Origin of the sequence: Marinomonas alcarazii (assembly GCF_003208215.1) — a bacterium.
GTDB classification, from domain to species: Bacteria; Pseudomonadota; Gammaproteobacteria; order Pseudomonadales; family Marinomonadaceae; genus Marinomonas; species Marinomonas alcarazii.
On sequence record NZ_QKLW01000001.1, the window covers coordinates 633,905 to 691,575 of the forward strand.

Genomic DNA, 57,671 nt, shown 5'->3' on the forward strand with positions numbered 1-57,671 from the left:
CAAATATCGAACGACCAAATTGACAGTTTATTTCAGTATCTTTCCAACTTTGACATCGCTCCAAATGGTACAGAAGGCTATCGCACCGCAGAAGTGACCTTGGGTGGTGTAAACACAAATGAGGTCTCGTCAAAAACCTTTGAGTCGCAAAAACAAAAAGGTCTCTACTTTATAGGGGAAGTTCTTGACGTGACCGGTTGGCTTGGCGGATACAATTTCCAATGGGCGTGGGCCAGCGGTTATTGTGCCGGACAGTATGTTTGAGCGGCAATGTTTTAGCTAAGACAACTGATGGTAATAAAGCCAAGGTGCATGTTTGTGCAATGATGCCCCTTGGCTTTTTTGCTTAGGGATTACAGCGGATATTATTTATCCATTAAGCATATTGCGTAATACGTACTGTAATATGCCTCCATGTTTGTAGTAGTCCCATTCTTTTGGGGTGTCTATGCGTAGGTCGACTTTGACGTTTAATTTTTCTCCATTGTCTTTATCTACTACCAAGGTTACTTCATCGACTTTGTCCTGTAATCCTTCGATAGAGAACACTTCTTGTCCTGTTATTCCTAATGACTCATGGCTTTCTCCGTCTTTAAACTGCAAGGGGAGCACGCCCATACCGATTAAATTGGAGCGGTGGATTCGTTCATAGCTTTGCGCAACGACCGCTTTTACACCTAATAGCAGTGATCCTTTCGCTGCCCAGTCACGAGATGAGCCTGTGCCATATTCTTTACCTGCCAAAATAATGAGCGGTGTATTCTGTTTCTGATAATCCATTGCCGCATCGTAGATACTGGCTAGGTTGTTATCGGGTTGGGTGCGAGTTACGCCGCCTTCGGTGCCGGGGGCAAGAAGATTTCTCAGTCTTATATTGGCAAAGGTGCCGCGCATCATAACTTCGTGATTACCGCGACGTGAGCCATAAGAATTAAACTGGCTTTTTTCAACACCGTTTTTCTGCAAGTAGGTGCCTGTCGGTGAGTCTGCTTTAATGGCGCCTGCTGGTGAGATATGGTCTGTGGTGACAGAGTCGCCAAGTTTCGCCAAGCAGCGTGCACCCTCTATCGTCGGAATGCCTGGTGGCTCGACTGTCATACCATCAAAGAAAGGGGCTTTTTTAATATAGGTCGAAGCATCATCCCAATCGTATAATTTACCGTCTGGAACCTGAATTTGTTGCCAGCGATGGTCGCCTTCATAGACGCTGGCATAGTTTTTTTCAAACATGCTTTTGGTAACAGTGGCTTTTACTAAGTCACTTACTTCTTTGACGCTTGGCCAAATATCTTTGAGGTAAATAGCGTTACCTTGTTCGTCGTGGGTCAATGGTTCCTTATACACATCAATGTCTGTTCGCCCTGCAATGGCATAGGCAACGACAAGCGGTGGTGAGGCCAACAGGTTCATTTTTATGTCCTGATGAATGCGGCCTTCAAAGTTACGGTTACCCGATAAAATAGAGCTTACGATAAGTTGGTGCTTTTGAATCGCATCCGATATCTCGCTTGCCAATGGACCTGAATTGCCAATACAAGTCGTACAGCCGTAGCCCACTAGGTTAAAGCCAAGATGCTCTAAATCACTCATTAGGCCAGCTTTTTCTAAATAATCAGTGACCACTTTGGAGCCCGGTGCGAGTGAGGTCTTTACCCAAGGTTTTACATTAATACCTCGTTGTTTTGCTTTTTGGGCGACTAAGCCTGCTGCCAAAATAACGCTTGGGTTGGAGGTGTTAGTACAGCTTGTAATAGCCGCAATAACACAGGCACCATCGTTTAGTTCAAACTCTTGGCCTTTAAATTTAACGTTTGCGGCTCCCATGAATTGTGCTTCGCTCACCGGTTCCTCGGTATTGGTAGCAGGGCCTTCGCTTTCGATAATCTTTTGGTTCTCGTCATTTTTTTCACGACGTTCTATGCGTTCATCCTGAAACTCTTGTAGGTGTTTTTTAAGTACATCGCCAGCCTGGTCAAGGGCAATTCTATCTTGTGGGCGCTTAGGGCCCGCTAAGCTTGGCACCACGTCATCGAGTTTTAACTCTAGGGAATCAGTGTAGTCTGCTTCATCACCATTATTGCGCCATAGGCCTTGGTGTTTGGCGTAGTCTTCAACGAGCTTAAGCTGCTGTTCGTCACGATTAGTTAAACGCAGATAGTTGATGGTTTCGTCATCTATAGGAAAAATCCCGCAGGTGGCACCGTACTCTGGCGCCATATTGGCAATGGTTGCTCTGTCAGCCAATGGAAGGTCGGCGAGGCCATCGCCATAAAATTCGACAAATTTCCCTACCACGCCATGATTACGCAGCATCTCTGTAACAGTAAGTACCAAATCGGTTGCAGTGGTACCTTCGGGTAATCGACCGCTTAATTTTACCCCTACAACTTGCGGAATAAGTAAGCTAATAGGTTGCCCCAGCATGACGGCTTCGGCTTCAATACCGCCGGCACCCCAACCAAGAACCCCCAAACCATTAATCATGGTCGTGTGAGAGTCTGTACCGACCAGGGTGTCTGGATAGGCGAACTTTTGACCGTTTCTATCTTCATTGAAGACGACACGGGCTAAATATTCTAAATTGACTTGGTGAACAATGCCGGTTGCTGGTGGTACAACTTTTAAGTTGTCGAATGCAGTTTGTCCCCAACGTAGAAATTCATAACGTTCTTTGTTTCGGTCATATTCCAGCTTAGCGTTTAAATCAAATGCCCCATCATTACCATAGCCATCGACCTGTACCGAGTGGTCAATCACCAGTTCAACTGGCGATAAAGGGTTTATTTTTGCAGGGTCGCCACCTAATTTTTCCATGGCATCGCGCATGGCAGCTAAATCTACAATAGCCGGTACCCCTGTAAAATCTTGCATGACAACGCGGGCAGGGGTGAAAGCGACTTCAGTAGAGGGCTTTGCGTGAGGATCCCAGTCTAGCAGGGCTTGTATATCTTGGGTTTTGACACTTACGCCATCTTCATTGCGGAGTAAATTTTCAAGTAATATTTTTAAAGAAAAAGGTAGTCGTTTAGCGGCAGAGCCCAGCTCTTTTAAAGAATTAATTTGAAATGCTTCGCCGTTAACTGTGAGTTGTTGCTGGGTGTTGAAACTATCGTTCATCATCGTCCCCTTCATTATCGATAAGGATTTACAGCCGTTTTTTCTCTTATATGTAAAAAAAGTATATATCATGCTAACGGAATCTGCGGGCACGGAGGGGGAGTGCAATGAACAAATCAAATTGGCTGGATGTTATTTCCTTATTTCAATACGAGTGGTTTTTGCCGTGTGTTCACTTTAATTAAGGCTAGGAGCATAAGAGAATAATTAGCGTCATATCACCTTATGCTCCTTTTAGATTACTTCACTATTTTATAAACCGCAGCAATGTCTTCCTCCGCAAAGCCTGCTTTTAATGCTTGCTTAAACGCTTCGTTGGCAATAGCGGCTGTTGGCAAGGGCTGGTCTAGTTGATCGCCCAAGGCTACCGCAAGGCGCATGTCTTTTTGCATGTGCTTGAGCGGGAAGCTGGTAGTGTAATCGCCCTTCAGTAACATGGCGCCTTTGCCTTTAAACATTGGGTTGGCCATAGCGCCAGCCTCGACAATGTCTAAAATTTGTTGGCCATCTAACCCTGCTTTTTGCCCCAAAGACATACCTTCGCTGAAAATGCTTAGCATGCCGCCCATCATCATATTGACCACGAGCTTCATATTGGCACCTTGGCCGACGTCGCCAAGATAAGGGGACATTTTACCCATGACTTCAAACGCAGGTTTAACGTCGTTATATAGAGATTGATCTCCAGCGGCGAGAATAATCAAAGTGCCGTCTTCAGCAGGCTTTTTTGTACCCGAAACAGGTGCTTCTAAAAAACGCCCACCTGCTTGAGTAATTAAATCCGCGATTTCTTTTGAGGTGGTATCGTCCACCGTAGACATATCTACATAACCACGACCAGCGCCAATGCCTGCCGCAACACCATTTGGGCCTTGGCAAAGCGCCAATGCGGCGTCAGGATCAGACACCATCGCAAAGGTGATGTCACAGTGAGCGGCGACGTCTCTTGGTGTTATTCCTTGGTGAGCCCCCAATGCTACTAGCTCATCGCATTTTGCTGAATTACGATTCCATACTGTTACATCAAATCCAGCTTTTACTAAATTTGTGGCCATGGCTTTGCCCATGATGCCTAATCCTAAAAAACCAACACTAGCCATAAAACTCTCTCTTATTTGGTGTTATTTATAACAGTGTAACAAATAGAAAAAGCCATCGTCTGTAATAAATACTCCTATCTAAAAGACGATAACTTGGCTGGTAATGTGTAGAAGGGAAGTGAAGGTTTTTAAATCTTTGCGACGTGTCTCTGGTCCGCTACCCGTTCCATCACCCAATCAATAAAACATTCTGCACTGTATCGGTTGGCGTTTTCGGTGCGTGTTAAAAAGAAGGCGTTGTTTTTACATTCAATAGGAGGTGTAAGGGCGACTAAGCTGCCTTCTGCAATCAAATCTTCCACATGCCAATCCCAAGCGAGGGCAATACCTAAGCCGTTTTGTGCAGCATGAACCACGGCAATTTGGTCTTCCATCTGAATTTCGTTTAATGGCTCCAGATAGTCAATTCCTGAGTGTGCCGCCCATGTTTGCCAGTTTTCCCAGAAGTCTGGGGCGTCTTTGAGGCCAAGCAGAGGTTGCTGCCAGATGTGCTTTAAATTATGACACTCGGGATGTTTTTCTAGAAAACTGGGGCTGCACACCAATAGCATTCTCTCGTTAAACAGCAAAAAGTTGTTTTTATAAGAGGTTTTTAATGACGAGTAATAAAATGCCACATCGTATTCGTGGCTGTTCACTTCACTCATATTACGCTCATTATTGATGCTTATATTGAGCATGATATCCGGGTATTTATCGCGAAAATCATCTAAATGAGGAATGAGCCAAAAGTGGCTGAAGCATGCACCGATTTCTAAATTAAGCGGCAGAGGAGAGACTTTATCATCCATTTTTTGAGACTCTTCCGCCAAGACAGTCAGGGTTTTTCGAACCGTTTCTAAATAAGTTTGTCCTTTTTTTGTCAGTTCTAGGCCTGTTTTTTTGCGAATAAATAGCTTGGTGTTCAGGAAACTTTCCAGCTGTTTGATTTGTTTGCTGACCGCCGTTGGAGAGACGCAAAGTTCATTGGCGGCGCTGGTTAAGGTGCCAAGACGAGCCGATGCTTCAAATAAAATAAGGCTGTTTAAAGAGGGAATGGTTCGGTTATTAATTGGCATACAACTATCTACCCTGAACTTTTAGTTCAAGTGAGACTAACAAAATAGCGTTTTACTTACAATTTCAGCTTCCTAATATAAAAAGACACTACAAATAGAACGAAAGGAAGTTATGCAACACATCAAACACATTCATCACGCTATGTTGCCCTTACCTGATGGCACTAAGCTCGCCTATCGTGCATGGCTGCCAAGCAATGCCGATGAGCACCCTGTTCCAGCGATACTTGAATTTTTACCTTATCGTAAGAACGACGGCACGATTGTTCGAGACGAGATCACCATGGCACAAACCGCTAAGCGAGGATATGCCTGCATTCGAGTCGACCTTCGAGGCTGCGGAGAGTCAGAAGGGCATACAACCGACGAATACACCAAGCAAGAGTTACAAGACGGTTTCGATATTATCGCATGGCTAGCTAAACAGCCTTGGTGTAGTGGCAGTGTTGGCATGGTAGGGATTTCATGGGGCGGGTTTAACTCACTGCAAGTGGCAGCACTGAATCCTCCCGCTTTAAAAGCCATCATCACGCAGTGCTCAACTGATGACCGCTACGCTACAGATGTTCATTACATGGGTGGTTGTTTACTGAATGATAACTTGGATTGGGCATCGTTTTTCTGGGCGTATGCACAAGGTCGCGCACCAGATGCAACACTGGTCGGTGAAGGCTGGAAAGAGCAGTGGCTGGATCGTCTAAATAAAATGCCATTTCTAGCGAAGCCTTGGCTTACTGAGCAAGTCCGTAATGATTATTGGAAGCATGGCTCAATTTGTGAGAATTACAGCGACATTAAAATTCCTGTCTACGCTATGAGTGGTTGGGCCGATAACTATCGCGATACCGTCTTTCGATTATTAGAAAATCTTGTTGATGTGCCGCGCAAAGGTTTAGTTGGCCCTTGGGCCCATAAATACCCAAATATTGCGTATCCAAATCCGAAAATGGATTATGTGGAAGAGTCGGTGCGTTGGTGGGATCGCTGGCTAAAAGGCATCAAAAACGGTATCGATGATGAGCCTGAACTCACTTATTACATGCAAGACAGCGTGCGTCCACAAACGGATTATGATGAGCGTGCAGGTCTGTGGATTTCAGAGCCATCGTGGCCATCGCCTCAGACAGAGAAGAAAACCTTTTATCCAGCGAACGGTCAGTTGATGGATACGCCACAGCCAACGGCTTTGGCGCAGCAGGTCTGCTCGCCGCAAACGGTTGGTTTAAACGGTGGTCGTTTGTGCGTAGGTATTCGTCTTGCTATGGAGCAACCCGCTGATCAGCGCGCTGACGATGCAGGTTCTCTGTGTTTTGACACCTTGCCTCTAGAAGACGACTTGGCGATTGCTGGTCAAGTAATGGCAAATTTGGCGATTCGTAGCGACACGCCGACAGCAAACCTCGCAGTAAGAGTTTGCGACGTGCATCCTGATGGCGCAGTTACTCGAATCAGTGTGGGGGTCTTAAACCTAACCCATCGCGACAGTCATGAATTTGTTGAGCCATTAACACCAGGTGAGTTGTACAGGGTTAAAGTACCGATTACTCATGTTGCCTACAACGTCCCTGCAGGACACCGTTTACGGATTTCCGTTTCGACAGCATGTTGGCCACTTATTTGGCCATCTCCTGATCAGGCAACAATTACACTTGAGTCTGCTTTAAGCAGTATCGAAGTGCCACATAGAACCCAATTAGTCACAGAAATCGAGCCGCCTATTCTGAATACGCCAGTCGCAATCGATGGTGAAACACTGCGCCCAACGAACAGTGAGCGAGTGGTGCATCACGATTATAAAACCGGCCTGGTGACGCTAGAAACCCATGATGACTTCGGTCGTCAATATTACAACTCTTGTGAAAGCGTTATTGATATGACGATGAGTCAATGGCAGACCATCCATCCTGATGATCCTCTGACAGCAGAGTCTAAGTTGGTATTTGACCTGACCATGGGGCGAGAAGGCTGGTGGACTGGCTTAAAAGGTCTGTATCACATGCGTTGTGACCACGGGCATTTTTACATCACCAGCACTTGGGAAGCGTTTCATGATGGGGAGCGGATTTTCAGCAAAGAGTTTGAAGAAACCATCAAGCGAACAGGCGTTTAATCGATTATCTCTGTGAGGATGTTACATGTTTAAATCATTACGACCTTTGGTCTTTTTTCCAACCTTTATTATATTGGTTAGCGCGTTAATATTCAGTTTGGTGGACTTGACGCTTTTTACTGAATATACCGGAATAGCAAACAATTTTGTGCTTAAGCATTTTTCTTGGCTATTCAGCTTAGGGAGTTTTTACCTGCTGGTGCTGATTGGTATTACTTACTTTTCAAAGTTAGGCAATATTCGTATCGGTGGTGAAAACGCAACACCAAAGCTGAAAAAATCCCGTTGGTTCATGATTGTATTGTGTACCACATTAGCGGTAGGCGTGTTGTTTTGGACAACCGCTGAGCCTTTGTATCATGTGTATGCGCCACCAGAAAGCCTAGGAATTGAGCCAAACTCGCCAAATGCCGTGTTGTTCGCATTTTCAGCTATGTTCCTGCATTGGGGACCTACTCCATACTCCATATATGCCGTACCTGCATTGATCTTTGCCTTAGCATTTCACAATCTAAAACTGCCTTACTCTATTAGTAGCTCTTTGCGCCCTGTATTCGGTAAATACGTTGAAGGTCGAATGGGCAGTGTGATTGATGCTTTAGCGCTGTACTCACTGGTGGTTGGGATGGCGTCTTCGTTAGGTACAGGCGCGTTAACGCTGTTGGGTGGTGTGAGCCAATACCTACCTATTGAACGTAACGCTGTTACTCTAGGGATTATCATTGCCGTCATTGTTGTTACCTTTGTTTTGTCTGCTGCACGTGGACTGATCAAAGGCATTGCACGTCTCTCGATGGTGAACTTCTGGTTATTGATTGCTTTATTTGTGTTCACGCTGATTTTTGGACCAACGCTTTATATGCTGGGAATTGGTGTAGAAGGCCTAGGTGCATTCTTGCAGAACTTCTTCCGTCTAAGCCTGTTTACTGGGCAAGCAGCGAATGACCCTTGGCCACAATGGTGGAGTGTATTTTACTGGGCTGTATGGTTTGCTTGGGCACCGATTACTGCAATGTTCCTAGGTAAGATTGCCCGTGGCTACACAGTGCGTGAATTCATTCAAGTGAACGTCTTATTCCCAAGTTTGTTTGTGTTGCTATGGATCTCCGTGTTTTCCGGTGCCGCGATCTTCATGGATCAAAACAGCGATGGCGGGCTATACGCGGTATTGAATGACGGCGGTATCGAACAGCTGCTTTACCATATTTTTGGTGAGCTACCATTGGGTGCTTTGACATCTGCAATCTTAGTCTTTATTGCCTTTATTTCTTATGTGACAGCAGCCGATTCCAGCACGGACGCCATTGGTGATTTGTGTGTGAAAGATTTCAATGCGGATTCACAAGAAGGTGTCGGCATGCCGATCAAGATTTTATGGGGAACCATCATTGGCTTGGTCGCATGGATTATGGTCAGCACCGTCGGTGTGGCAGGGATCAAATCGCTTTCTAACCTTGGTGGCTTACCCGCGACTTTGATTATTCTTGCGTGTAGCTTCACGCTTGTGAAATGGATCAAGAACCCTGCGTCGTTAAAAAGCTAAGACGTTGTTTTAACCAAGTAGACAAAAACAATGGCTTAGCGCTTCCGCTAGGCCATTTTTATTTGGCCTAGGGTCAAATAATCTACTTGGACTTAACTTTGATTCTATTTTGTTCCGAAGTGGGAACGGCGTATAGGAAAAGGAAGGCAGCGAATATAAAAGAGGCGCTTATGTAGCGCCTCTTTTTCAACTCTATTAAAAAGCTAAAGGGGATTAGTTTTTATTGAGAGCGGTGCTGGCATTTTGGTCCACGCTATAGATTGTCCAGCGTTCGTTAGCAAATTTCTGTTTCGCGAAGACTTCCGCAACAACTCGACGGTTCATTTGGCGTCCGGCTGCTGTGTCGTTGTCTGCTATTGGGCGAGTTGCGCCATAGCCTATGCCTTTCACTCGATCTGCTTTGATTCTGAAACTGTCTACCAATACGTCAGCGATTGCTGTGGCGCGTCGTTGGGATAAGGCTAAGTTCAGCTCAGCTGAACCTTGGCTATCCGTATGACCTTCGATGACGACGTTGCTGGTTGGGTTATCCTGCAGAAATTTGGCCAGCTCTTTTAGTTCTGAATAAAAGCGCGGTTTAATGTCGGCTTTACCGGAATCAAAAAGAACTTTTAGCTCGATAGACAAAAGTTTGGTGCTTTCGAAAGGGCAACCGTCGTTGTCTACGGCTACTCCTAGAGGTGTGTCTGGGCATAGGTCTCTTGCATCAATAACACCATCTTTGTCTGAATCCGCTAGACGAGCTTGTACGTTGGAAGCGTACAAGCTTTCTGCAGCGGAAAGCTGATCAAAAGCAAATAATGCTGTGATCAGACTGATGGATTTGAATAAAGACTTCATTGTGCCTCAACTTCCTTTTCGACTTTTTCGATTGTTTTAGCTTATGGAAAAACCTTTTGTATCACCATGGCTTTTTTGTAGCGTAGTTTAAAGAAGTTGTAGTTTTGTAATTTTATGTAATTACCAACTGCCAATATTTTCCATTGACGCCCAAGGTTCCTGTATTTCAAGGGAGCCATTTTTTTGCAGAAGCTCGATTGAGATGTTATTTGGGTCTTTGACAAAAGCCATGTGACCGTCGCGAGGCGGACGCAGGATAGTGACACCTAAGGATTGTAGTTTTTCACATACTTGATAAATATTATCGACTTCAAACGCTAGATGGCCGAACTGATCGCCGCCAGTGTATTCACGGTCGCTCCAGTTATGTGTTAGCTCCACTTCTGGCGCGCCTTCTTCTGTTGCATAGTAGATAAGTGAAAATTGACCTTTTTCACTGTCCATGCGTCGAGTCTGAATTAACCCCAAACCTTCGGTATAGAATGTGTGACTTTCTTCTGGCTTGTCTGTTCTTATCATTGCGTGCAGATATTTGATAGACATAGTGAAATCCCTATAGATATTAATAATATGAGAAATATTATCACAGGATTAAAAGGGTAATTCAAAGTTCTAAAGAGAAGAGCCTCTTTATATACTTATTCTTCCCAAACCCAACGGATAGGCTCGCCAAAATCGTCATAGATTATTTTTTTCTTGGGGCGCTTTTTTATGGCTGGTGTGGCAGGTGCTTTGGTTTGCTTTCTTTGTTGAATTGCAGCGACAACGTGATTTAATGGCGTCCGATCTTGTTTAGGCTCGTTAAAGCCTAGGTGGCTCGTGTTATACTTGCCATCAACTAAACCGGATTCACCCATATTTACTTGTTGGATCGTTCCGTTTTGCTTGATAAATTGATCTACCAGAGACTCAAGTTCTTCTCGTGTGTCTCTTTTGGTGGTTTTTGGTTTTATCATAGTGTTTTGTTTAGGGAAGATCCTGTAAGTAAAGCTATGGGTTAAAAAATGATCGCAATCATCCATATTAAACGTAAGAGGTAGCTGGTGTCTATTAGCAACTTAATTGTGCACGAGATTCAAAAGCATGAAGGTGAGCGCAAGGCGATTCTGATTGCGCGTCCCAATGAAAACCCAGTAGATGGACAAGCCGAGGCGTTGTCTGCTCAGGTAACGAATCTATTCAATCGTTCTGGAATGAATACAGGGCGCTTCGTAAATCCTCAAGGCAGTGAGGAGGGTGCGCAATTACCAGCTTTATTGTTTAAGCATTTTAAAAACGATACTTTTGTCGACTTTGCTGGGTTTACTAAAGAATGTGCTGCGGAATATCTGAAGTATTTAGAGCCTGTAGAAGAAGCTGAGGGTGGTTTGTTGTGGTTTAACCATTACGAACTGCACGATACGCATTTCTTATATATTGTTATGTTAAAGCGCAAAAAAGGCATTGGTCTTGGTACTGATTTGAGTTTGTCTCAAATTGAACAGATAGAGACGGAAAAGCTTCACATGTCGCTGCGTATTAATTTGACTGCATGGCAGGCAGGAGATGAGGGTCGTTATATTTCTTTTCGTTTTGGTCGTGCGCCTAAGTTCGAGAGTGAATATTTTACACAGTTTATTGGATGTGATGAGCCGAAAGTTGCCGCCAAAGAAACGCGTAAGCTGGTGGATTTGACCTCCGCGTTCTGTCAATCAGAAGGCCTTCCATCGAAACAGGCAAATGAGTTTAAAAAAGTGGTTTCTGAGCACTGCCAAGCAAAAGCGCAAGATCGCGAGCCATTGGCAATCAAAGAAATTGCGTCTCAAGTTGAGTCAAGATTCTCTGTCGAGCAGGCGAATAAGTTCTTGGAAATTGCTGACTCTGATAGCTTCAAAATGGAGAAAGAAATCTTCGTTGAAAAAGCCGCGCTGAAAAAATTGACGCGTTTGTCTGGTAGTTCACGTGCTTTGACGATTAGCTTTGATAGCGACTTGTTGAATGAGTCTGTGGTGTTTGATGCAGACTCCGGAACTCTAACAATTAAAGAGTTGCCAAAGAGTCTGCTAAAACAATTGCAATCTATGTCTAACTAATTGGTTTAGACGAATTAGAGTAGTTAGAAGGTTTGTTAAATGCCTAGCAAGCCTTCTAGTTCTTTCATTGTTTTGAAGCATTGAGTTGCGCCAGCCGCCGTTTGCATTTGTGCATCAAGCGTCTCACTATAGGCAAGTACTCGCATTCCTGCTGCTCGTCCTGCTGTAATCCCTGCGATAGAATCTTCTATAACCAAACAATCTTCTGGTGTGACATTGAGTGCTTTTGCTGCTTTTAAGTAGAGATCTGGTGCAGGTTTGCCATTGTCTACATCCTCGACACAAAAACGTGTAGCAAAACGTTCTGCTAGTTGGATTTTGTTTAGCTTGAAATCCATTTCTTTGCGGCGTGCATTAGTGGCCATGGCGATTGGCACCGTGATTTTGTTGAGTAAGTTTCGGACGCCTTTTATCGGCTCTAAGTCAGCTTCGATGACAGCGTGAAAGCGTTGTCGATAATCTTCATCAAAGTTTGCTGGTAGAGGTTTGCCTAGTAATTTCTCGGCATTAATAAGGTTTTCTTGATTGGTAAACCCTGTGAACTTGGCGTGCAGTGTCTCGTCGTCTAACTCAAGACCGCATTCGCTTAGCATTGTTTTCAAAATGGTATTGGAGATATTTTCTGTATCGACAATAACGCCATCGCAATCAAAGATTATCGCTTTGTAAGAGTAAGTCATAAAAGAAGATGTTTTGTTGTGAATGAGTATTGATGATAACGAATTTGGAGGAGGTTAAGGAAGGGAGGGGTTTTATTATTTTTCTCCCCTTAAAAAGATCTATTTACGATACACTAACAGCCAATTATTATGGGCTTATTCTTCCAATATTAGTTGCTTGCTTGACCAAGTTGCTGTGGACGAGAGCTTACTTTTTTGATGGTTTTAAGGCTGTTTTTGAAAAAAGTAACAACCGCTTTGATACGACGAGCACGTCTTTGGCGGCGAGCGTGATCTTCAACGCTAGTGTCTGCATAGCCCCATTTTGCAAGTAATGCTTCGTATTGTTCTTGAGAGTCCATAGTATTCTCCTGATTTGTTAATGAAAGGTGTTGTTTTATTACAACAATGATAATACTAGTGAAGCTTGACGGATTGAACAAACGATCCTTTTTCACTCGTTAGGTTAGATTTTTTCATCATTTAATTTGTTAAGGAAATTTTCTTGTACCAATCGTTAGAACAGTTTTCCAAGAGTTGGATTTTTAAGCGTAATGACCCCAAAATTGAGTCGGAGGATTTGCAGCAAATCCGCTTGTTAAGTGAACAACGGGCAGCTCAAATTTGGCGAGATTATATTAGTGATGAGCAAGTGCATCCTGATCATTTCTCTGACAATGACTGGCCAAAGAAAGATAGCGCAAAAGCCCCTGATGGCAAGCTTCAGTGGGAAAAAGCATGGGACAGTGATCAGGCATCATTACCGGAAGAAGTGCTGACGCATTTTGCCGCTTGGGGAGATGACACGACGGTGTTTTTTTGCTGCCATAATGAGTTGGTTTTTGAATTGCCTTGGGGCGTTTTTAAACGCACTTGGAAGGCGTTTCTCTTTTTAGACAATGGGCCTATTTTGGTCGGCAAAAAGAAAAAACAAGCGGCGCAATTTCATACTAACGGCTGGCTTAACTTATTGTTTCGAAGTGCGTAGTTGAATCTTAGGCTAGGGTTGTCTGAAACGTATATTTTGTAATTAAGTTTCATAATGATAGGTTGTTGCCTCGTTTTCTGCTGCTCATACAGTGCTCATTGAAGGCTTGGTAATAACGTAACAGGTGCTGGCTGTGTTTTTCGTGACCTAATGTATCGAGTAACATAGCCGTGACTTCTGCGGTTGCAAATTGCATTTGATGGCTGGAATGCCTAACCAAGAACGAGCGCTGGGCTTCACTGTTAATTTCAAAGTGAGGGATGTCTTTTAGCCATTCGCTTTGATGAAACATTTTACTTGCTTGTTTCCAGGTTCCATCCAAGATGATAAACGTGTGTTTTTTGTTGTTTTGTTGGCTGGGTGGGGCAACGCTTCTGAATGGTCTGTTCTGGGCTTGTGCCGTTTCTGTGTTTGGAAACAATACGGTACAGTTTCCACGCTGGCTTTCTAGGAGATGTAATAGTGGCTCAGATGGCTCTGTACGGCTCCATAAGTAAGCTTGTGTGTCCAGTGGAAATAAATCGGCAATAAGTCTGCCGCTATTTGTTGGTTTGTGAATTTCATCACGATGAAACAGTAGAATGAACTCAATTGGAGATGACATGCTTTTTCTGAGATGGCAAAAACAGGCAAATTCTGCCATTAGGCAGTGATTACATCGGACAGCGTTAGAGCCTCTAGCGATAAAAGGTCTCATGGATTCTGTTTTACATTCTTCACGAAGTAGGTCGACAGAATGTTTAGCTGGTGTGTTGTTCATGGTAATTGAGCTCTTATTTCGGCTGCGCCATTATCGATGATTTGTTTGTGATGTCCAGTTTGAGTCAGTGGCTGGATCCTTTATTTTTGAATGGTTAGATGTGGTTATTTGTTTTTTTTGTCAAAAACCTTACAGAAAATATGCAAATACAAAGGAATGAGCTCGAAGAGCCTTTTTGCACCTGTTCGTTGTAACAAAGTCGCGATATTGTTCGAGATATTATTTTTTCGCTATGAGTTGTCTATGAGTCGTTATATCTCTCCGGTTTTATATATTCTGCTAATGCTTGTTGGATGCGTTGCGTTTATATCTATCGCTGGTGTGAGAGTAGGGATTTTTGAGCCATTAACAGGCTTTTCTATGTTGCGAAAAAGTGTTTTTGCTTCTCTGGTGCTTTCTATTCTCGCAGCGATCTCAATGGGGGCGTGCAGAAAAGAAAAAAATGTAGGGGTTCAGCGCTTCTTTTTCTTAGTACTTATTGTCTCTTTCTTATACAGCGCGATGTGGATTGTGTTTTATTTCCAGCGTGCCGAGTTACCAAATATTAACGATATCACCACTGACACCCAAAACCCTCCCACTTATCTCAATGTAAATTTCATCCGAAACTCGAAAGAAAATGATTTAAGCTACAATACGGATTGGGCCTCTATTCAGGATGAGTATTACCCAGATGTTAAGCCGCTCTTTTCTAAAAAAGACCCTGCAACTGTCTTTGCTGCCGTATCAAACTTGGTAGAAGAGCGTGAATGGGAAGTTGTTGCTACCTATTCCGGTGCTGGAATTATTGAAGCGACAGCGCGTACGCCTATTTTTGGTTTTCGTGATGATGTGGTGATTCGAATCACTCAGGAAAAAAACAAAGTACGTGTTGATATGCGGTCCTGCTCTAGAGTGGGAGATGGGGATTTTGGTGTGAACGCTGAGCGTGTCGTGTCTTTTATGAATGATTTATCTGTCTCGTTAAATCATTCTCCTGTTCCTAATGTCTATTTTGGTCGTTAAAATTTCTGCTCGTCATCGATAGTGAGAACAGCTAGACTCCCTAACTGTCTTTCTTAGAGGAAATGAAAAGGTGAGTCTTCGTCAGCAGCAAAAAGCCAATACTCGATCTAAAATCAAAGCCATCGCTAAGCAAGCTTTTTTAACTCAGGGTATTGAGGCAACCAGTACTCGGTATTTAAGTGATAAAGCAGGCATCGCTGTTGGTACCTTATTTGTTCATTTTCCCGATAAACTTTCCCTCGTAAAAGACATCTTCTTTGATGAAATGGATGTGGCGCTTCGTGCCGCAGTTGCTTCTCAAAAAGCCAGTTCTTCCCCAATAGATTACCTTCTGCAAATGGCGCAAGTGTTGTTTGATTTCTATGACAAGTATGCAGAATTTACTCGACAGGTTCTATTAGATAGCTTGGCAAAAGGTGGTTTCCACACTAATCAAATGGCTGTGGTTTCAGAAGGTATCATTAAGCGTTTTAAGCAAGTCGGCGTAGACGATAAAACAGCCAGTATTTTTGCCGAAAATATGATTTCTAACTATTGGTTTGTGTTGCTAACCGGAGTGCCGAAAGGGGTTCTGGGTCAAGATGCGATAGAGCACTTAAAAAGAATGAATTTGCCGTTTGAAGTGTCTTATCGCAATGCATTAAAAAACAGTGGCAAATTATCTTAACTAAGTTCGTTGGCTTTGCGATATGGCCCTTGGTAATCAAATAACCGTTCTGTTACTTGCCAATGTTGCTTTTGTTTCTTTGCAATGACGAAGTCTGGTGTAGGCAAATAAGGCAAAAAAGGCTTCACTTCTTCGAGTTTGTCAAACTCTATAGACTGACTGCCGTTAGCAATTCTTCGTGCAAATAAGTCGTTAAAAGCTTGTCGTGATTTTTTGAAGTTAAAGCGGAATGTTTCTGAAAGTGTTAGCCCATCTTCATCGTGATAGGTGATCTTGATGCTCTTCTCTTTGATGTTTATTTCCGGCGTAATTGCAGAGCAGCGTAATACTTTGTTGTTTTTTAGGTTAAGTGCGCTTCTTAATAAATCGTCCGGATCAATGAGCTTTTCCGTGCAGTGTTGGCATTGCCTTGCAGCGATGTCATTTTCTTCGTTGCAGTGAGGGCAACGCTTAAAACGAAAGCGGTAGGTACATTGTTCTTCACCTTGTTCGTTTTCGACTAGGCCGTGACAACGGCGACCAAAGTGTTCAAGGATGTTGCCTTCAGCGTCTTTTCTTCCCCAAAATGTATTGGCAAAGTCGCAAGCAGGGCAGTGAATTTGCACTGCTACAGAATCTTGAGTTGGACGTTTTTCCCCGATCTCTGGCTGAAAAATATTGTAGCCGTTGTTGGTGTAATCCAAGACTAGGCAGTCTTTTTTGCCAGGGCTTAGTCTCAGTCCACGGCCAACGATTTGCTGAAATAAACTGATCGATTGGGTTGGGCGTAATATGGCGATCACATCGACATGAGGCGCATCAAAGCCCGTTGTTAATACCGAAACATTAACAAGATATTTAATCTCTTTGTTTTTGAAAGCAGTGATTAACGAATCTCGTTGTTTTTGTTTGGTTTTCCCTGTGACCAGTGCGGTTTTGTCTGCTGGAAGGTAGCTGACGATTTCTTTTGCGTGGTCAATAGTGGCGGCAAAAATCATCACCCCTTGGCGGTTTTCACTAAGTTGTCGTATTTGCTCTGTCACCGCTTGGGTGACTCGTGGGTGTTTATGAATAAGCTCGTTCAGAGCAATGTCGTCAGTGCTGTGCTCACCGTCTAAGCTTTCTGTGAGCAAGCTGAAATCATAGTGAGCAATGGCGGCATCGTAATGAATTGGCGGTGTTAAATAGCCTTTTTTCACCATGTGTTGTAGCGGTAGCTCAAAAATACACTTTTTAAACAATGAGTTTGTGCATGTTCGTGTGTAGCCATGGTAGTGGTTTTGGTATATCCAGCCACTGCCTAAACGATAAGGAGTGGCGGTCAATCCGAGGATTTTTACCTTTGGATTGAGCGCTCGAAAATGCTCGATGGCTTTATTGTATTGACCACTTTCTTCCATGCCGACGCGATGGCATTCATCGATGATAATTAAACTTGCTGGTTCGTTAAAATCATCAAGGTTTGCAGACAGTGATTGAATGCTGGCGAAGGTGGTTTTTTCTGTGCTGGTTTTCTGACTTAGCCCAGCAGAGAAAATCCCCGCTGATGCACCGGTTGCCAAGAATTTAGTGTGGTTTTGTTCAACCAATTCCTTTACATGAGCCAAGCAAATAACCCGGCCTTTGGCGAGTCGACTTAATTCGGCAATGACCAAGCTTTTCCCTGCGCCTGTGGGTAGAACGATGACGGCAGGGTCGTTGCTAATGCGAAAGTGTGACAAAGACGCTTCAACGGCTTGAATTTGATAGTCTCGTAATTGAAATCGTTGGCTCATCTTGTTTTAAATCTACGTCGCTAAATCTTAGTGTCTTGTTTGTCAGGCTACAGTATCATAGCAACTTTAGTAATTTTGCCTTTTTAGAAGTGAATAATCTATCTATGTCGAATGCCGTTCTGCCTGCGAAAGCTCTGTATGTTGAAAATTCTATTCCTGCTTTTAGTCGAGAGGAACCATTCTCTAATCTGCTAATGGACCTACAGACAAAAGGTTGGAGTGTTCAGGATGACTTTTTTTCAACGGATTTCACTCAGGCTTTAATGGACGAAGCAGAAAACATACAAAATGCATTTATGTTGCAGGCCGGTGTTGGGCGTAAGCAAGATCACCAAATTGTGCTCGATGCGCGCCGTGATTACATTCAGTGGATCGATCCAGACAAGCCGATTCGTAGAGATTTCTTGAAAATGATGGCCGAACTGCGCGTTGCCTTGAATCGCCGTTTGTTTCTTGGTTTGTTCGACTACGAAGCGCATTTTGCCAGATATGAAAAAGGGGCGTTTTACGAGAAGCACATCGATGCCTTTAAAGGCGAAAGTAACCGTATCTTATCGACGGTTTTGTACCTTAACGAAAATTGGCAAGACGGAGACGGAGGAGAGTTGGTTATTTATGATGAAAATGATCCGTCTGTTGAAGTAGGGCGCTTTTTCCCAAAAAAAGGTCGGCTGGCGGTGTTTCTTAGCGAATGTTTTTATCACGAAGTTGTAGTGGCAAAGCGCACGCGACACAGCATCGCTGGCTGGTTCCGAGTAAATACCACCACAGGGTCGACGCTTGATCCAGATCAATAATTCTCTATAATACGCGCCTTGTTTAATTGCTCTGGTTTTACGTTCCAGATCGCATAGGAGAAAGATATGTCTAAAGTCGTAGTATGTGCCCTTTATAAATTCGTTGAACTGCCTCATTTTGAGTCCATCCGTGAACCGCTTCAGAAAACACTGGAAGACAACGGTATTCGTGGCACCTTGTTGCTAGCCAGTGAAGGTATTAATGGCACGGTTGCTGGAACTCGCGACGGTATTGATGCCTTGTTAGCTTGGTTGGATCAGCAACCTGGACTAGACAACATAGTGACCAAAGAGTCTTACGACGATGACATGCCGTTCTACCGCACAAAAGTGAAGCTTAAAAAAGAAATCGTCACCATGGGTGTAGAAGGTATCGACCCTAAGCGTGTGGTTGGTACTTATGTTAAGCCTAGTGATTGGAACGCTTTGATCTCTGATCCTGACGTGGTTCTTGTTGATACGCGTAACGATTACGAAGTTAAAATCGGTACGTTCAAAAATGCGGTTAACCCAAAAACAGAAACCTTTCGTGAGTTTCCTTCCTACGTGAAGGAAAATATGGACCCTGCGAAACACAAAAAAGTTGCCATGTTCTGTACAGGTGGAATTCGCTGTGAAAAATCGACTGCTTATATGTTGGAGCAGGGGTTTGAAGAGGTTTATCACCTAGAAGGCGGTATTTTGAAGTACTTGGAAGAAGTGCCAAAAGAAGAAACTTTATGGGAAGGTGAGTGTTTTGTGTTTGATAATCGTGTGTCTGTGAACCACGACTTACAAAAAGGGGAATACGACCAGTGTCACGCATGTCGTATGCCTATTACAGAAGAAGAGAAACAAAGCGAACATTACATTCAAGGTGTTAGCTGTGTGCATTGTGTTGACAAACTTACCGATGAACAACGTCAGCGTTTTATTGAACGTGAGCGCCAAGTTCAGCTTGCTCGCTCTCGTGGGGAAGAGCACATTGGTGCAGAAGTATTAAGCGCGGTTGAAAAGCATCGTCTGGAAAAAGCGCTTGAAAAAGAGCGTCAGCGCAAAGTGCGCGAGCAATCCTAACTCTGTTGTTTTGATAGTATTTTTAAAAGGCCAGCATCAATGCTGGCCTTTTTTATTGTATTGATGTTGTAAGTTGATGACGCTAGTATCTGGTCTCAATTCAGGTCGAATGTAGTTTTCTTGGCTTGTTATATCTTGGATTAAAATTAGAAGGACTCTTTCGTGAAGAATTTAAAACTCTCATTTGCCGTTCCTGGCGTTGCTTTACTCTTAGCTGGTTGTGCTGGTCAAGTCGTTGATAAAACCCCTGTTGTTGATGTGAGCGTTATAAAAGCCAGCATTCGTACCAGTGGGCCTTTATTGCCTGATGCCACCCAAACAACGGTTCGTTATACCGCTGGTAATAAAAGCACATTAGAAACAAAAACAGAGTACGACTCTTGGATCACAAGTAAGATTGCTGGCGATAATCACACAGCTGAAATTACTCGCTTAGATAAAAACTTACTTTGGCAGGTAAATTACAGTGCTGAAAACTATGCGGAGTGTCCTTTAGCAGGTTGTAGCTCTTTGAGCCCTCTAGAACAGCTCAAAAATGAAGGTTCAGATGACGAAGATACAGAAGACTATAATCCAGCTGGAAGCGATAGTTGTAAAGTTGAGGTGAAAAAATTCGATTTCACGGTGACACCTAAAGCAAAGGGTAGAGAGATAAATGGATTTATCGCTGACCAGTATGTCGCGCAATGGGATTTGGTGTCAGAAGATGATCAAGGTAATCGTGACAAGCACACAGTTACGATGGATTACTGGATGGCTGATGTGTCAGCTAATCAGGCGTTAAAAGAGTCGCATGACTTTGATCAAAAATATTACGATAAAGTGATTGCTGAAACACCTTTGGCTCGTTTGCTTGATCAAAATATGGAAAAAGTTTTGGCGTTTTTCAGCGCTGGTAAAGAAAATGAGATGAAAAAATTGACATCCGTTAATGGTGAGCCAATCTCTGTGAAGCTAGAGTGGTATGCCGATATTAACGCTTGCCAAGAGGCAGAAACCAAAAAGGATGATCCTGAGTTTGATGCCAAAGATCCTGTTAACTCGTTGAAAGACATGGCGGGTAGCTTCTTTTCTGAACAAGCAGAAAAAGGTGCCAAAAAATGGATGGGTATGGAAGATGGGAAGCCGCTCGTTACTTATATTCGAGAAGTGACAGCCGCTAACATGTCAGGTGAACATACGAGTCGTTTTGAGGTGCCAAAAGACTTCAAACTAATCGATCGTCAATAAAAACGACGCCCCACTAGGTTGATTTAGCCTGTGGGGCGTTTTGTTCCCTATAGTATTCCCGCCAGCTCATTTCTTTTTATCCTGAAAAAGCTTAAAATTCAGCAAATTATATAACCGTCTGCATTAAATGCAGTATGGTTAAACAATCAAACGCTGTGCTACACAGCCTTAATAATCATTAGATTGGATTGCATGAGCTACCAAGTACTCGCACGAAAATGGCGCCCGCAGACTTTTCTTGAAATGGCTGGGCAAGACCATGTACTTCAAGCGTTGGTGAATGCCTTACGCCAACAGCGTTTGCATCACGCCTATTTGTTTACTGGAACTCGCGGTGTTGGTAAAACCACCATTGCGCGCATTTTTGCTAAGTGTCTGAACTGTGAAACCAACGGTATTTCTCCTGAGCCTTGTGGGACTTGTGATAGTTGCCGAGAGATCGCTGAGGGTCGCTTTGTTGATCTCATTGAAGTGGATGCGGCATCGCGTACTAAAGTAGAAGATACCCGCGAATTACTAGAAAACGTGCAATACGCGCCAACTCGTGGCCGTTTTAAAGTCTACCTAATAGACGAAGTGCACATGCTGTCGACTCACTCCTTCAATGCATTATTAAAAACCCTTGAAGAGCCGCCAGCGCACGTCAAATTTTTGCTTGCAACGACTGATCCACAGAAGCTTCCAGTGACTATTCTGTCTCGTTGTTTGCAGTTCAACCTCAAAAATATGTCCCCGCAACGTGTCGTGGATTATTTGCAAACTGTACTTAATACCGAGCAAGTGAATTTTGACCAGCCAGCACTGTGGCAAATCGGCCAAGCGGCAAACGGCAGTATGCGTGACGCTTTAAGTTTGACGGATCAGGCGATTGCTTTTGGCAATGGCACGATTTCGGAATCTGGTGTGACGGCTATGCTGGGCTTGGTGAATCAAGCACAAGTATTGGATTTGCTAGAAAGTGTTGCGTCTAAAAACGCGGCGCAAGTATTGACGCGAATAGAGCAGCTTGCCGATTATCAGCCAGATTTTAGTGCGATTTGTGGCAGCTTGCTTGATGTTTTACACCGTGTGGCAATAGAGCAACAAGTGCCTGGCGCTTTAACGGATCAACTAGGTGATTTGGCTCGTATTCAACATATTGCGACCAGCGTAACTTCTGAAGAAATACAGATGATGTATCAGAGCCTGTTGATTGGCCGACGTGATTTACATTTAGCTCACTCAGCTCGCGCTGGCTTCGAAATGCTTATGCTGAGGTTGATCGCGTTTCGTCCTGCACCGCCTATGGTCGTCAGTCATAATGCACCGCCAGTGGTGGCTGCAGAAACGATGGATAACGATGCTGCGCCAGAGTATTCGCCACAGCCGACCATGGAAAAAAAAACACCATCGGTTGAGCCAGAAAATGTGGTAACTGAGCCGGTAGAACAGGTTGTTGAGCAAGAGCCTGTGCCGCCAATAACGCCAGAAGAGCGCCCACCTTGGGAAGACGCTCCCGAATTAGACACTCCTGTTGAAGAGAACACAGAAGCTTCTGTTGAAACGGTTGACGCAGAATCGACTGGTTCAGTCACGTCTGTGGATGCAGAGCAAGAAGCAGAAGCGCAACCAGAAAGCCGTGATCAGCCTCAAATTGACCCTAAGCCTTTTGTCATCAGTGAAGAAAAGTTTGCGCAAGTAGCAGAGGATGACATTGACGATGATGAGGACGAAGAGGAAGCGGAAGAGCGAGCAATCGCCGATGTCGCTGATCCTTTTAATCCGGCGGCAGACTTGGTTGATGCGTTGGGTGCGGAACCTGTTGAAGAGCCAGCGACGGAAGAAAGCAAAGAGCCAGATACTCGTTTAGCTAAGGTGCCGGATGTTATTGCTCAGCCTGCGCTGGGAATGCCGATGCCAAGCTTGAATCATTATAACGAATTAACAATGAAGCTCTGGTGGTTGGTTGCGCCGCGTCTGCCTTTGACAGGTTTGGTGCAAAATATTTTAATGAACTCCAGCTTGGTTGATGCAAATGACCAAGGGATTCGCTTAGAAGTGCCGTTAGAATACGGGCACATGCTGAATCAAGTTAGGTATGAACAAATACAAGGCGCGCTGAGTGACTTTTTTGGCATGACAGTGCCCTTGATTATCGATACTGTGGAAGACACCTCTGGGGTCACTGCAGAAGAATTTGCGGCCAGCAAGCGGGCAGAAGCTTTGCAGGTAGCAATAGAACATTTAAATTCACATCCGATTGTACAAGCCTTGTCGGAAACGATGGGCGCACAGTTGGTTTACGATACGGTTAAAGTTAAAGCTTAAAATTGGAGAGCAAACGTTATGTTTAAAGGTGGAATGGGTAACATGATGCGCCAAGCGCAGCAGATGCAAGAAAACATGCAGAAGGCGCAAGAAGAAGTCGCTAACATGGAAGTAGAAGGTCAAGCAGGTGCTGGCCTTGTTAAAATATTGATGACAGGCCGTCACGATGTTAAACGCGTTTCAATTGACGACTCTTTGTTTGGTGATGACAAAGAAATGTTAGAAGACCTAATTGCTGCGGCGGTAAACGATGCTGTGCGCAATATCGAAGTGTCTCAAAAAGAAAAAATGGCGGCAGCGACAGCAGGTATGTCTTTACCACCTGGTTTTAAGATGCCTTTCTAGGAGTAAGCTTTGTTTAGTCCCTTAATTAAAGAGTTGATGGAATCATTACGTTGTTTGCCTGGCGTTGGGCCTAGATCGGCTCAAAAGATGGCGTTGTATTTATTAGAACGTGATCATCAAGGGGCGGATAGGCTTGCCAATGCATTGCGTGAGGCGCTCGACAAAGTCGGGCGCTGTTCAAGCTGCCGTACTCTGACGGAAGAGACAGAGTGCCAGATTTGTACAGACCCAGAACGTGATGCAAAGCATTTGTGTATTGTTGAAACGCCTGCAGACGTTGTTGCTATCGAATCTGCAGGTAGCTTCTCTGGGCGCTATTTTGTTTTGCTGGGGCATTTATCACCGATTGATGGTATTGGTCCAGAAGAATTAGGCTTAGATCGTTTAGAAACCTTGGTTCAACATAATCAGGTTGAAGAGGCGATTATAGCGACGAATTCGACGGTAGAAGGTGAGGCCACTTGCCATTATATCGCTGAGAAATTAAAAACATTAAACATCAATGTCAGTCGAATTGCTCATGGTGTCCCTATGGGTGGCGAGCTGGAATACGTTGATGGAAATACTCTGGCTTTAGCGCTAGAGGGACGGAAAAAACTCTAGTATGAATGATCAAGATGATGCTCTGAATGATGATGCCCTGAATATTGTATGGGTTGCAGACAATGAATCGCTGGCCAGTTGGTGTAAGTACTGGGCAGAGTTGCCGGTTATCGCTGTCGATACAGAATTTATTCGTCGCACAACCTATTTTCCAATTACGGGGCTAATTCAGATCAGCGAAGGCGAGAAAGCTGTACTGATTGACCCTCTGAGCATTGACGAATGGGAACCTCTTCGTGACTTGATGGTGAACCCTTCGGTAATGAAAGTTTTCCACGCTTGTTCGGAAGACTTGGATGTTTTTGATCGTTTGTTGGGAGTATTGCCCGCGCCGTTTTACGATACTCAAATTGGTGAAGCCTACGCCAGTGCTCAATGGTCATTAAGCTATGTGAAGCTAATTCACGAGTACCTGAAAATTGAAGTAGCGAAAGATGAAACGCGTTCTGATTGGGTTCAGCGACCTCTGACCGATGCGCAAAAACGTTACGCAGCATTAGATGTGGTGTATTTGGCCAAAGTGTATCCGATGCAGATTGCCCGTTTAGAAGAGAAAAATATGCTTGAATGGGTCATGGAAGATTGTGAATCATTGAAGTGGCAGTATCAGATGAACTCTGATCCAGAGCAAAACTGGAGTGGAGTGAAAACGGCATGGCGCTTGTCTCCAGCAGGTTTAACTTTATTGCGTCTGCTGTTTATTTGGCGCGATGAGCAAGCTCGCAAGGAAAATGTCCCCAAAGGACAGATTCTGAAAGATCGTACACTATGGTCTTTGGGGAAAACCATGCCGACACACAATAAAGCGGTGTCTGAAGCGGAAGAAATTACAGGTCGTCAGCACCGTTTGTATGGTGATGTGATCTTGCAGAATGTGGCTCTAGTCAATGAGCTGTCAGAAGACGAATACCAATTGCCACTGGAAATTCCTTTGCCTTCACAGGCCGGAGAGCTAACCAAGGCGATTAAAGCGTTTGTTCGTCAGAAAGCAGAAGCATTAAATATTGCACCAGAAGCCATGATGAAGCGTAAACTGTTGGACCCTTTAGTGCGTCACTTGTTTGACGGTACGGAGGTCGATTGGCAGAACCCTGCACTTAACGGCTGGCGTCGCGATGTTATTGTTAACCCAGTGCTTGAGAAATTTAAAAAGTCCTAATATGGCGTGAAATCGCCAAGAGAAAACTATGAAACAGCATTTAATCGTAGAAGTATTTCGTTCCAGTAAACATGATGGAATGTACTTGTATGTCGAAAAAAGCAAAGGACTGAAAGACATCCCAGAAGAGCTAATGACACGCTTTGGTAAAGGCATCAGTGCCATGACTATGTTGTTAACCAAAGAAAGTAAATTGGCTCGCGCAAAGCCAGAAAAAGTGATTGAAGGCATTCGAGAAAAAGGTTTTTATTTGCAGTTACCCCCAGCGAAAGATGACTATTTGTTGGATTTGTATAAAACACCAACGGAAGCTGTTTACTAACTATTTGGGTCAAAAGAATGATTGCAAAGCGTTACGAGCCTTTTTGGAAAACCACTGCGCTGGAGAAAATGTCTCCTGCACAGTGGGAGTCGATTTGTGATGGCTGTGGGAAATGTTGCCTACAAAAATTACAAGACGATGAGACAGAAGAGGTTTTTTATACCAATTTATCGTGTCACCAACTGAATATTGGCTCATGCCAGTGTAAGGTGTATGAGACTCGACAAGAAAAAGTGTCTACTTGCATTACGTTAACTCCTGATCAACTCGATGAGTTTCATTGGTTACCAGATACCTGCAGTTACCGTGTATTGCATGAAACCAAAGACTTGCCAAACTGGCACCCTTTGGTCGTAGGCAGTCATAAAGAAATGATTCGCCAAGGTCTGACGGTGAGTCATTATGCGGTGAACGAAGAATCTGTAGACGAAGAAGATTGGGAAACCCACATTATTAAGTGGGTGCATGGCATGCCGGAGCCTTATGACATAACCTAATGAGGCGAATGGTCGCTAAATTCAGCAAAGTAAAGTAGTTCAAGGAGTTCGCAAGCGTGAAGTGGTTGAAAATAAATACTGTGTTGTTAGCGGCTGTTTTCTCTTTCGTTACGCCGTTTAGTCAGGCGGATACCCAATTCCGCGTTATTGTAGATGCTTCTGGTAGTATGCTGATCAGTGACCCTGATAAGCTAACGTCGGAAGCGCTGCGTCTTATTTCCAACCTAGCCCCAGAAGAGGAAGCGACATTAGGCGTCTGGTTGTTTGGGGAGGAAGCACGGGTGTTATTGCCCGAATCCACCGTGAATCAAGCCACGAAAGCGAAGCTTTCAAGTTACGTGAACAGCTACGTTACCCAAGATGTTAAAACTGACTTAGAATCCATTATTAAGTTATTGCTAGAGACACCAGATGGTGGTGCTCTGGAGCCGGGGTTTAATCGCCACTGGATTTTGGTTACCGATGGCATGGTCGATATCAGTTTAGACGAAGCGGTAAACAAAGCCTCTCGAGATCGAATCCTTAATGAGCTAACCCCTCAGTTAGAAGACCGCGGTATTCATCTTCATACCATATCAATGACGGGTTATACGGATAAAGCGCTGCTTGAGTCGCTTTCTCTAAGAACCAACGCCTCCCATACAGAAGTCGCTATTCCTGAAGATTTGCTAGACACTTTCGATCGTATTTTTGCACAAGCTTCTCCTTCGGATGAATTACCTTTAGATGGTAATCGCTTTTTAGTCGATGAGGATATTCAAGAACTTACCCTTGTTGTGTTCCACGATGGTGAGATTCAGCCTCGTATCATAAGGCCAGATGGCGTACTGCAGTCATTGAACAATGACAGTGGCACTTCGGTGGCGAAATCAGACCATTACACCTTGTTAACGATTCGTGCGCCTCTCGCTGGGGAGTGGACAATCAATAATGTCGATCTAGAGCGTAGCAGTGTCAGGGTCATTACTGATATTGGTTTATATACTTCCGATATTCCACCTGTTGTGTTTCAAGGTGAATCGATCAGCTCGACAGTTGGCTTGTTGCAACAAAATACGCGTATCAAAGACGCGAAAGTGCTTAATTTACTGAACGTAGAGCAACGCTTAATGCGATTAAGCGGGGAGCAAAAAGAATCGGTTTTTTCTCGTCAATTGGCCTTACGAGAAGAAAGCTTTAAGCAAACGCTGCAGGGCACGATAGAGCCTGGTCGCTATGAACTGGTGAGCGTAGTTGATGGTAAAACCTTCTCTCGGCAGGTGAGTCAATATTTTACTGTTCATCCAGCCATTGAATTCAAAGGGAAAAAGTCTGGTGGTAACCTTGTATCCTTTACTGCATTACCCGTTAATTTGAGATTGGATGTTTTACAATCCAACATCAGGCTAGAGCTGACTTACAATAATGGCACCAGCAAGATAGAAGAAATGCCATTAGTGGGCCAAGGCTATTGGGAGATGATCATTCCAGTTGCGCCAGATGATAATATTAAAGTACGTGCTGAATTGCTTGGTGTGGATCAAAACGGCGAAAGCTTTGAATACTGGACGCCAGAGTGGCAGCTGAGCCGACAAGGTAATGATGCCCCTGTTGTCAGTTTGGCAGGTGCGAGTAACGAAGGGACAGCACTTATCTCGGCGGCGACGGTGGATAAAAACGTTATGCCGGTTTTCCTTCCTCCCGCTATCTCTGTCGTGGATGAAACGGAAGAATCTGCGTCACTTGCTTCTGAATCCAGTGCGCCAACTAAAGACGCGAGCGTCAGTGATGCTGCCAATAAAAATGATAGCTTTTCTTCCAAAGAATGGATGTTATACGCGGCCTTAAACATTGGCGGCATAATCATAATAGTGGGCGGTATTTTATTGTATCGACGCTTAAAGAAATCTAAATCCTATCAAAGAGATGATGTAAACGATGTGTGAGTTATTGGGCATGAGTGCAAATGTGCCAACGGATATTTGTTTTAGTTTTTCTGGTTTACGTGCTCGTGGTGGACGGACGGGTCCTCATAAAGATGGCTGGGGAATGGCTATGTACCGAGATGGCTATGTTTGGGCGATCCATGACCCAAGACCAAGTGCCGATTCAGACATGGCGGAAGTCATCAGTAATACCTCATTAAAGTGCGACATCGTGATTAGCCATATTCGCCAAGCAAATGTCGGCGCAGTGAGTCTATTAAACACTCACCCATTTAACCGTCTTCTGTGGGGAAAGACTTGGACTTACGCTCATAATGGTCAATTAGAATCGTCTGAATCCTTGCCAATAGAGCATTACCATCCATTAGGCAGTACTGACTCAGAGCGAGCATTTTGCTGGATTGTAGAGCAATTGCAAACACGTTTTGGTGATCTAGAGCCCACGTTATCTGAGGTATCTGAAGCGCTTTCAGAATTGGCTTTGCACCTTAAAACCATGGGCGTGTTTAACATGATGCTCTCTGATGGTGTGCGTTTATACTGTTTTTGTACCACTAAATTACATTGGATTACCCGCCGAGCACCGTTTAAAAAAGCGACTCTTTCTGACGAAGATGTCATAGTGGATTTTAAAGAAGTCACCACAGATAAAGACGTTGTCACTGTCATCACGACACAACCTCTAACCCACGACGAAATATGGCAACAAATGGAAGAAGGCGAGTTGTGTGTGTTTGAAGGTGGCGAAGTGGTGTGTCAGATCAAAGTCAACGAACCCTTATAAGACACAATAGGCGAAGTCACTATCGTTTGATCTCATTTATGGGGCTCTCTTTGGTATTCGCCTGCGATGGCAATGTAAAGTGGAAACCAATATAGGCATAATTGTTGTTTTACTTGCTTGTGTTTAAAGTCTATATTTTGATTCAATAACGCCCCCCTTATAACGAATTTAGCCATGTTAAATTAGTAGTCTCTAGGGCTTTGAATTTATCTTGCAAGGAGTAAAGCCAGTGCATGGCTCTATCGAGTTTTTAAAAGCAGTCATAGACTCAATAGCAAGTCAGCTAGCGGTTATCGACTCCCAAGGCAATATTGTTTACGTTAATAAAAGTTGGTGTAACTTTGGCACAGGAAGCGGGCAGAAAAAAAGTTCGATAGAATGGGATTCAATCAATTATCTAACGGTTTGTGATGGCTCATCTGGAGACGATGGCTTTGGTGCTGATGTCGCTCAAGGCATTCGTGATCTGATAAAAGGTGAGACTAACGAATTTCAAATTGAATACCCTTGCCATACTCCGACTGAAAAACGCTGGTTTATAATGCGTTGTACGCCATTTGATTTAGATGATGAGCGCTTTATTGTGATTGTTCATCAGGATGTATCGCAGCGTAAACTTGCCGAGGAAGCCGTAGAACGGCTAGCACGATTTGACAGTCTGACCGATATTCATAATCGACGTGCTTTTGATGAGCATTTAGAAGCATCATGGTCTGAGGCGATTGAGGGGCAGCTTAGTCTAAACCTAGCAATGATGGACTTAGATTATTTTAAGCGTCTTAATGACTTTTATGGTCATCAGGCAGGCGATGACTGCCTAGTTCAGGTGGCTGGCTTGTTGAAGACTTTGGCTGATAAGCATGGCTTTTTTTGTGCTCGTTATGGCGGTGAAGAGTTCGCTATGATTTGGGTAGGGAAACCGATTAGTTCAACACTTGCAGAGTGCGAGGCCTTTTTACAAGGTTTGTATGGCCTACAGATACCTCAGTCCTATCCTGCTAATGCTTCTTATCTGACAGCGAGTATTGGTTTAGTTGAGTTAACACCAAGTAAAGACATCACCATTGAAGACGCATTTAGACAGGCTGATGCGTTGCTCTATCAGGCGAAACAAGAGGGACGTAATAAGGTTGTACACTGCGTCTTGAGTGAAATCCACAAACCAGTAAAAACAACAAAAATAACCCCAATTGCGTAGGCTAAGCGCTTCCTATTTTTCTCACGCAGCGATAACTGTTATCCTAGCGCGATTATTGGCGTAACAGAGTAGTAAGAATGATTAATGATAACGATGTAATCGAAACCTTAGACGAGCTTGAGACGTTTTTACGTTTGGTCGAAGCTGGTGGGTTGGGTTTGAACAATGTATCGGGCGTAGCATTGGCGACGAATAATTCCAATGGCCGTCCATTTGTAGCAGTGCTGGATGATAATCAGCAGCTGGTCTTAGGGCGTTATGTGACCACTGAAGTGTTTGAGAATGGCAAAGACATGGTTCGTTACGGTACTAAAAAGCCCCATTAATTAAGATTTTTTCTTAATAGGTTACTCCCTCCCTAACTCTCCCCTTGAAAGACATAAGGGGAGAGAAGTTGTTCGCTCCTCCCCCTTAATAAGGGGGAGGCTGGGAGGGGGTTACTAAGATTATTGAACCAATTCGTTGTCGGTGAATTCGCCTTCAAACAAAGCGGTAGACAAGTAACGCTCACCAGAATCCGGTAATACTACAACGATTTTCTTATCTTTAAATTCAGCAAGTTGGCTCAAGCGTTCTGCCGCTACCACTGCAGCGCCACAAGAAATACCGCACAAAATACCTTCTTCACGCATTAAGCGTTTTGCCATAGCAATGGCGTCTTCGTTAGACACTTGTTCCACTCGGTCGATGACAGAAAGGTCGAGATTCTTCGGTACGAAACCCGCGCCAATGCCTTGAATTTTGTGTGGTGACGGAGTGGGTTCTTCACCCTTCATTGTTTGCGTGATAACAGGGGAGCTAGTCGGCTCTACCGCTACACTAACAATGGCTTTCCCTTGGGTGTTTTTAATATAACGGCTAACACCTGTGATCGTACCGCCAGTACCAACCCCAGCAACGAAAACATCTATCTCGCCATTGGTGTCTTGCCAAATTTCTGGCCCGGTGGTTTGTTCATGAATTTCAGGGTTTGCTGGGTTTTCGAATTGTTGTAACAAAACAAAATTGTCGTCTTGGGCAATTTCTTCTGCTTTGGCAATCGCCCCTTTCATTCCTTTTGCGGGTTCAGTCAGAACGATGTTTGCGCCCAAAGCCTTCATTACTTGGCGACGTTCAATACTCATGCTGGCAGGCATGGTGATGGTAATAGGGTAACCACGAGAAGCCGCAACAAAACACAACGCAATCCCTGTATTACCGCTTGATGGTTCTACAATGGATTTGCCTTTCGTCAAAATGCCTTTCTTTTCTGCATCCCACACCATGTTGGCACCGATGCGGCATTTCACTGAGAAAGCAGGGTTACGAGCTTCGATCTTAGCCCAAATATTTCCATTGCCAATGCGGTTCAAACGTACAAGAGGCGTATTGCCAATGGTAAGAGAGTTATCTTCAAATACTTGATGTGACATACCATTTCCTTTTTTTGCAGTGTGGAAGAGGCTGCTGATCATGGCAGCAAATTATTTTCACTATAACCCCTTCATTGGGATTGGTGTTAGAATTTACAACTATATAGATAGAGACCTTTGCACAGTTATTGTGCTTGCCAATATTTTCTCTGCGCCAAGCAATAAGGATACTAGTTTAGCTATTATGCCGACACATGCCGTAATGACGCGCGATCGTCATCTGATAAGTCAAAAACAAAGCCAGTTGAGCAAGCGTCAAAAGGAAGGTTTACCTTTTGATCGTATGCAAACGGAATTAAATACTCTCATTGAGCAGTCAGAGACCCTTTACCAAGCTCGTTTGTCTCGCTTGCCAAAGATTACTTATGACGAGAGTTTGCCCGTTGCCGCTCGCGCTGATGAAATCATCAAAGCCATACAAGAAAACCAAGTGGTGATTATTGCAGGGGAAACCGGTTCCGGTAAAACCACGCAATTACCAAAAATGTGTTTGCAAGCTGGCCGCGGAATAGCGGGGCAGATTGGTCATACGCAGCCACGCCGTATTGCTGCACGCAGCGTTGCTGAGCGTATCAGTGACGAGATGCAGGTAAACTTGGGTGAACAAGTTGGTTTTCAGGTGCGTTTCAGTGATGAAAGCAACGAAGAAACTCTCATTAAGCTGATGACCGACGGTATTTTGTTGGCTGAAATTCAGCAAGATAAACGTCTTTATAAATACGACACCATCATCATAGATGAAGCCCATGAACGTAGCTTAAACATCGACTTTTTGTTGGGCTATTTAAAGCAAGTGTTGGCGGTGCGTCCAGACCTTAAAGTCATAGTGACATCGGCAACGATCGACGTAGAGCGTTTTTCTAAGCACTTCAACAATGCGCCAATCATTGAAGTGTCGGGGCGTACTTATCCCGTCGAGGTGCGTTATCAGCCTTTATTGAGCAAGTCTGATTCAGAAGAGTTAGACGAAGATCAAAGTATGGAACAAGGCATTTTAGATGCCGTAGAGCTTTTGATCGCGGAAGAACGTCAATCTGGCTACCGTGGAGCGGGTGATATTCTGGTGTTCTTGCCTGGGGAGCGTGAAATTCGTGAGACCGCCGAGATTCTTCGCCGTGCGGAATTACGCGGAACAGAGGTTTTGCCTTTGTATGCGAGGCTCAGTGCTAGTGAGCAACAACGTATTTTCAAGTCTCATTCTGGTCGTCGCATTGTTTTATCGACAAACGTGGCGGAAACCTCGTTAACTGTACCTGGGATTCGTTATGTAATTGATCCGGGCTTGGCGCGTATTAGCCGATACAGCGTGCGATCCAAGGTGCAGCAATTACCGATAGAAAAAATCAGTCAAGCCAGCGCCAATCAGCGAGCAGGGCGATGTGGTCGTGTGGCGGACGGCATTTGTATCCGTTTGTATGACGAAGACGATTTTAACAATCGTGCTGAATTTACGGATCCAGAAATATTCCGCACCAACTTGGCGTCGGTTATTTTGCAGATGGCGAACTTAAAACTGGGTGCGGTTGAAAAATTCCCTTTTGTTGAAATGCCAGAAAGACGCATGATCAACGATGGTTATCGTGCCCTAACGGAGCTTGGCGCATTAAATAAAGAGCGTTTAACGCCGATTGGTCGTCAGCTTGCTAAGCTACCAATTGACCCGAAATTAGGTCGTATCCTGATTGCTGCTGAGCAACATAGCGTGCTCAAAGAAGTAGCGATTATTGTCAGCGCATTATCGGTTCCAGACCCTCGTGAACGTCCGCAGGACAAGAAAACACAATCCGACCAAGCGCATGCCGTCGATAAGGACGAAGATTCTGACTTTGCTGTGTTCCTAAATTTGTGGGAACGTTTCGAGGAACAACGCCAAGCCTTGTCACAGAATCAGTTACGCCAGTATTGCCGTAAGCAGTTTTTAAACTTTATGCGTATGCGTGAATGGCGTGATATTCATCGCCAAGTGATGATTGCTTGCAAACAGCTGGGTTTTAAAGAAGTTCAGCATGAAGAGCGTCATTATGAGGCGATTCATCGTTCATTGTTGGCAGGCATGTTTACTCAGGTCGCTAATAAAATGGAAGACAGCAAGGAAATGCTTGGCTGTCGTTCTCGCAAATTATCGATTTTCCCCGGTTCCATGTTATTTAAAAAGCCACCTCAATGGATTATGGCTGCGGAGCTGGTTGAGACCAGTAAATTGTATGCGCGAGTGACGGCGAGAATTGATCCCGCTTGGATTGAGGAATACGCAGCACCATTCGTAAAACGTCAATATTTCGATCCACATTTCGAGCGTAACCAAGGCCGTATTATGGCCCATGAGCAGGTGTCGCTTTACGGTTTGGTGATCGTCGCGAAGCGTCGTATTGATTATGGCCATGTACATCCTGAAGAAGCCCGCGAAATTTTTATTCGCTCCGGGCTGGTGGAAGGCGAACTTCGCACCAAGCTGGCGTTTTACCGTAAGAACAAAGCCTTGATTGAGTCGTTAGAAACCCAAGAGGCCAAGCTGCGTAAGCGTGATATTTTGGTGGATGATGAAACGGTATTTGCTTTTTATAATGCCCGTTTGCCGGAACACGTGCGTAATCTGAAAAGCTTAGAGCACTTTGTTAAAAATGACCCTGATGCTTTACTGATGACCCGTGATGACTTGATTAATCAAGACGTAAGTGTCGACGATCATGCGTTCCCAGATTCCTTTGGCCTAAATGGCGTGGCGTTACCAATTGATTATAAATTCGACCCAGGTCAGGAAACGGACGGCGCGACGTTAAAAGTGCCGGTAGGTTTGTTGCGTCAGTTGAGCCTAGAAGACCTAGGCTGGGCCGTGCCAGGCTTTATCAAAGAACGCTGTGAAGCCTTGTTACGAGCATTGCCAAAAGCATTGCGTCGTCGTTTCGTGCCGATTCCGCAATTTGTTGAGCGTGTGTACCCTAATTTGTCGAAAGACAAAGGCGATTTATTAGAGCAACTTAGCTTGCAGATTAAACGCGAAACCTTGATTGATATCCCACTTAATGAATGGAATGCCGACAAACTGGACTCGCATTTGACTCTGAATTTGGAAGTGGTGGATGAGCGTGGCAAGGTGCTTGGAGTAGGGAAGAACCTTGCCCAGCTCCAGACCCAGTTTAGCGACCTAGTGGAAGAAAGTTTTGCTAAGTTTGGTACTAAACAACACGAGCAAGAAGGTTTAACCGCATGGCCTGATCAGGATATTCCGGAGCGCCAAGAGATCAAACAAGCGGGCATCAAGGTAACCGCGTTTCCTGCATTGGTTGCTCAAGGGGAAAGTGTTGCGCTCAAAATGTTTGACGATAAAAACACGGCGGTCGAAACACATCGCAAAGGCGTGATTACCTTGCTCAAACTGACCTTAAGTAAAGACATGCGTTACTTACAGAAAAATTTACCGCATTTACGAGAATCCATGCTGATCTTTTCGCCATTGGGTCAAAAAGAAACACTGCTCGACGATTTGCTTAATGCGATATTAGATAAAGTCTTTTTAGATGGGCGACCTTTGCCAAGAACACGTCAGGAATTTGAGTCTTGTATAGTGGAGCATAAACCACGTTTAATCAGTGTCGCAAATGACATGGCAACACAGCTTTATCGTGTGTTGTCGTCTTATCAAGGCGTGGCTAAAAAAATGAAGGGCAATATTCCTCTCCCTTGGACTCGCGTGTATGGTGACATTAAGACGCAGTTGGCGCAGCTGATTTACCCAGGTTTTATCGGTAACACGCCGCTGTTTTGGTTGGGGCAATTGCCGCGTTACTTCAAAGGGATTGAAGTGCGTTTGGAACGCTTTCAAAATCATTTGAACAAAGAAAACGCCTCGGTGTCTCAGTTAGAAACACTTTGGCTGCAATACACACAACAGAAAAAAGCCCATGAAGAGAAAGCGCTTTATGATCCAGAATTGGTTAAATACCGTTGGATGTTAGAGGAATATCGTATTTCCTTGTTTGCGCAATCTGTTGGTACGTTGGAACCTATCTCCGAAAAGCGCTTAGCAAAGCAATGGAGTGAGGTTAAAAAGCTGGTTTAGTGATTAATTGGCTTTGTTCTGTGACTAGGTTGTAGGTTTATAAGGATAAGTAAGAAATGTTTAAAACACTGGGCACTTTACTTTTTGGCGCTATGTTATTACTTGTGCAATCTTGTGCGCAGGTTCCAGTAGAAACCAAAGAAGATCCATGGGAAGGGTTTAACCGTTCTATGTTTATCTTTAATGATGCGGTTGATGGTGCTGTATTAAAACCCGTTGCCCAAGGCTATAAAGCGGTTACTCCGACACCGGTTCAAAAAGGTGTCAGTAACTTTTTCTCTAACTTAGGTGAAATCGGCAACATTGCCAATAACCTTCTGCAAGGAAAGTGGGATGCGACAGCATCGTCTAGCTTTCGTTTTCTAATTAACAGTACTGCAGGCTGGTTTGGTCTGTTTGATGTGGCGAGTGAGTTAGGACTGAAAAGATACGACGAAGATTTTGGTCAAACTCTTGGTTATTGGGGTGTATCGTCTGGGCCGTATCTGGTGCTGCCATTCTTTGGCCCATCCACTGTCCGTGATGGATCGGCATTTGCAATCGAATATACCTATGTCGATGAAAAAGGCCTGTTAGATTTAAACAGTGATGAAGCGTTAGGCGTATTAGCTTTGGACGTCGTGGATACTCGTGCGCGTTATCTGAATGCCGAAGGCATGATTATTGGTGACCGCTATAGCTTTATTCGAGACGTTTATCTGCAAACTCGCGCTTATGACGTTTACGATGGCAACGTGCCGAAGAAAAACACAGAAGCTCAAGAAGCGCCATCTGAAGACGGCAGTTGGGGTGATGACGCAGCAGATGACGGCTCAAGCTGGGGAGATGATGATTCCAGTTGGGGAGATGACTCTGTTGATGATGGCTCAAGCTGGGGAGACGAGGATTCCAGCTGGGACGATGATTCCGTTGATGACGACTCGAGCTGGGATGACACGACGACTTATTAATATCGAAATGGTCTATTTATGACATTTCTATGATTCTGCGCTATTGATATGCTTATTTTTTGATCCTTTGCCGGGTATTAGTGCTATATTTTTAATACCCCTTTGGTGAGAAAGATAATGAATCATTTACTTTTCAGATGCTGTAAGCCCCTCAGTGCTTGGGGCTTTTGTCTCTTTTCTACATTTGTTTCTATTCATGCTTATAGCGCTCCAACCCTCAATATTCTAAATTGGGATGATTATCTCTCAGAAGAAGCAATTGCTGGCTGGGAAAGCCTCGAGGGCGTGAAGGTTCAGGTTATCGCTTACGATAACGAAGATGTTCGAGATTTGCTGTTGACGGATCTCACTCAAAATCACATTGATCTTGCTATTGTTGACTCCCAATCGGCTACAAAATTAGCGAAATTAGGCTATGTGATAAACCTTAAGGAAACGGTAAGCCTCAGTGGTATCGAACCTGAGTGGCTTCAAAAGTGTGGTGATTCTGGCGTACCTTATTTATGGGGAACATTGGGCATTGCTTACCGAGAAGATAAAGTTCACCAGCCCGTTAATGCATGGGCGGATTTATTTTCTGAAAGAGACGATCTAAAAGGTCACATCGGTATGCTCGGTGACTATTACAGCATTATGGTACCCGCTTTAATTCATTTGAACTTATCTCCCAACACAGATAAAGAGGTGGATCTTAAGGCAACGTTTGAGCTACTGAAGAAACAATCTGACAGCGTGCTGACGTATGAATATGCACCATCCTTTTTATCCAATTCAACAAAAAAAGACGATTTATACGCCGCCGTTGTCTACAGTGGCGATCAGTTCTTGATGAATGAAACTGTAGGCAAAGAAGTATGGCGTTATGTATTGCCAGAGGAACAATCAATAGTTTGGCTGGATTGCTGGGTCGTTCCAACTAATTCAGAAAAACAGTCTTTGGCGTTGTCTTTTATTGAATACATTAGTCAAGCAAAGGTGGCTGCGAAAAACTCAGAAGAAATTGGCGTAGCCACAGTAAGTCACGCCGCCCATGGTTTACAAAGTAAGACAATGGCAGAGGATGCACTGATTTATCCTCGAATGGAAAGCCCTGATAAATTCTTGCCTGTAGAAATGTTGTCTGACGCCAATATCCAGCAACGCATTCGCATACAAGAAGCTGTTAAGGTTATACATGAGTCTAAATAAGCGGCTTATTCTTCTGCTTCTTCCCGTTATTCTGCTGGGGTACGGTGTTTCTACTTATTTGGTATATCAGTACCAGAAAAGTAATGTCATTGAATTGGAGCAAGCAAAGTTGGAGCAGCGAATGTACCAACTACAAGGTATTTTTAAAGAGGAAGCGTCTACTGTTGATAGCTTGATGGCGCTTTTTTTGGAAGGAGGGTATCTATCCAACTTCTTACAATCTACCTCTTCCAGTTATAGAGACATCGCATTAAGCCAAAGCTTGACGTTATTAACGACTCAAGCGCAACTAAATAGAAACCCACGTGTGTCATTTGCGTTGTTTAGCGGTGATGGCGAAGAGCTATTTTATTTCGAGCGCAGCTCAGACCCTTTTGCGACCATAAGTGATGAGCAGAATCAGATGTCGATGCAGATGATAAAAAATCGAGTCTCGACGGATTGGCGGCTTTTTAACGATACTTCTCCAAGCACCGTCATTAGAGGGCGCTTACTGGATAAATTAGCTTTAGTGCCATTCAAAGGGCGTGATGTAAAAGACAGTATACAATTGTCCTTTGCGGTTCGGATGGACATGTTCTCAGACTACTTAGAGTCTTTGAAGCAATCTTATCAAGCCACTATTGAGTGGGAAAGCCGGCCAACGTTATTTGTAAATGAGCTTGGTTATTCGATCAGACTCTCTCCAAGTCAATTCCTGACGCTTAAACCTAATGACAGTGTGTTGGCAAAGCCATTGTCACAGCTGTCTCTACAACTAACGGCGATAGCCTTATTTCTTGCCGTTTTTACGTTTGGATTACTTGTTACTTTGATCTCTCGCTTTATTACCGCTCCAATTGGCGAGCTTGATAAAGAGCTCACTCAAGTAATGAACTATCAGAAAGACAATATTTCGCTTTCTGCCAACAAGAGTGAAATTGGTCAGTTAAGCAAAAAGTTTCATAACTTGTTTGAGCAGTTGCAAAGTAACTTGAAGAAAACTCATGAAATGGCGATAACCGATACGTTAACAGCACTGCCCAATCGGTTTCGGTTTTATGAATATTCTCGGCATGTGCTAGCCAAAGCTAATCAAGAGAACGCACTCGTATCCTTGGTGTATATTGATTTAGACAATTTCAAGTTTGTAAACGACAAATTAGGCCATGAAGCAGGAGATGATTTGCTTTGCTTTCTGGCTCAAGACTTACAGCGGTTAATAGAACCTATTTTGAAACAGCGAGGCGGTTGCATGGCGTCGCGCTTATCTGGCGACGAATTTGCGATTGTATTAACCCATGCCACTGTCAAAGAAGTGGATGATCTGGCGAAGTCTGTGGTGGCATTGTTTGAGGGAGGGTATGAGTCGGATCAATATTACTTTCCTGTTTCTGCCAGCATGGGTATTGCCTCTTTTCCAAAGGACGGCAAGACCTTAAAAGAGCTGATTGCTAATGCTGATATGGCTATGTATAACGCCAAGCGGTCTGGGAAAAATTGCTATAGTTATTACTCGGTCAATATTGCGGCAGGGGCACGACGCACAAAAATGATCGAAGACGCCCTAAAGATGATTGATTGTGATGAAGAGTTTTTTCTCGTTTATATGCCCTACACGGATGCAGACGATCACATAAAAGGGTTTGAAGTACTCATTCGCTGGAATTCTCCAGAATTAGGCGTTATTCATCCTGATGAATTTATTCCTATTGCTGAGCAGACAGGCTCTTATGCAAAGATAGATCGTTGGGTATTTGAAACAGCGTTTAAAAGCCTTCCTAAAGTACGCCGCATTTTTGGTGAAGAATGTATCCTGTCGATTAATATATCGGCAGCCGAACTGAGTCACCATTCTGTATTACAGCACTTGGATGAGCTAAAGAGCCAATACCAGATTGACGATAAGAGCATTGAATTAGAATTAACAGAAACCTTCAGTTATGTACAAACCGGCTCTGTGTTTGATGTGCTGAACGGGCTGCAAAATTCTGGTTTTAGTATCGCCATTGACGATTTTGGCGTAGGTTATACGCCACTTTTGCATATGATTGATTACCCAGTAAATAAGGTAAAACTAGACAAGGTGCTAACAGAACGCATAACCGATTCGCAATACGCAAAATTGCTGCCGCCTCTAATACAGCTGTGTCATTTACAAGATATTGTTGTGACAGCTGAGGGCATAGAAGATACCTTTCAGCTTCAGTGTTTAAAAGAGGCGGGGTGTGACTTCTTCCAAGGGTTTTGGCTGTCTAAGCCAATGCCCCTTGAAGAATTAGAAGATTGGTATCATGTTTATCGCAATAAAACGCCTGATTAACAGAGCAGGGCTATTGTAGCGCGAGCTTATTATCCAGCGTGACTCTTAACAATTTCCCCGAGTCTGTACCAATGTATAGTGCGCCCTTTGAGTCCTGAGCGATTGAACGCAGGCGTTCATCCAAACTCTGCAGATAACGCGTTTCAGTCGTTTCGCCATTCTTATCGATTTTGATTTTGTTCAAATGCCTTAACGCTAAAGCGGTTGATAAGAAATCGCCGTTCCAATTGGAAAACAGCATGCCCCTGTAACGAATCAAACTGCTTGGCGCGATCGAAGGAATAAAGACTTTGGCAGGATTATCTATGCCAACTTTTGTTTGACCTTCACCCACATCAATTGGGCCCCAATATTCTTTTCCGTAGGAGACAATCGGCCAACCATAGTTTGCACCAGGGCGAATGAGATTTATCTCGTCACCACCTCTTGGACCATGTTCATTCGACCAGAGTGTATTCGTGTCAGTATCGTAAAACAAACCTTGAGGGTTTCGGTGACCATAGCTCCATATTTCATTGCGAATATTCGCATGGGTGACAAAAGGGTTATCCCTTGGCACTGTGCCGTCTAAGTTGAGACGAATCACACTACCTGCATGATTGGTAAGATCTTGCGAATTATCACGAACACCGCGATCGCCCACTGAAAAGAAAACGTGCCCTTTGTCGTCAAACGCGATGCGGCCACCATAGTGTTTTGTTGTGCTTGTGGCCGATTCAGTAACGAACACATCTTGCCAATCGGTTAATGCATTACGGGCTAATTTCGCTCTAGCTAAGGTGGTTTTAGCGCCATCTTTTGTTGGCTTGGCATAGGTGAAGTAAATCCACCCTTGCGTTTTAAATTCGGGTGAAATTGCAACATCCAACAACCCGCCTTGACCACGACTGTCTACATCGGGCAAACCGCTTAACGATTGTGTTTTTCCGCTTAGTAAATCGACTTTGTAAGCCTCACCTTTTTTGATGGTGACGATGGCTTCTTGATCACTAAGCATGGCAATACCCCAAGGCATGCCATCGAATTGAGTGACTTGATCAACGTTTAATGAATCATCAAGGATGGCATCCGAGGCGCTGGCATTTAGAGCCATCAGGCTAGCTAAAAATAGAATCCAAGTTTTCATAAGGCGACCTCTTCTCGCAAATTTCACTATCTCAGTATATACAAAATAGTCGCTAGAAGAGGTGACAAGTGGCTATTTCCTCAACAATTGCGGAATGCTTGCCCAGTTTAAAGAAGTATTGAAATAACCGCTAATTAAGACGTTGAATGCAGTATTTTGCCGTAATGATGCAAACAATATTATGCCCGTATGTGAAAAAAGGATTAGCCAAAGTAGCGTTCGTTGTCGGCCACATTTCGTGTCACAACCGCGTTAGCCGCAATGATGGCGTTATGACCAATTTCAATGCCGGGAAGGATTTTAGCGCCGCCACCAATCCAAACTTTATTACCAATGCTGATAGGGCGAGCATAACATTCCCCAGAGGCGCGTTGTTCAGCGTCTCTGGGGTGATCTACCGTATAAAGGTGCACTCCTGGGCCGATTAACACATCGTCGCCAATATGGATCTGAGCGCTGTCTAAAAAGATGCATTGGAAATTAATAAAAACACGTTCACCCAGATGAATTTGCGAACCATAGTCGCATTGAAAGCCCGGTTCGATCACCACACTGCCAAACTCTGCAAATAACCGTGTCACATGGCGAAGGTTGCCCTTGCTTGGGTGGGCATTGAATTTAGCGCACGCAAGACGTGCGGCTTCTCTGCGTAAGCGAAGGTCTAGGTCGATAGCGTTAAACGCCTCACCTTGGATCATTTTTTCAAATTCCGTTCGTTCGGTCATCTTTCGTTCTTCTTGTGTAAAATAAAAAACGCGACCTAGGCCGCGTTTTTAGCATAACTTATTTGCTTCTGTTTTATAGCATAGAAGCTAGAGTCACTTCTAACTTACGCTGATCGGCTGCGAAGTTACGAATGCCTTCAGACAGTTTCTCTGTTGCCATTGCGTCTTCGTTCATTGCCCAACGGAATGCCGCTTCAGTGATCGCAGCTGGCGCTGGTTTAACGTCAGTGGTTGGCGTCAATTTACGCTCTAGTTTGCCTTCGTCTTTTTTCAATTCTTCAAGCAGGTTAGGGCTGATCGTCAAGCGGTCACAACCAGCAAGTTGCTCGATTTCACCGATGTTACGGAAGCTCGCGCCCATCACAACAGTTTTGTAACCGTGCTGTTTGTAGTAGTTGTAGATTTCAGTCACAGAAACCACACCCGGATCTGTTTCCGCAGTGTATTCTTGGCCAGTGGATTTTTTGTACCAATCAAGAATACGACCAACGAATGGAGAAATCAGGTAAACACCTGCTTCAGCACAGGCTTGTGCTTGCGCGAAAGAGAAAAGCAACGTTAGGTTGCAGTTGATGCCTTCTTTTTCTAGCTCTTCTGCTGCTTTAATACCTTCCCAAGTAGACGCCGCTTTGATCAGAACGCGGTCACGAGACACGCCAGCTTCTTCATAAAGGGCAATCAGTTTACGAGCCTTCGCCAGTGTGGCTTCTTTGTCGAAAGACAAACGCGCGTCGACTTCAGTAGAAATACGGCCTGGTACATATTTTAGGATTTCAGTACCAATGATGACAGCAAGCTTGTCGCCAGCGTCTAGGATTTGCTGGTCTTTGTCATTGCTTTGAGTTTTTGCCCAAGCAACCGCTTGATCAAGGAAAGGGGCATATTCAGGAATCTGCGCAGCCTTAAGCATCAAAGATGGGTTAGTTGTCGCATCTTGTGGTAAAAAATCTTTGATTGCCGTGATATCACCGGTGTCGGCCACAATGGTCGTGAACTCTTTTAATTGAGATAACTTATTGCTCATTGCTCTTATCCTTTGCGTTGATGATTTTTGACCAATTCAATGGCCTCTAATAATACATTTACCTTTGCGTCAGCTTTGTGACCATTTTCAGATAAGTAGCGACGGAACTGTTTGCCGCCGGCTTCACCCTGAAAAATACCCAAAATATGTCGGGTTAGGTGCATCAAGCGTTCGCCTTCTTCCAGCTTGCGTTCAACATAAGGAACGAAAGCTTCTAGTGCCTCGTAGCGATCATGAACCAACGGCTGACCGCCAAATAATACTTCGTCGACTTGGCTTAAAATCCAAGGGTTGTGGTAAGCCTCGCGACCAACCATCACACCATCGACATGTGCCAAATGTTCTTGGCACTCTTCTAGTGTTTTTATGCCACCATTCAGAATGATTTCAAGGTCAGGGAAGTCTTTCTTCAACTGATGTACATAATGGTATTTTAGTGGCGGCACTTCGCGGTTTTCTTTTGGGCTTAAGCCTTCCAAAATGGCATTACGCGCGTGAACAATAAAAGTCGTCACGCCAGTCGTCGCTATATCGCCCACAAAATCGCGAACCACGCTGTAATCTTCTTGGTCGTCTAAACCAATACGGTGTTTGATCGTCACCGGAATGTTGCAGTTATCTTGCATGGCGCGCATGGCATCTTTTACCTTATCAGGGTAAGCCATCAAACACGCACCGATTAAACTATTTTGCACTCTGTCGCTTGGGCAACCTACGTTAAGGTTAACCTCATCAAAGCCCGCTTGCTCCGCTATTTTTGCGCATTTACCCAAGGCAACGGCGTCAGACCCACCAAGTTGCAGCGCAATAGGGTGCTCGCAACTATCATAACGTAAGAATCTTTCAGGATTATTGCCCTGTAGCAACGCGCCCGTTGTCACCATCTCGGTATAAAGCAGCGTATTCTTGCTAAGTGTTCTAGCGAAAACCCGGTAATCGGATGTAGTCCAGTCCATCATTGGAGCGATGGAGAATCGACGATCAAGCTCAGCGCTTGAATTTACTGGGGCAGCCCCATTATCTAGTGACATTCTTCTACTATCGAATAAGTTCAAAAAAGCGTCGCGACACAGGGGAATCATTCCCCGCGACAGATGCACAACATTATGTCATAAAATTACAAGATATCTAAGGGAGAAGGAGGAGAGATTGGTGCTCAATGATGGATTTTTTGGACTGTTCATGTGAGCACGGCTTATTGGCACCGCCATTGGGGAGTTGTCGGCTTTATCGCTGGCGGCATGGTGGTGGTTCTTTGTGGGATGGGCGGCGCTCTCTAGCTGAATGGATTGGCAGTTGGTTTGAAGACGACAAAACCGACCAACCCGCACCAGACGCCATCGCAAAGCAAAGCCAACAGCTACAAAACAACAAAAACATGACCTTCGCGCCAACCATCCACCTAACACCGACAGGCAATTCAAGCTATGATCAACAAATGTGCGACCAAATATTAGAAAGACTCAAAGCCGAATTTTTACAAGGAATGATGGGGAATATGGACGTGGCCACAGAGCCGATGGCAGCTTGACGGATAAGCGAACGAGTTAATGTTTAAGCTGAACTACCATTTTGGTAGGTCAGGTCGGCTCTTTCTTAGTGGAAGGGAGCCCTGAAACAGGGCTCCCTTAAGTTTCTTGTACCACGGTAAATGGGGGTCGGTGAAATGCAGATCCCCATAAATGCTTCTAAGCCGCGTGTGCAGCAATAAAGTTTCAAGGCTTGATGGGCAACATGGAGGTGGTAACAAGGGCCGATGGGAGCTTGACGGATTTAGGTTTTAGAATTGTCATTAAATTGTAAGTTTTTTCTGGTGTATAAAGAAAAAGACGACTAGGATCAATGAATAATAGCTCATGGTTTCGAAATAACATGCCATTGAAAAAGAAACAAAAATGTATGCGAATTTTAAACTGTGATTTTTCTCAAAGTATGGTGTTAACCTAAATGAAAGTAAGTAATCCATTAACTATTATTGCTATTTTTTCTGGAACAGCGGAAGCATTTGCAACAGCTGCTTTAATAGCTTTACCGCTTGAAATACAGTCGCTGTTTATTTACTTTGTTATGCTTTTTCCATTAATAATAGTAGTCACATTTTTTTTGATTTTAATTCTTAAGCCCCATGTTCTATATGCACCTAGCGACTTTGATAATCAACAACACTTTTTAGACTTAAATAATCTTAGAAAATCTGTTGAGGAAATTTCAGAAAAATCAATAAAAGAAGCATCAGAAAATAATCAGCCATTAGATCCAAGGAAAATGTCTAAAACAATTGCTGATTCAACTATCGATAAATTAGAAGACACTATTAAAGATAGGATTTACCAATATTTGAAAGAACATTCTAATGAGGCTTTCACTTCAGCAGGTTTGGCACATGTTTTTTCTATAAGTAGAATTAATATGCTTACTTATTTACAGAAGTTGGAAAGCCAAAATTTAGTAAATAAAGGTAAAGATGGAGATTCAGCGGTTTGGCAAGTGAAAAAATAATAAATCTTTTAAAAAAAAATTAGAAGTTTGGCGTTAGATGAAAAGCAGATTTTTTTATCTGACCACAAATTCAAAAAAAACTTAATATTAAGTGGTTATTAAGGTACGCAGATTAAGAATTCAGTTTTTTCAAGGTCCCTAACATGTTTGCCCTGATAAAGTCCTTATACCTATTGAAAGGATCTACGATAGATGAGCAAGATTGAAGAAAGTATTATTAGATTCTTCGATATCGAAAAACAAGTGCGTGAGCATATAAATACTCATAGATATCAAAAGGTTCTAATTTCAGAGTTAGATAACTGGAATCAAATATGTAGTTCATTGGATACCCTTGGCGACACTGGTTTGGCATTAAAAAGCTATTTTAAATCTGAGTATCCCGCTGAAACTGGATTATCGTATATCTATACATATGGGCTTCTACAAGCTCTATTTATACAGCAAGATGCCATGAATCATTTATCAGAAGCATTTGGTGTCCCATATGAACTGTCAGAAGAATTAAAAGATATAAGAGCAGTTAGAAATGCTTCAATAGGTCACCCAACTAAGAATCGAGTAAAGAAAACTACATATTTTAACCATATATCTCGTATTTCTATGGGCAAAGGTGGTTTCACACTTGCCCGTTTCTACGACGAGGGTGAAAGTGAGTTCATCGACGTGGATTTTTCGAAAATCGCAAAAACACAACTGATTGGAATTAATAAAGCATACATATCAATCAATGAAAAGCTTCGGGAAATTGATATAAAGCATAGGGCTAAATTTATGGAAAAACCACTAGCAGATATTCTACACTCAACAATGGGGTATATGTTTGAGAAAGTAGGGCAAGCCATTTACTCACCATCAAGAGAAAATAACTCTTTTGGTCTTAGTATGCTTGAGTCGATTGAAGAAACATACAATGAGTTTCAAGGTGCATTGGAAGAAAGGAACGAGCTTACCGATTATACTCAGTACGATCTTGATGAATATTTTCATGGTATCAAGCGATTAAAGGCTTATTTGACTAACTCAAATGCTAATGATTTTTCTGAGTTTGATGCCAGAATTTACTTGGACTATTTACATAGAAATCACAAAACATTTGAAGCTATTGCACTAGAAATAGACGAAAGTTACGTGGAAGAATAGATATGAAAAATCGTTTTAAAGAGCTAAAAACTCATTAATGGGGCACGTATTTTAGAAGTTAGTATTCTCAAGATTCTTAGCATATGTGTCATAGTAAGGTTTATAGCCGCGATTTATTGCGGTGTTAATTCTCTATATTTAGAACAGGATTTCACTGATGACTCAAAAAAGAGTAAGGCAACAACAAAAGAGAAAGAATAGCAAAGGGAAAATTGATTCTCATAGGAAGGAAGGTTCCACGTTAATTTCCCCTTTTAATCAAATTTCAAATACAAGTTATCTCTCTTGGATTAATGATAGATTGCCTTGTATGGTTTGGGCTGGATTGCTAATTAATGGAATAGGTAGAGAAGAGGCAATTGAAATTTTCAGAAAATTAGGACTTCATATTGGAACCCTCTATCGTGAAGTAGAAAATAGAAATTGCAAGTTACCTATCGTAGGGGTATACGGATTATCTACTTTAGACGACGATCTGCAAGAAAAGTTTTTTGAAGTGCTTTTTACCGAAGAGAGAGTTTCTCATGCTTTAAAGCCCTTGATATTGTTTAAGGATCTACCTCTATTTAATAAATGGGCCGAGTATCTTGGGGTGGTCTCGGATGATGAAGAAGTACTGTGGACTAACTTGGCCGATGCTGTCGCAATTCTCTTAGATCATCAATCTCAAGAAGCCACTGACTGCCGCTGGGCCTATATGATACCTATTGTTAACTCTGGAAAGTTACGTCTACAAAATGAGGAGCAATATAGAGAGTATATAGAATATCCTAATTATGAAGATCAGCGAAAGGTCAGGCCAACTATTCGAGCGACCGAAATGAATCTTGGAAGTGGCGTGATGGATGATGATTATGCACAAGCCAAAAAAGCATGGTCTGAAAAATTTTGGGAAGAATGTAAGCATAATACTGAATGTTTTGCACCAGAACCTAAAAATAGTAGTGTTGATTTTGATATAACCAAAACTGTTTCTTTAATGCGAGAAATTTGGGGTGACCTATTAAACCATTTTCTAGCAACAGACAAATTTACCCATGTGCAAGCTAGACGTGATGCGTCTTTCGGGTTTTGCTTTTATGCCCTTACTGTAACCCAAGAGGGGTTAGCTTCTTCTGGGAAGCTACTAACAGCAAAACTAGCACTAAGAATGCTAGCAGAAATTTATATAACCTTTAAGTACTTGATAAGTGTTAGAGATGAAAAGCTTTGGGATATCTATAGAAGTTATGGCTCCGGTCAAGCAAAGCTTACTTTTCTAAAGCTGGATGAAGTTCTAACCGATCAACCTGGCTACATTAAGAAAGAAAATATCGAAGAGTTGGCGAATGAAGATATCTATATGGATTTCCAGAATATCGATTTGGGAAATTGGGCAAAAACAGATTTGCGTACAATGTCTCAAGTTGCTAGATGCAAGGAGGTATACGATGCTTACTATTCTTGGCCATCTTCGTATGCCCACGGTCAATGGTGCGCAGTCAGAGATGTTGTTTTTACCACTTGCTATAATCCCCTTCATCGGCTTCACAGAATTCCCAGACCAGCTCCCCGATATGAAGATGGAGCAGAAAATGATCTGATTTTATTATTTAATAAAATTTTGGATCTATTAAATGATGTCTATCCAAGCTTTGAAAGGCGAGCAAAATTGCTACAAAAACCTGAGTAAAGCGTTAGCCATCAAAGAAAGGATAAGAATTTGTGCCAGACGAAAGCACGCAGCTTTTCATCTGGCACATTATAGCTGTATTTCAATTTTACAAGACACCCATGTTAAAAAACCATACAAAACGCTCTTATCTAGAGATAGTACTTATATGGAATTCATCTTTTATCGTTTTGATAAGAGCTAATTAACTACTAAAAGGCTGGTAATTGGATTTTTAGGCGAGTGAATTTACTAATTATGATTAGTAAATAAAGAAAGGCTATGAACGGCTGAATGAAGTTAGGCGAGTAATCGATTATGACTGGATCTTGGTTTTCTATTTAGTTTGTTTGAATCACAGTAATGAGCAATGGATTGTTCCGCGCCAACAACAGCACCGGTTCTTGCGCCAAATTCTGTCGCGATACACAGCCAATTTTCTGAGGATATGTTGAGTCGTTGAAGAATCGGTAGCAATGAAGCGTCTATCGCACCTCGTTTATCTTCTCGGATGATTCGCCCAGTCATATCTACCAGCTCAAGGTAATCTGATAACTCAAAAGGTAGACCATCTGGCATATTTTCTCTGGGGTTACCAACAAAAGGATAGAGCAATGTTGGTTGTTTTTGATGTTTAGCTGCAACTACACGCCTTTTAACGCTAGTGAACTCCGAGGTTTCAGGGTTTTCTCTTATTTTTGCTCTCAATGGGTTAAGATCAACGTATGCCATACAAGCCGCTAATGCAGATTCATCTAGCAGAGCCTGAGACTTAAATCGCCCTTCCCAGAACCTTCCTGTACATTGGTCTTCAAAATTCGCTTGGCGAGCAATAGGCTCATTCAACTCTTTCATAAACCAGCTAATATCCATAAGACGATTCCTAAAGGTCTCAACCGAGGAATCAACCAAATCCAAAGCATAATCAGGTAATGACTCACCTCGCACGAATTGCTGAGTAAACATGGTGCCTTTATGTAACTTATGCCACCTTTGCAGAACCTCTAACGTAGACCACTTCTCGGCTTTTTCTGCATTGATATGCAACACCACATGCAGATGGTTACTCATTACAGAATAGGCACAAACATCGATAGCAAAGATACTGGCTAAAAATAACAAACGCCTTTCAACCCAGCCACGACGGTGTTCAAAGCTTTCACCAGAGGCAGGATCTTCACCACATAAAAATGCCCTACGAACACAGCGAGAAACACAGTGGTAGTAAGGTGTATCTTGTAAACTAATTTGCTGTCTTCTGGCTCTTGGCATGACGAAACCTCTCTTCCATGAGAAATAAACAATACTGGTTAAATATACAGTATGATTTTTAACAGTCAAGTTTGTGTGGGTGTCCTGTTAAATTTCTGTTCGCTGAGCGAAGGCGCGATATGGTCAAAAGCCGATGAACCAGCACTTAGGTCAAGACGACCTCATCAAAAGCCAACGGCAAGGCTCCAGCGTCACACTCGACGCTCTTATTGACTAGATATGGGCAACCCAACTCGTCGCAGAAGGCATGCTCACCCTAAACGACACCTTCCCACCCGAAATGAAAGGCAACTGGTCCGTTGATAAAGTCACCGTAAGAAGCGGCAGCAAAGCTATGTATCGGTTCAACGTGGTGGTTTGATAGCGAGTATTAAAGCCATAATGGATTAGTTTTGAAATACCATTTTAACGCTTTCTGATGTTTAAGGTGTGTTGGGATTCGTTGTCTACTACTCGATAAAAGTAAAAGAGCCGTCTTGAAGATGGCTCTTTTTTGTTAAAGGTGTTCTTTACGGTGGTCGCTATTGTTTTATTCTTTGACGCACTCTACATAATATTCATATTCACCGTTTTTTTTCGCTTCAATAAGACCATGGATATGAGTTTCTAGACCTGGTAGGCAACCATTAAAATGCTGGGCAAATTTAAGATAGTCAACGATTGTCTTATTGAAACGCTCGCCGGGAATGAGTACGGGAATGCCGGGTGGGTAGGGTGTGATGAGCATGGTTGTGATTCTACCTTCGAGTTGGTCGACAGGAACCCTCTCTGTGTTTTTGCGGATGAGTTGATTATAGGCGTCTGTTGGCTTTATCGCCGTCTGCACTGGTTCGTTGAATATTTGGGTGGTCATGCGTGCATAATCATGTTGCCTGTATTCATCATGTATTTTTTGGCACATGTCTTTTAGCCCTAATGTCTTGTACTGAGGATTTTGCTCGGCAAATTGTGGCATGACTTTGGTTAATGCGATGTTATCGTCATAGGCTTTTTTAAGGCGCTGGAGTACGGTTATTAGGGTGTTCCAGCGGCTCTTGGTAACGCCAATAGTAAAAAGAAGTAAGAAGGAATATAGACTCACTTTTTCGACAATGACGCCGTGTTCTGCCAGATACTTGGTGGCAATGCTGGCGGGCATACCTCGTTCGCAAAACTCACCATTCAATTCTAAGCCGGGTGTGATGATGGTGATTTTAAGCGGATCAAGTAGGTTAAAGCCCGATTGAATGTCTTCAAAGCCATGCCAACCGTCAGTTTGTTTTAACTTCCAATGGTTACCATTTGGTTTTTCGATGTTGCTCGCTTCTCTTGGTTCCCATACTTTAAACCACCAGTTGTCTTTATGGTTTTCTGCTATTTGTTGCATGGTGGAGCGAAAGTCGATGGCTTCTGCAATAGCTTCGCCAATGAATAATTGCCCATTGGGTTGTGCCATCATGGCGGCGGTAATGTCGCAAGAAGCGATGATAGGGTAATGGGGGCTGGTTGAGGTATGCATTAAGTAGGCTTCATTAAAGCAGTGATGGTCCAGCTTTTGTTGTTTGGCATCTTGCACCAGAATTTGTGATGCCTGAGAAAGCCCTGCGAGCATTTTATGGGTAGATTGCGTAGAAAAAAGCAGTGACTTTTCGCAGCGTTGAGTTTCAGAAATAGCCACGAAATCTTCATAACATTCATGGAAGCCAGTATGGGCAGCCCATGCTTCATCAAAATGGATGGCATCGAAATGTCCGTCCAAGCTGGATTTAATCTCATTGGTGTTGTACAGAATGCCGTCGTAGGTGGATTGGGTGATACTAAATAGGCGCGGCTTTTTTTCTTTGTCTTTTATCAACGGATGGTTGCGAATTTTTTCCTGAATGCTATCCCAGGCAAATTCATGCTTTGGAATCGGTCCTATTATGCCTAAATGATTACGCGTAGGCGTCAAAAAAATGGGGATGGCACCTGTCATGATAATGGCTTGAATAATCGACTTATGACTGTTGCGATCAACGACGACAATATCGTCTGGTGCGATAAGCGAATGCCAGACAATTTTGTTGGAGGAAGAGGTGCCGTTCGTGACGAAATAGAGGTGATCAGACTGATATATTTTGGCAGCTTGGCGCTCGCTTTCTGCTATGGGGCCGGTATGGTCTAGCAGTTGGCCAAGTTCGTCTACCGCATTGCAGACATCAGCTCTTAGCATGTTCTCACCAAAGAAGTCATGAAAAAGCTGACCAGATGGGCTTTTTAAATATGCTGCACCACCAGAATGTCCCGGACAATGCCAAGAGGCGGAACTTGCTTTTGTGTAGGTTGCAAGTGCTTTGAAGAAGGGTGGGGCGAGTTGATCGAGATACTTTTTGGCCTCCCTTATGATGTTTCGCGCAGTAAAGGTTAAAGTATCTTCTAAGTTGTGTATGAAACCATGTACTTCATTTAAGATTTCTTTGGGAATATGGTGACTGACCTGAAGTTCGCTCTTTAAGAAAATGGGCGCGTGGCAGTGGCTCTTTCTTATCCCTTGTATTACCGCCTTTAATGAATCGTCTTCTGGGCGTATGTGTTTATTTTCTAGCAACAAAACAATGGCGGCAGCTCGAGTGCAGCCTTTAAAAAAGGAAGAAGTGCTTGTGCCCTTAATTATTACTTGAACGTCAGCTCCTGATTTTTCCAAAGCATCTATTAAAGGTTGTACGCTAACGTTTGATGGGGACTCTGATCGGGTCTGAAAATCGAAAAAAATGATGGGAAATGGCATGTGCATATGGGGACATCCGAGCTGTGAATATTATAAAAACCAACCACACCCCAAGTAGGGCGTGGTTGGGCTTCGTCTTACAATGATTTAGTCGATGGCTTCTGTAGCAACCGATTGTGCTTTTCTGCTTGGTGCAAAAGGAGCAAGTGGGTTCGGTAGTGGGTCGACCATGATAAAGCTGGAAGCAGGGTCAGCAATATTGACCATTTGCAGGTTGTTTTTCAGCTGCAGTCGGTTCAGGCAAGAGTGAGCGAAGTCCTTGGCAAAAATGTTACGCGATTGGAACTTGTCTTTGAACTGAGGGTGTTCTTCCTGATACTCGATGGCAGTGTTGGCAACGAGACGCCAAAACTCGTCTTCAATCATGACGTTGTTTTCTTCTAGGATGTGGCTCATGTGACGGAAATAGCCATCAAACACATCAATAAAGATACCAAGGATTTTGTAGTCTTCAGGCATTTCAATCGCCAAGCGTGCAATGTCATCTGGAATGTCCGTATCTTTGTTTAGGATGGCACTTTCTTCTGCAATGTCTTTCATGATAACGCGAGACGGTACATGATTTTCCATGATCAAAATAAGGTTCTCACCATGGGGCATGAAAACCAGATCGTAGGCATAGAAACAGTGTAACAAGGGTTGTAGAAAGGCTTTGAGGTACTGCTCTATCCATACGGATGGGTTGAGGTTGGATCGTCTCATTAGCTCAACCAGCAGCGATTGGTCGTTTCTGTCGACATGCAGTAGAGCGGTCATGCTCATCAGGCTTTCACCCTCGTTTAGGCGTGACATTGGGCTTTCACGCCATAGGGCTGAGAGCATTTTCTTCGATGGGCTATCATTTGTGCAGGCTTTCTCGAAGTAATGGTTACGATAGCCCGCTGCAGCAACTTCTCTTAAGATGGTGAAGCCGTAGCGATTGAGCTCTGCATCTTGGTTAATGAGGTCGTCTAAGTAGGCGTTAATTTTTGGCGTGCCTTCCATGTAGTAAGGCGATAGCCCACGCATGAAGCCCATATTCAAAATGGAGAGTGATGTTTTCACATAGTGCTTGCTGCTATCCGAGATATTGAAATAAGTCCGGATAGACTGTTGGGCACGGTAGAGATCTTTTGTGGTGCCCAATGACACGATATGTTGGTTGGCAATATCGGCTGCGAAAACAATGTTGATTTTGTTGTACCACTGCCAAGGATGAACTGGCATGAAAATGAAGTCTTGCGGATCCAATCTCAAATCACTTAAACGTTGTTTGAAGGCAAGGATTTGCTCCGCCCCCAAGTCTTGTTCGATAAGTTGGTTGTAATCCATTTCTGGTACACAGCCATAGACCGCTTTGGCTTTTTTGACGGCAATCCAGACGAGCTGGAAAGCTTGCCCTGTTTCTGGTGCGTACTGACGGAAATCGAAAGCGTTGAAACCTATGCGACCATTATTCGCTACAAAGCCAGGATGCCCTTCCGTCATAGCCGCTTCAATCTGTTGATAATCGGCATCTGCTAATGCTTTGCTGTCGAAAAGTGCATTCACTTCTTTATAGGCTGCTCCATACAGAGTGCTGCTGATTTCATCTAGGTAAATAGGCAATTTATCATCAGGGATCGCCAAGGTATCTTTAAAGTCGATGATGAATTCCAGTGCGTCTAGGGGCATGGGTTGCTGGTTGTCGATGCAGCTGATGCTGGCTTTGTCTAGGCGCCAGTGTCGAAGAGCCATGTGTTTGGCACGGAATTGATAGTATTTGTTGTCGTTGTTGGTGGCTAGTCGATAGTCAGCCCAGCCTCTGGCATCGGGCTCCGTGATGGCCTCTGGTGAAAAGAGCTGTTCATGACTGAATTCGGCAATCGCTTTACAGACAAGGTGGCGGTTTACTTTTTGCCACACATCGGGGGTAAGATGTTCTGCCACATCGATAGCGGCGGTAGGGCTGTTAGGCGTGGTCGGAGAGTGATTTTGTTGAGTCATAGTAGTCTGCTCCTTGCAGTGCTGAATAAGCACCCTAGCTTGCTCGGCATAGGGTGTTGGTTGGTCTGGATTGCGGTTTAATGACGCATAAAAATTTAACGGTAAACAAAAAGCCAGCATGGCGGTCTTATTGCTTAACGTGATGGCGTTGGTGTAGGTAAATCCCACAGCCAAATTAAGTTGGTGGATTTTGTCGTTGTGTATGTCTGGCTCGACGACAATGCGTGTGGATTTACGTTCTTCAAAAAGGAATTGCAGAGTTTTACGCATCCATGCCAAGGTAAAGCCTTTAATGGGGGTTTGGCAGGGAGCCGTAAAAAAGTGCATGCCAACATCGCCTGCTTGTACTGGGTATAGATCCTTTAGCTCGGTCGTATTTGGGTCATATACTTCTAGGACAACACTTGGTTGCTGTTGGTGGTAGCCGATGAAGACTTGCAGTTCTTGCTTGGCGATATGGTCTGCGTAAAACTGTCGAGTCTCGTCGACGGTCATGTTTTGCATTCCCCAAAAATGAGCGTAATCCATTTGAAACCAAGGCTGAATGATGTCGATATGTTTATCGAGATTCAGCGGAACAAACGTCAGCTCATGGGCTGCGAGGGTGTGTTCATGATGATTAAACGGCATGAGTAGAATCTCCCGTTGCTGGGTGTTTTCGAGAACCGAACCAGTATTGGTTGATCACAGCGGTGCATAGGAAACCTAGCGCCGCGACAAAGAAGGTTTGTTGCGCTCCTATAAGGCTAACAATGTAGCCAGCGCTAAATGAAGACAGCAGCACGCCAAGGTTTTGGAAGAAATTGGCGACGCTGAAATCGCGGGCGTAGTTATCGGGTGTGCTGATCTGAAAAAGTTTCACCTCCAAATTAACGATGATTTGAAACATTCCCCAGCCAAACAGAAAGCGTCCTATTAGGATGGTCTCTATATGCGGTATGGCCTGTAGTGTTAAGCCAATGGCGCCAAGGGTTAGGTTTATGAAAGGGTGGTCAAGTTTGGGTAATTTTCCTTGGCTAGCGAGTCGATTGGCATAGAGTCCCATCAAAGCCGCTAACGCTGGAATGGCGAAGACCGCCCCTGTTATTCCACGCTGCAAAATGCCCGTCGTGTCTTCCCAATAAGTAGAAAAGAAAGGGCGAATTACATAAGCGCTGAAATCAAACAGCACCATTACCAAGCTGAGCTTTGCTAGATTGGTACCTAATATGTGCGAACGTTTCTTGCGCGGTAGTGTGGCAGAGCCATTTGGCGCTTGATGACTTTCACCATAGGTATGAGTCACAGTGGGAACGACTTTCTTGGCTTTGATCAAGTAGTAGCACAAGGCCATTTGAAGGAAGTCACCAGCCGCCATTAACAGCACACATTGTTGTGGGCCGAAGCTTTGTAAACTCAAACCACCTAAGGTCGCAGCAAAAATTGCCGTGATGTGTATGATGACCGACAGCAGCCCGACCAGATGAGAGTGATGCTCCTGTTTTTCTAAGCGCATCAGGTAGGGGAACATGAGCAAGTAGCTGGCTTTGGTCAAATACATGAACATACTGAGCACCCAGAATGATTGCACATTGGGTGCAAAGGCACTGGCAATGCCCAAGACTCCAGCAATGCCTTGGGTGACGAGTAATAACGGCATGGTTTCGACCTTTCTGGCGACTTTTGCCCAGAGTGGCAGAGCGCACATGACCGCAATGGATATTGCTGCGATATAACTGCCTGCGTGTACTGGGCTGTCTATGCCATACCTCAGCTTAAAAAACTGAGGATAGAAGGCGATCAAAATGGCGTCACTCATGACGCCAAGTCCTGACATAATTAAAATGGTCGTTCGTAAGCTCATGCGTAGGCTTCGCGCTTAATGTAAGAGGGTGAATGCGTGGCTGCTTGAGTCTGTTCTTGCGTCGCTTCACTTATTTCTTCAAAACCACTGTTCGCGTGGGGTTGGTATTGTTGGAAACTGGTAGAAGCTTCTGCTGGGTAATGATCAATGCCTGTCATTGCAAAAATGATGCGGCTGTTTCGATAGCAAGCCATGCCTAGGTCTGGGTTGGTAATGCCATGACCTTTAAGTCCTGCGTTCTGAATGAAGACTTCTCTCTTATTTTTATCAACGGACCAATTTCTGTTCGGTAAGTAGCTGCCATCTTCGTGCCATTGTAGGCGGTCACGAATACCTCCAATAAAGTCTGGCAACACAGGTTTGTAGCCGGTTGCGAAAATGACAGCATCGGTTTTATGAAGATATTCGACGTGTGTTTGTGTGTGTTTGAAGTGCAGGTGGTATTGTTGCGATTGCGTATCAAAATGGATGTCCACAATTTCCATGCAGGGCAGCAGTTGTGCTTGGCAATGTTGGTAGCGGTGGTTTTCATCCAGCGCATCGTATATGTCGTTGATGAGTTTTTGGTTAATGCCTTTGTACAGGTGTTGGTGGTCTTTCAGAATATCCGTTTTGACGTCTTCATTTAGACCAAAGAAGTATTCGGCGTAATCTGGTGTCAGAATTTCTAGAGCGAACTTAGCGGTTTCCATTTGGAAGTAGCGGGCAGGTCGCGTTACCCAATTGAGTTTATAATCATGGTCTTTGCTGGACGTAAGTAGATCATAGAAAATTTCGGCACCGCTTTGACCACTGCCAATAACGGTGATTTCTTTGCATTCTTGCAGCGGCTTTTTGTGTTTCAGGTATTGCCCTGAATGAATTAGCGAAGTGTTCGGTTGGTGCGCCAATATTTGTGCTTTATCTGCAATGCTGCTGGGGAATTGAGGATGGCTACCTACGCCAATAAGCAATTTTTTGGTAAGGACACAGAAGGTTTCTTGTTGTCCGTGTGAATTTGTCCGCACACCTGAAACACGGTAGAGACCTTCCTCTTCCTCATAGCGAATATCCATCACCTTGTGACCAAAATCGATATTGTCCAGCTGCTGGATCACCCACTGACAATATTCGTTGAAATCAGCACGCCCCAAATAGAAGTTTTCTCGGATGTAAAGTTGGTAGAGTCGGCCTTTTTGCTTGCAGAAATTGAGATAGGTGAAAGGGCTGGTTGGGTCTGCCATAGAGACTAAATCCCCAAGAAAAGGGTTTTGCAGCGTTGCTCCCTCAATCAGCATGCCCGGATGCCAACAGAATGCATTGGCCTGTTCAAAAATTCGCCCCTTTAGATCGTCCAGCGGAGCAGCCATGCAGGCAAAACCTAGGTTAAATGGACCCAAACCAATACCAATGTAATCGTATTGGATCGTTTGCTGATCATTGTCTGTGTGCATTTTCATGATGTGGACTCTCCCTTGAGAATAGTTGAAAATTAAGTTAACGATAATCATTATCAATTAAGAAATATGCTAGAACACATTTTTATGACTTGTACAGTAACTTTACAAAAAATAGTAATGATGTTGATTCTCATTTGTATTTAATGTTAAAACACGCTCCTTAGTTTGTAATTTCGTTTTTTTAGAGTCAGAAACTTAAAAGGAGTCAGTTTGTGAAACGTCAACATCAGCGCATTTTCGCTTTAACGGTTGTCGCAGCGGCTGTTAGCATGACAGCAAGAGCAGAAGGCAATCCCCAAGAAACTCAGACAACAACGTCTAATCGTAGTGAAGAAACTGTGCTACCAATGTTGCCCGTTTATGGCGAGCCAGAGGAAACCAAATCGGCGACTAAGCTGGATTTAACGGTTTTTGAAACACCGCAAACCGT

General features: G+C 43.7%; 49 protein-coding genes (2 of these 49 running past the window's edge). 29 read left to right on the top strand and 20 right to left on the bottom strand.

Features of this window, described 5'->3' with window-relative positions:
- Window positions 1-264 carry the 3' end of a BaiN/RdsA family NAD(P)/FAD-dependent oxidoreductase gene (locus tag DFP75_RS02765; RefSeq protein WP_425451215.1) on the top strand. Its footprint begins 867 nt before the window's first position, so 264 of the gene's 1,131 nt are visible here — the last part of the coding sequence; its start codon lies beyond the left edge, outside the window; it ends in the stop codon at window positions 262-264.
- A gap of 105 nt (window positions 265-369) precedes the next feature.
- Here the strand turns inward: DFP75_RS02765 and acnA are convergent, their stop codons facing one another.
- From acnA to DFP75_RS02780, 3 genes are all read right to left on the bottom strand, one after another.
- Window positions 370-3,117: an aconitate hydratase AcnA gene (gene acnA / locus DFP75_RS02770; RefSeq protein ID WP_110571994.1), complete on the bottom strand. Its 2,748-nt coding sequence runs from the start codon at window positions 3,115-3,117 to the stop codon at window positions 370-372.
- 239 nt (window positions 3,118-3,356) lie between these two features.
- A complete protein-coding gene (locus DFP75_RS02775) occupies window positions 3,357-4,217 on the bottom strand; it encodes an NAD(P)-dependent oxidoreductase (protein WP_110571995.1) in 861 nt (286 codons plus the stop codon).
- Window positions 4,218-4,345: 128 nt separating this feature from the next.
- Window positions 4,346-5,275 (bottom strand): LysR substrate-binding domain-containing protein, encoded by a 930-nt coding sequence (locus DFP75_RS02780; protein ID WP_110571997.1) that lies wholly within the window; start codon window positions 5,273-5,275, stop codon window positions 4,346-4,348.
- 112 nt (window positions 5,276-5,387) lie between these two features.
- On the opposite strand from DFP75_RS02780, the gene DFP75_RS02785 reads away from it, so the two are divergent.
- Window positions 5,388-7,385, top strand: a complete 1,998-nt coding sequence (locus DFP75_RS02785; RefSeq protein WP_110571999.1) for a CocE/NonD family hydrolase — start codon at window positions 5,388-5,390, stop codon at window positions 7,383-7,385.
- A gap of 25 nt (window positions 7,386-7,410) precedes the next feature.
- A complete protein-coding gene (locus tag DFP75_RS02790; RefSeq protein WP_110572002.1) occupies window positions 7,411-8,928 on the top strand; it encodes a BCCT family transporter in 1,518 nt (505 codons plus the stop codon).
- Window positions 8,929-9,141: 213 nt separating this feature from the next.
- Here DFP75_RS02790 and DFP75_RS02795 read toward each other — a convergent pair whose 3' ends face one another.
- From DFP75_RS02795 to DFP75_RS02805, 3 genes are all read right to left on the bottom strand, one after another.
- Window positions 9,142-9,768 (bottom strand): OmpA family protein, encoded by a 627-nt coding sequence (locus DFP75_RS02795; protein ID WP_110572004.1) that lies wholly within the window; start codon window positions 9,766-9,768, stop codon window positions 9,142-9,144.
- A 120-nt stretch (window positions 9,769-9,888) separates the two neighbouring features.
- A complete protein-coding gene (locus tag DFP75_RS02800; protein WP_110572006.1) occupies window positions 9,889-10,311 on the bottom strand; it encodes a VOC family protein in 423 nt (140 codons plus the stop codon).
- A gap of 95 nt (window positions 10,312-10,406) precedes the next feature.
- Window positions 10,407-10,724, bottom strand: coding sequence for a hypothetical protein (locus DFP75_RS02805; protein ID WP_110572008.1), 318 nt, complete (start codon window positions 10,722-10,724; stop codon window positions 10,407-10,409).
- 87 nt (window positions 10,725-10,811) lie between these two features.
- On the opposite strand from DFP75_RS02805, the gene DFP75_RS02810 reads away from it, so the two are divergent.
- Window positions 10,812-11,840: a nucleoid-associated protein gene (locus DFP75_RS02810; protein WP_110572010.1), complete on the top strand. Its 1,029-nt coding sequence runs from the start codon at window positions 10,812-10,814 to the stop codon at window positions 11,838-11,840.
- Between the two features lie 35 nt (window positions 11,841-11,875).
- On the opposite strand, the gene DFP75_RS02815 is transcribed toward DFP75_RS02810, so the two are convergent.
- Both DFP75_RS02815 and DFP75_RS02820 read right to left on the bottom strand, forming a co-directional pair.
- Entirely contained in the window at window positions 11,876-12,520 is a 645-nt protein-coding gene (locus tag DFP75_RS02815; protein ID WP_110572012.1) for an HAD family hydrolase, read from the bottom strand.
- A gap of 149 nt (window positions 12,521-12,669) precedes the next feature.
- Window positions 12,670-12,861 (bottom strand): hypothetical protein, encoded by a 192-nt coding sequence (locus DFP75_RS02820; RefSeq protein WP_110572014.1) that lies wholly within the window; start codon window positions 12,859-12,861, stop codon window positions 12,670-12,672.
- A 143-nt stretch (window positions 12,862-13,004) separates the two neighbouring features.
- On the opposite strand from DFP75_RS02820, the gene DFP75_RS02825 reads away from it, so the two are divergent.
- A complete protein-coding gene (locus tag DFP75_RS02825; RefSeq protein ID WP_110572016.1) occupies window positions 13,005-13,487 on the top strand; it encodes a DUF2947 family protein in 483 nt (160 codons plus the stop codon).
- A 49-nt stretch (window positions 13,488-13,536) separates the two neighbouring features.
- On the opposite strand, the gene DFP75_RS02830 is transcribed toward DFP75_RS02825, so the two are convergent.
- Complete coding sequence (locus DFP75_RS02830; RefSeq protein ID WP_110572018.1) at window positions 13,537-14,247, bottom strand: tRNA-uridine aminocarboxypropyltransferase; 711 nt, start codon at window positions 14,245-14,247, stop codon at window positions 13,537-13,539.
- 243 nt (window positions 14,248-14,490) lie between these two features.
- Between DFP75_RS02830 and DFP75_RS02835 the strand changes: the two genes are divergently transcribed.
- Entirely contained in the window at window positions 14,491-15,252 is a 762-nt protein-coding gene (locus tag DFP75_RS02835; protein WP_110572020.1) for a DUF1499 domain-containing protein, read from the top strand.
- Between the two features lie 70 nt (window positions 15,253-15,322).
- Complete coding sequence (locus tag DFP75_RS02840; RefSeq protein WP_110572021.1) at window positions 15,323-15,919, top strand: TetR/AcrR family transcriptional regulator; 597 nt, start codon at window positions 15,323-15,325, stop codon at window positions 15,917-15,919.
- Here DFP75_RS02840 and radD read toward each other — a convergent pair.
- On the bottom strand, window positions 15,916-17,673 hold the full coding sequence (gene radD, locus DFP75_RS02845; RefSeq protein ID WP_110572023.1) for a DNA repair helicase RadD: 1,758 nt from the start codon (window positions 17,671-17,673) through the stop codon (window positions 15,916-15,918). The genes DFP75_RS02840 and radD overlap by 4 nt on opposite strands.
- Before the next feature lie 104 nt (window positions 17,674-17,777).
- Here radD and DFP75_RS02850 point away from each other — a divergent pair, with 104 nt between their 5' ends.
- The 13 genes from DFP75_RS02850 (at window position 17,778) to DFP75_RS02910 (ending at window position 30,222) form a co-directional block, all read left to right on the top strand.
- Entirely contained in the window at window positions 17,778-18,470 is a 693-nt protein-coding gene (locus tag DFP75_RS02850; protein ID WP_110572025.1) for a 2OG-Fe(II) oxygenase, read from the top strand.
- A gap of 66 nt (window positions 18,471-18,536) precedes the next feature.
- Window positions 18,537-19,526, top strand: a complete 990-nt coding sequence (trhO, locus tag DFP75_RS02855; protein WP_110572027.1) for an oxygen-dependent tRNA uridine(34) hydroxylase TrhO — start codon at window positions 18,537-18,539, stop codon at window positions 19,524-19,526.
- 162 nt (window positions 19,527-19,688) lie between these two features.
- Window positions 19,689-20,756 (top strand): hypothetical protein, encoded by a 1,068-nt coding sequence (locus DFP75_RS02860; protein WP_110572029.1) that lies wholly within the window; start codon window positions 19,689-19,691, stop codon window positions 20,754-20,756.
- A gap of 192 nt (window positions 20,757-20,948) precedes the next feature.
- Window positions 20,949-23,063: a DNA polymerase III subunit gamma/tau gene (gene dnaX / locus DFP75_RS02865; RefSeq protein ID WP_110572031.1), complete on the top strand. Its 2,115-nt coding sequence runs from the start codon at window positions 20,949-20,951 to the stop codon at window positions 23,061-23,063.
- An 18-nt stretch (window positions 23,064-23,081) separates the two neighbouring features.
- The gene (locus DFP75_RS02870) at window positions 23,082-23,408 is read left to right on the top strand and encodes a YbaB/EbfC family nucleoid-associated protein (protein WP_110572033.1); all 327 of its coding nucleotides are present in this window, start codon (window positions 23,082-23,084) and stop codon (window positions 23,406-23,408) included.
- Between the two features lie 9 nt (window positions 23,409-23,417).
- A complete protein-coding gene (recR, locus tag DFP75_RS02875) occupies window positions 23,418-24,011 on the top strand; it encodes a recombination mediator RecR (RefSeq protein ID WP_110572035.1) in 594 nt (197 codons plus the stop codon).
- Window position 24,012: 1 nt separating this feature from the next.
- A complete protein-coding gene (gene rnd / locus DFP75_RS02880) occupies window positions 24,013-25,170 on the top strand; it encodes a ribonuclease D (RefSeq protein ID WP_110572037.1) in 1,158 nt (385 codons plus the stop codon).
- A 28-nt stretch (window positions 25,171-25,198) separates the two neighbouring features.
- Entirely contained in the window at window positions 25,199-25,492 is a 294-nt protein-coding gene (locus DFP75_RS02885; protein WP_110572039.1) for a YcgL domain-containing protein, read from the top strand.
- 17 nt (window positions 25,493-25,509) lie between these two features.
- Complete coding sequence (locus DFP75_RS02890; RefSeq protein WP_110572041.1) at window positions 25,510-25,989, top strand: YcgN family cysteine cluster protein; 480 nt, start codon at window positions 25,510-25,512, stop codon at window positions 25,987-25,989.
- A gap of 56 nt (window positions 25,990-26,045) precedes the next feature.
- Entirely contained in the window at window positions 26,046-27,914 is a 1,869-nt protein-coding gene (locus DFP75_RS02895; protein ID WP_110572043.1) for a VWA domain-containing protein, read from the top strand.
- Window positions 27,907-28,698 carry a class II glutamine amidotransferase gene (locus DFP75_RS02900; RefSeq protein WP_110572045.1) on the top strand — a complete coding sequence of 264 codons (792 nt, stop codon included), beginning with the start codon at window positions 27,907-27,909 and terminating at the stop codon, window positions 28,696-28,698. Before DFP75_RS02895 ends, DFP75_RS02900 begins: the two co-directional genes overlap by 8 nt.
- 229 nt (window positions 28,699-28,927) lie before the next feature.
- A complete protein-coding gene (locus DFP75_RS02905; RefSeq protein ID WP_137169603.1) occupies window positions 28,928-29,896 on the top strand; it encodes a sensor domain-containing diguanylate cyclase in 969 nt (322 codons plus the stop codon).
- 77 nt (window positions 29,897-29,973) lie between these two features.
- Entirely contained in the window at window positions 29,974-30,222 is a 249-nt protein-coding gene (locus tag DFP75_RS02910; RefSeq protein WP_110572049.1) for a hypothetical protein, read from the top strand.
- A 120-nt stretch (window positions 30,223-30,342) separates the two neighbouring features.
- On the opposite strand, the gene cysK is transcribed toward DFP75_RS02910, so the two are convergent.
- Window positions 30,343-31,308: a cysteine synthase A gene (cysK, locus tag DFP75_RS02915; protein ID WP_110572051.1), complete on the bottom strand. Its 966-nt coding sequence runs from the start codon at window positions 31,306-31,308 to the stop codon at window positions 30,343-30,345.
- A gap of 184 nt (window positions 31,309-31,492) precedes the next feature.
- Between cysK and hrpA the strand changes: the two genes are divergently transcribed.
- The 4 genes from hrpA to DFP75_RS02935 all read left to right on the top strand — a co-directional run bounded on the left by hrpA (window position 31,493) and on the right by DFP75_RS02935 (window position 39,808).
- The gene (gene hrpA, locus DFP75_RS02920; RefSeq protein ID WP_110572819.1) at window positions 31,493-35,368 is read left to right on the top strand and encodes an ATP-dependent RNA helicase HrpA; all 3,876 of its coding nucleotides are present in this window, start codon (window positions 31,493-31,495) and stop codon (window positions 35,366-35,368) included.
- A 56-nt stretch (window positions 35,369-35,424) separates the two neighbouring features.
- Window positions 35,425-36,318: an MlaA family lipoprotein gene (locus DFP75_RS02925; RefSeq protein ID WP_110572053.1), complete on the top strand. Its 894-nt coding sequence runs from the start codon at window positions 35,425-35,427 to the stop codon at window positions 36,316-36,318.
- Window positions 36,319-36,435: 117 nt separating this feature from the next.
- Complete coding sequence (locus tag DFP75_RS02930; RefSeq protein ID WP_110572055.1) at window positions 36,436-37,506, top strand: ABC transporter substrate-binding protein; 1,071 nt, start codon at window positions 36,436-36,438, stop codon at window positions 37,504-37,506.
- On the top strand, window positions 37,493-39,808 hold the full coding sequence (locus tag DFP75_RS02935) for a bifunctional diguanylate cyclase/phosphodiesterase (RefSeq protein WP_110572057.1): 2,316 nt from the start codon (window positions 37,493-37,495) through the stop codon (window positions 39,806-39,808). The genes DFP75_RS02930 and DFP75_RS02935 overlap by 14 nt, the downstream gene beginning before the upstream one ends.
- Window positions 39,809-39,818: 10 nt before the next feature.
- On the opposite strand, the gene DFP75_RS02940 is transcribed toward DFP75_RS02935, so the two are convergent.
- From DFP75_RS02940 to dusA, 4 genes are all read right to left on the bottom strand, one after another.
- The gene (locus tag DFP75_RS02940) at window positions 39,819-40,934 is read right to left on the bottom strand and encodes a PQQ-dependent sugar dehydrogenase (protein WP_110572059.1); all 1,116 of its coding nucleotides are present in this window, start codon (window positions 40,932-40,934) and stop codon (window positions 39,819-39,821) included.
- A gap of 203 nt (window positions 40,935-41,137) precedes the next feature.
- The gene (locus DFP75_RS02945; RefSeq protein ID WP_110572061.1) at window positions 41,138-41,659 is read right to left on the bottom strand and encodes a sugar O-acetyltransferase; all 522 of its coding nucleotides are present in this window, start codon (window positions 41,657-41,659) and stop codon (window positions 41,138-41,140) included.
- A gap of 73 nt (window positions 41,660-41,732) precedes the next feature.
- Window positions 41,733-42,683, bottom strand: coding sequence for a transaldolase (gene tal, locus DFP75_RS02950; RefSeq protein WP_110572063.1), 951 nt, complete (start codon window positions 42,681-42,683; stop codon window positions 41,733-41,735).
- A gap of 5 nt (window positions 42,684-42,688) precedes the next feature.
- A complete protein-coding gene (gene dusA, locus DFP75_RS02955) occupies window positions 42,689-43,714 on the bottom strand; it encodes a tRNA dihydrouridine(20/20a) synthase DusA (RefSeq protein WP_110572065.1) in 1,026 nt (341 codons plus the stop codon).
- 128 nt (window positions 43,715-43,842) lie between these two features.
- Here dusA and DFP75_RS02960 point away from each other — a divergent pair, with 128 nt between their 5' ends.
- The 4 genes from DFP75_RS02960 (at window position 43,843) to DFP75_RS02975 (ending at window position 47,997) form a co-directional block, all read left to right on the top strand.
- Window positions 43,843-44,214: a hypothetical protein gene (locus tag DFP75_RS02960; RefSeq protein ID WP_110572067.1), complete on the top strand. Its 372-nt coding sequence runs from the start codon at window positions 43,843-43,845 to the stop codon at window positions 44,212-44,214.
- A gap of 416 nt (window positions 44,215-44,630) precedes the next feature.
- Entirely contained in the window at window positions 44,631-45,182 is a 552-nt protein-coding gene (locus DFP75_RS02965; protein WP_110572070.1) for an ArsR family transcriptional regulator, read from the top strand.
- 192 nt (window positions 45,183-45,374) lie between these two features.
- The gene (locus DFP75_RS02970) at window positions 45,375-46,325 is read left to right on the top strand and encodes a hypothetical protein (protein WP_110572072.1); all 951 of its coding nucleotides are present in this window, start codon (window positions 45,375-45,377) and stop codon (window positions 46,323-46,325) included.
- Between the two features lie 157 nt (window positions 46,326-46,482).
- The gene (locus DFP75_RS02975) at window positions 46,483-47,997 is read left to right on the top strand and encodes a DUF5677 domain-containing protein (RefSeq protein ID WP_110572074.1); all 1,515 of its coding nucleotides are present in this window, start codon (window positions 46,483-46,485) and stop codon (window positions 47,995-47,997) included.
- Window positions 47,998-48,276: 279 nt separating this feature from the next.
- On the opposite strand, the gene DFP75_RS02980 is transcribed toward DFP75_RS02975, so the two are convergent.
- The 5 genes from DFP75_RS02980 to DFP75_RS03005 form a co-directional block, all read right to left on the bottom strand.
- Complete coding sequence (locus DFP75_RS02980) at window positions 48,277-49,248, bottom strand: transposase (RefSeq protein WP_110572076.1); 972 nt, start codon at window positions 49,246-49,248, stop codon at window positions 48,277-48,279.
- Window positions 49,249-49,777: 529 nt separating this feature from the next.
- Window positions 49,778-52,000: an Orn/Lys/Arg family decarboxylase gene (locus tag DFP75_RS02990; RefSeq protein ID WP_110572078.1), complete on the bottom strand. Its 2,223-nt coding sequence runs from the start codon at window positions 51,998-52,000 to the stop codon at window positions 49,778-49,780.
- A gap of 81 nt (window positions 52,001-52,081) precedes the next feature.
- Window positions 52,082-54,589 carry a GNAT family N-acetyltransferase gene (locus tag DFP75_RS02995; protein ID WP_110572080.1) on the bottom strand — a complete coding sequence of 836 codons (2,508 nt, stop codon included), beginning with the start codon at window positions 54,587-54,589 and terminating at the stop codon, window positions 52,082-52,084.
- A complete protein-coding gene (locus DFP75_RS03000) occupies window positions 54,579-55,802 on the bottom strand; it encodes an MFS transporter (RefSeq protein WP_110572082.1) in 1,224 nt (407 codons plus the stop codon). The genes DFP75_RS02995 and DFP75_RS03000 overlap by 11 nt, the downstream gene beginning before the upstream one ends.
- Complete coding sequence (locus DFP75_RS03005; protein WP_181416990.1) at window positions 55,799-57,241, bottom strand: lysine N(6)-hydroxylase/L-ornithine N(5)-oxygenase family protein; 1,443 nt, start codon at window positions 57,239-57,241, stop codon at window positions 55,799-55,801. The genes DFP75_RS03000 and DFP75_RS03005 overlap by 4 nt, the downstream gene beginning before the upstream one ends.
- 212 nt (window positions 57,242-57,453) lie before the next feature.
- Here DFP75_RS03005 and DFP75_RS03010 point away from each other — a divergent pair, with 212 nt between their 5' ends.
- Window positions 57,454-57,671, top strand: the start of a protein-coding gene (locus tag DFP75_RS03010) for a TonB-dependent siderophore receptor (protein WP_110572086.1). 1,888 nt of this gene lie beyond the right edge of the window; 218 of the gene's 2,106 nt are visible here — the first part of the coding sequence; its start codon is at window positions 57,454-57,456; its stop codon lies off the right edge, out of view.

Excerpts from the sequence above, each read along its gene's own strand:
- DFP75_RS02850 (WP_110572025.1), top strand. The coding sequence starts at position 17,778 with ATGTCGAATGCCGTTCTGCCTGCGAAAGCTCTGTATGTTGAAAATTCT.
- DFP75_RS02785 (WP_110571999.1), top strand. The coding sequence starts at position 5,388 with ATGCAACACATCAAACACATTCATCACGCTATGTTGCCCTTACCTGAT.
- DFP75_RS02775 (WP_110571995.1), bottom strand. The coding sequence starts at position 4,217 with ATGGCTAGTGTTGGTTTTTTAGGATTAGGCATCATGGGCAAAGCCATG.
- cysK (WP_110572051.1), bottom strand. The coding sequence starts at position 31,308 with ATGTCACATCAAGTATTTGAAGATAACTCTCTTACCATTGGCAATACG.
- DFP75_RS02925 (WP_110572053.1), top strand. The coding sequence starts at position 35,425 with ATGTTTAAAACACTGGGCACTTTACTTTTTGGCGCTATGTTATTACTT.
- DFP75_RS03005 (WP_181416990.1), bottom strand. The coding sequence starts at position 57,241 with ATGAAAATGCACACAGACAATGATCAGCAAACGATCCAATACGATTAC.
- DFP75_RS02960 (WP_110572067.1), top strand. The coding sequence starts at position 43,843 with ATGATGGATTTTTTGGACTGTTCATGTGAGCACGGCTTATTGGCACCG.
- DFP75_RS02805 (WP_110572008.1), bottom strand. The coding sequence starts at position 10,724 with ATGATAAAACCAAAAACCACCAAAAGAGACACACGAGAAGAACTTGAG.
- DFP75_RS02870 (WP_110572033.1), top strand. The coding sequence starts at position 23,082 with ATGTTTAAAGGTGGAATGGGTAACATGATGCGCCAAGCGCAGCAGATG.
- DFP75_RS02975 (WP_110572074.1), top strand. The coding sequence starts at position 46,483 with ATGACTCAAAAAAGAGTAAGGCAACAACAAAAGAGAAAGAATAGCAAA.
- DFP75_RS02940 (WP_110572059.1), bottom strand. The coding sequence starts at position 40,934 with ATGAAAACTTGGATTCTATTTTTAGCTAGCCTGATGGCTCTAAATGCC.
- DFP75_RS02990 (WP_110572078.1), bottom strand. The coding sequence starts at position 52,000 with ATGCACATGCCATTTCCCATCATTTTTTTCGATTTTCAGACCCGATCA.
- dusA (WP_110572065.1), bottom strand. The coding sequence starts at position 43,714 with ATGTCACTAGATAATGGGGCTGCCCCAGTAAATTCAAGCGCTGAGCTT.
- DFP75_RS02995 (WP_110572080.1), bottom strand. The coding sequence starts at position 54,589 with ATGCCGTTTAATCATCATGAACACACCCTCGCAGCCCATGAGCTGACG.
- DFP75_RS02970 (WP_110572072.1), top strand. The coding sequence starts at position 45,375 with ATGAGCAAGATTGAAGAAAGTATTATTAGATTCTTCGATATCGAAAAA.
- radD (WP_110572023.1), bottom strand. The coding sequence starts at position 17,673 with ATGAGCCAACGATTTCAATTACGAGACTATCAAATTCAAGCCGTTGAA.
- DFP75_RS02800 (WP_110572006.1), bottom strand. The coding sequence starts at position 10,311 with ATGTCTATCAAATATCTGCACGCAATGATAAGAACAGACAAGCCAGAA.
- DFP75_RS02795 (WP_110572004.1), bottom strand. The coding sequence starts at position 9,768 with ATGAAGTCTTTATTCAAATCCATCAGTCTGATCACAGCATTATTTGCT.
- DFP75_RS02790 (WP_110572002.1), top strand. The coding sequence starts at position 7,411 with ATGTTTAAATCATTACGACCTTTGGTCTTTTTTCCAACCTTTATTATA.
- acnA (WP_110571994.1), bottom strand. The coding sequence starts at position 3,117 with ATGAACGATAGTTTCAACACCCAGCAACAACTCACAGTTAACGGCGAA.
- trhO (WP_110572027.1), top strand. The coding sequence starts at position 18,537 with ATGTCTAAAGTCGTAGTATGTGCCCTTTATAAATTCGTTGAACTGCCT.
- hrpA (WP_110572819.1), top strand. The coding sequence starts at position 31,493 with ATGCCGACACATGCCGTAATGACGCGCGATCGTCATCTGATAAGTCAA.
- rnd (WP_110572037.1), top strand. The coding sequence starts at position 24,013 with ATGAATGATCAAGATGATGCTCTGAATGATGATGCCCTGAATATTGTA.
- DFP75_RS02900 (WP_110572045.1), top strand. The coding sequence starts at position 27,907 with ATGTGTGAGTTATTGGGCATGAGTGCAAATGTGCCAACGGATATTTGT.
- DFP75_RS03000 (WP_110572082.1), bottom strand. The coding sequence starts at position 55,802 with ATGAGCTTACGAACGACCATTTTAATTATGTCAGGACTTGGCGTCATG.
- DFP75_RS02820 (WP_110572014.1), bottom strand. The coding sequence starts at position 12,861 with ATGGACTCTCAAGAACAATACGAAGCATTACTTGCAAAATGGGGCTAT.
- DFP75_RS02780 (WP_110571997.1), bottom strand. The coding sequence starts at position 5,275 with ATGCCAATTAATAACCGAACCATTCCCTCTTTAAACAGCCTTATTTTA.
- DFP75_RS02890 (WP_110572041.1), top strand. The coding sequence starts at position 25,510 with ATGATTGCAAAGCGTTACGAGCCTTTTTGGAAAACCACTGCGCTGGAG.
- DFP75_RS02885 (WP_110572039.1), top strand. The coding sequence starts at position 25,199 with ATGAAACAGCATTTAATCGTAGAAGTATTTCGTTCCAGTAAACATGAT.
- DFP75_RS02815 (WP_110572012.1), bottom strand. The coding sequence starts at position 12,520 with ATGACTTACTCTTACAAAGCGATAATCTTTGATTGCGATGGCGTTATT.
- tal (WP_110572063.1), bottom strand. The coding sequence starts at position 42,683 with ATGAGCAATAAGTTATCTCAATTAAAAGAGTTCACGACCATTGTGGCC.
- dnaX (WP_110572031.1), top strand. The coding sequence starts at position 20,949 with ATGAGCTACCAAGTACTCGCACGAAAATGGCGCCCGCAGACTTTTCTT.
- DFP75_RS02965 (WP_110572070.1), top strand. The coding sequence starts at position 44,631 with ATGAAAGTAAGTAATCCATTAACTATTATTGCTATTTTTTCTGGAACA.
- DFP75_RS02930 (WP_110572055.1), top strand. The coding sequence starts at position 36,436 with ATGAATCATTTACTTTTCAGATGCTGTAAGCCCCTCAGTGCTTGGGGC.
- DFP75_RS02935 (WP_110572057.1), top strand. The coding sequence starts at position 37,493 with ATGAGTCTAAATAAGCGGCTTATTCTTCTGCTTCTTCCCGTTATTCTG.
- DFP75_RS02835 (WP_110572020.1), top strand. The coding sequence starts at position 14,491 with ATGAGTCGTTATATCTCTCCGGTTTTATATATTCTGCTAATGCTTGTT.
- DFP75_RS02830 (WP_110572018.1), bottom strand. The coding sequence starts at position 14,247 with ATGAACAACACACCAGCTAAACATTCTGTCGACCTACTTCGTGAAGAA.
- DFP75_RS02945 (WP_110572061.1), bottom strand. The coding sequence starts at position 41,659 with ATGACCGAACGAACGGAATTTGAAAAAATGATCCAAGGTGAGGCGTTT.
- DFP75_RS02980 (WP_110572076.1), bottom strand. The coding sequence starts at position 49,248 with ATGCCAAGAGCCAGAAGACAGCAAATTAGTTTACAAGATACACCTTAC.
- DFP75_RS02910 (WP_110572049.1), top strand. The coding sequence starts at position 29,974 with ATGATTAATGATAACGATGTAATCGAAACCTTAGACGAGCTTGAGACG.